The organism is Streptomyces sp. BRA346 (assembly GCF_052851135.1).
Map to the genome: position 1 here is coordinate 227,071 of NZ_JAIWIH010000025.1, position 44,131 is coordinate 271,201.

The window sequence follows — 44,131 nt, forward strand, 5'->3', positions numbered from 1 at the left end:
AGGTCTTCGTCCTCCAGCTGATCATCGTGCTGCTGCTCGGCGCCGCGGCGACCGTCGCCCTGGTGCTCCAGGTGCGGCACGACGCCACCGACGAGGCCCGCAGCCGCTCGATCGCCGTCGCCGAGTCCTTCGCCAACTCGCCGGGGATGCTCCAGGCCCTGCACAGCCGCGATCCGACCGCCGTGCTCCAGCCGAAGGCGGAGGCCATCCGGAAGAAGACCGGGCTGGACTTCGTCGTCGTCACGGACGACAAGGGCATCCGGCTCACCCACCCCAAGCCCGACCGGATCGGCAAGCGCTACGTCGGCGGCATCGACTCGGCGCTGCAAGGGCGCACCACCACCGGTACCGGCCCCGGCACCCTGGGCGAGGCGATGGACGCGCTGGTGCCCATCTTCGACCGCAACCACAAGGTCGTCGGCGCGGTTGGCGCGGGGATCACGATCAGCACGGTCAGCGGGCTCGCCGACCGCCAGCTGCCGCTCCTCATCGGCGCCATCACCGCCTCGCTCGCGCTGGCCACCGGCGGCACCGCCATGGTCAGCCGACGGCTGCGGCGCCAGACCCGGGGCCTGGAACCCGGCGAGATGACGCGGATGTACGAGCACCACGACGCGGTGCTGCACGCCGTGCGCGAGGGCGTGCTGATCGTCGACGGGGACGACCGGCTGGTGCTCGCCAACGACGAGGCGTCCCGGCTGCTCGACCTGCCGCCGCGCCCCGAGGGACGCCCGGTCCACCAGCTCGGCCTGGACCCCGGGATGGCCGGTCTGCTGGTCTCCCGGCAAGTCGTCACCGACGAGGTGCTGGTGGCCGGTGACCGGCTGCTGGCGGTGAACAACCGGCCCACCGACCGCGACGGCGGCCCGCCCGGCAGCGTCGCCACCCTGCGCGACTCCACCGAGCTGCGCGCCCTGTCGGGCCGCGCCGACGTGGCCCAGAAGCGGCTCAAGCTGCTGTACGACGCCAGCGTGGAGGTCGGCACCACCCTCGACGTGGAGCGCACCGCCGAGGAGCTGACGCGGGTGGCGGTGCCGCGGTTCGCCGACTTCGCCACGGTCGACCTGGCCGATCCCGTACCGCGCGGGGAGGAGCCGCCGAGGGGCGGCGGCGAGATGTGCCGGGCGGCCGTCCACGGCATCCGGCCCGAGCACCCCTTCTATCCCGTCGGCGAGCGGTTCTCGTTCGCCGCGTCCACGCCCCAGGCGTGGGGCCTGGGCAGCGGGCAGGCGGTCGTGGAGGACGATCTGACCCTGGCCCCCGGCTGGCAGGCCCAGGACCCCGACCGGACCCGCAAGGTCATCGACTACGGCGTACGGTCGCTGGTCACCGTGCCGCTCAAGGCCCGCGGCGTGCTGCTCGGCGTGGTCAACTTCTGGCGGATGGCGGAGCGCGACCCCTTCGAGGAGGAAGAGGTGACGCTCGCCGAGGAGCTGGCCTCCCACGCGGCGGTGTGCATCGACAACGCCCGCCGCTACACCCGCGAGCACACCATGGCGGTGACCCTCCAGCACAGCCTGCTGCCCCGCGCCGTGCCCGCGCAGAGCGCCCTCGACGTGGCCTTCCGCTATCTGCCCGCCGAATCGGGCGTCGGCGGCGACTGGTTCGACGTCATCCCGCTGCCGGGCGCGCGGGTGGCGCTGGTGGTGGGCGACGTCGTCGGCCACGGACTGCACGCGGCGGCGACCATGGGGCGGCTGCGGACCGCGGTGCACAACTTCTCCACCCTCGACCTGCCGCCCGACGAGATCCTGTCCGGACGAGAGCCCCCTCGGCCAGGACACCCCCGGCGGCGGGGGCGAGCCGCTGACCGGCGCGACCGGCGCCACCTGCCTGTACGCGATCTACGACCCGGTGACGCGGCGCTGCACCATGGCCCGGGCCGGGCACCCGCCGCCCGCGGTGGTGAGTCCGGACGGCTCGGTGGAGTTCCCGGACCTGCCCGCAGGGCCCCCGCTCGGCCTCGGCGGGCTCCCGTTCGACACGGCCGAACTGGAACTGGCCGAGAACAGCCATGTCGTCCTCTACACCGACGGGCTCATCGAGGACCGCCGCCGGGAGATCGACATCGGTCTCGAGATGCTGCGCGACGCGCTGTCGCACCAGGGCCGGTCGCCCGAGGAGATCTGCACCGAGGTGCTCGACGCGATGCTGCCCACCGAGCCGGGCGACGACATCGCGCTGATCGCCGCCCGGACCCGGGTGCTGGGCCCCGGCCGGGTGGTGTCCTCGGACGTGCCGTCCGACCCCGCCGCGGTGGCCAGGGTGCGCGCCGAGGCGCAGCGGCAGCTGGAGGAGTGGGGCATGGAGGAGGTGGCGTTCACCGCCGAACTCGTCCTCAGCGAGCTGATCACCAACGCCATCCGGCACGCCACCGGCCCGATCCGGCTCCAGCTGGTCCGCGACCGCGGCCTGATCTGCGAGGTATCCGACACCAGCAGCACCTCGCCGCATCTGCGGTACGCGACGCCCGTCGACGAGGGCGGCCGCGGGCTGTTCCTGGTCGCCCAGTTCGCCGAGCGCTGGGGCACGCGCTACACCGCGGGCGGCAAGGTCATCTGGGCCGAACTGGCGCTGCCCGAACCGCAGGAGGCGTCCGAGGCGTCGCCGTCGGCTCAGGCGTCCCCGCCCCCGGCGGTTCCGGAACCGTCCTGACCGGCGGTGCCGGAACCGTCCTGACCGGCGCCCGCCTTCCTGCCCGCACGCGGGGCGAACCGCTCGACCAGGACGTCCAGCCGTTCCCCCTGCCACCGCGGCGGGATCCGCCCCGCGCGGGCCAGTACGGCGAGCCCGTGCAGCGCGCTCCAGATGACCTCCGCGTCCAGCTCGTCCCGCCCGTCGCCCGGCCCGGCCACGGCCGCCAGCTCCGCGAAGGCGGCACGCGGAGCGGCGGGCCGGTCCTCCCGCTTCTCCGGTGCGACGCCGGTCTCCCGCACGAACATCGCCGCGTAGAGCGCGGGGCGGGCGACCGCGAAGTCCAGATAGGCGCGGCCGACCGCGCGCAGCGCCTCCCGGGGCGAGCCCGCGGTCCGCCGGGCCCGCCGCAGCGCGGCGGCGAGGTCGTCGAAGCCCTCGTCGGCCACCGCGTTCACGATGGCGTCCTTGCCCTTGAAGTGGTCGTACAGCACCGGCTGGCTGTAGGCGACGCGCTCGGCGAGCCGACGGGTCGTCACCGCGTCCCAGCCCTCGGCCTCCGCCAGTTCGCGAGCGGCGGTGATGATCAGCTGATGGCGCCGGGCGCGCTCGTGTTCACGGCGTTCGGTTGAGGACATGACATTCGATCCTAGCAGCGCTAGCCACGCTAGCCTCGGCCAAAGGGCCACCGCCGGGGCCCGTTGTGTGCAGGATGGGATACGTGACCCCAGCTCAGAACCGTTCATCTTTGGCGCGATCGGACAACGTGCGGATTCCGGCCGTCATACTGACGGGCCGTCATGGTCCGTGTGCCGAGCGGGGTCGTTCAAAATTCTCTGAGCAGTATTACCATGTGCCGCCCACGGCTTGATGTCCGCGTGGTCCACCCTCAACCCTCGAACGCGCCCATGAGGACCTGATAGATGTCAGCACATATATCCAGCCATCCCTACAAAGGGCCTGCCGTAACCCGGCAGGCCCTGGCCGTGCCGCTGCTGGCCGCGGTCGTCGCCGGCGGGGCGGGGGCGTGGGTGACGGCAGAGGTGCCCGAAGCCCAGCGCGTCCTCGTCGCCGTCTTCAGCGCGCTGGCGGCCGTAGCTCTGGGCGTGACCCTCGCGGTCGCCGCCCACCGGTCGCGGACCATCGGCCGCCTCCAGTCCCGGATCGCGAGTCTGGAGGCCGCGGCGGCACAGCACACCGCGGAGGCCGCCCGGCTCGCTGACGAAACGATTCCCGCTGCGGTGAAGGGCCTGCGGGACGGCGGTTCGGTGGACACCGTGCTGATGCAGGTGACCAAGCCCGGCGACCAGGCGCACGGCCGGGTGCTGCGCAGGGTGGTGCAGGAGATCGGCACCGGTGAGCGGATGCGCGCCTCCGCGATGGCGGCGTGCGCCAACGCCGCGGGCCGGGTCCAGGCTCTGGCCACCAGCATGCTCGCGGACCTGCGCGAGATGGAGAACCGGCACGACGAGTCGGTCCTCGGCGACCTGCTGAAGCTCGACCACACCACAGCCCAGACGGGCCGCATCGCGGACAGCATCGCGGTGCTCACCGGCGCCCGCTCCGGCCGCCGCTGGACCAAGCCCATCGTCATGGAGTCCATCCTGCGCGGCGCGGTCGGCCGGATCAGCGCCTATCAGCGGGTACGGGTCCACGCGGCCAGCAACGCCGCGGTGGCCGGTTACGCCGCCGAGGGCGTCATGCACGCCCTCGCCGAGCTGATGGACAACGCCACCAGCTTCTCGCCTCCCACCGAGGAGGTGCACGTGTACGTCGAGGAGACGCATACCGGCGTCGTCGTCACCATCGAGGACGGCGGCCTGGTCATGGGCCCCTCCGCGCTCGCCCGCGCCCAGAAGGCGGTCTCCTCGCAGACACTCGACCTGACGACCCTGTCGGGCACCCGGCTCGGCCTCGCGGTCGTCGGCTGTCTGGCGCGCAAGCACGGGCTGACGGTCTCCTTCCGGCCGTCCGCCCGGGGAGGTACCGGCGTCGTGGTTCTGATCCCGCAGCAGCTGATCACGCACATCAACCAGGAGGCGGTGCCCGAGGCGCCGGCCCGCAACCGCGTCGAGCCCGCCCGCTCGCGCGCCGCCGCCCCGGTGGCGCCTCCGGCCGGTACCCGGGTCGCCGCGAGCGCCGAGCGCACCGAGCCGGTGGCCGAGGCGCCCGCCCCGGCGGCTCCGGCCACCCCGGCAGCCCCGGCGGCTCCGGCAGCCCCGGCGGCTCCGGCAGCCCCGGCGGCTCCGGCCGCCCCGGCGGCTCCGGCCGCCCCGGCGGCGCCGACGCCCGCCGCGGAGCCCACCGGCACCCCCGGGCCCTCCGGCGCGTGCGACGGCCCCTCCGGCACCGACGCCCCGGCGGGGCCGCGCATCAACGGGCTGCCCAAGCGGCGCCGCGGCGAGACCCTCGCCGCCGCCACCCGGGCCACGCCGCGCCCCGCGCCCAATGCCAAGCCGAAGCCTCCGCGTACCGACGCCGGAGCGCGTTTCGGTGCCTTCCGTGACGCCACGCGCGGCTGCCCCACCGGCGGTACCGACGGGCGTAACACCACCTCGGCGGCGCCCGCAGAAGCCACCGGGCCCACGCCGTCCGCCGAGTCCGCCGAGTCCGCCGAGTCTGCTGGGTCCGCAGAGAACGACCAGCCGTAACGACCAGCCGTGATGATAGGAACGCCGATGAACACCACAGACCGCAGCTTGGACTGGCTGTTGGAGAACCTGCTGGAGAAGACGCCGGGCGCCCGGCACGCGCTGGTGCTCTCCCGGGACGGCCTCAAGCTCTGCCTCACGTCCGGACTCTCCGTGGACCAGGCCGACCAGCTGGCGGCCATCGCCTCGGGTATCCAGAGCCTCTCCCACGGCGCGTCGATCGAGTTCGGGGACGGCAGCGGCGGCGTACGGCAGTCCATGACGGAATTCCACGGGGGCATCCTGTTCATCGTCGAGGCCGGTGAGGGCGCCCACCTGGCCGTCGTGGCGCACGACGAGGCCGACGTCGGCATCATCGGGCACAACATGAACGAAATGGTCGAGCAGATCGGCGACCATCTGCGGGCGGCGCCCCGTACCTTCGCGAACGGTGGCCATGGCGGCGGGACGAACACATGATCCGAGGGCCGCTCGACAGCGAGGACCCTGACCGGCTGTACACCGTCACCGGTGGCCGCAGCCGCGCCGACGAGAGCGTGTTCGACATGGTCACGCTCATCGTCAGCGAATCCGAACCGTCACTCGGCATGCAGTCCGAGCACGTCAAGATCCTGCGGATGTGCCGGCGGCCCATGGCGGTCGTGGAAATCTCCTCGTACCTGGGAATGCCCGTCAGCGTGGTCAAGATCCTGCTGTGCGACCTGCTCGACACCGGCAAGATCACCGCGCGCCATCCGCATGCGGCCCGCCCCGACAACGGAGGGCTGCCCGAGCCCGAGACACTGAAGAAGGTGCTCGTTGCACTCCAGAACCTCTGACCGCGCCGACGTCCGGGCACCGCTGCGGGCGAGCGCGAGCGATGGCCTCAAGATCGTCGTCGTCGGCGGCTTCGGCGTGGGCAAGACGACGATGGTCCAGTCGGTGAGCGAGATCCGCCCGCTCAGCACCGAGGAGACGATGACCCAGGCGGGCGTCGGGATCGACGACGCCTCCTTCGTCCAGTCGAAGACGACCACCACGGTCGCCTTCGACTTCGGGCGCATCAGCCTGGACGAGGAGATGGTGCTCTATCTGTTCGGCGCGCCCGGACAGGAACGTTTCTGGTTCCTGTGGGACCGGCTCTTCGCCGGGACCCTGGGCGCGGTCGTCCTGGTGGACACCAACCGGCTCGCCGACTCCTGGTACGCCATCGACCGCCTCGAGTACCACGGGACGCCGTTCATCGTGGCCCGCAACAACTTCACCGAACCGCAGCACACCCTGGAGGAGGTCCGGGACGCGCTCGATCTGCCCTCGGACATCCCCGTGATCGACTGCGACGCCCGTGACCGCGAGTCCAGCAAGGCCGTGCTGGTCGCGCTGGCCCGCCACCTCTACTCCCTGTCCACCTCCTCCGCCGCCCGGGAGACCACCGCGTGACCACCCCGGACCCCATGCCTCCGCTCGAGGACCCCTTCGCGCCCGCCGCACCGCCCCTGCGGGGCTGGCCGGAGCAGCCGGACGCGGTGCGGCTCGACATGGATCTGCTCCGCGGCGATCCGGACGAGCTGTACCGCACGCTCCGCCGCGAGCACGGCCCCGTCGTGCCCGTGCTGCTCGAACCGGACATCCCCGTCTGGATGGTGCTCGGCTACCGGGAGCTGCTCCGCGTCACCACGGACCCCAACCTGTTCGCCCGCGACTCACGCCGCTGGCATTCCTGGGACCGGGTCCCGCCCGACTGGGAGCTGATGACGTTCGTCGCCTACCGGCCGACGATGCTGTTCTCCGAGGGCGCCGATCACGAGCGGCGGTCCGAGGCGATCATCGACAGCATGGAGTCCGTGGACCCGTCCGAACTGCGGGCGCAGTGCGAGCGCGTCGCGGACTCGCTGATCGACGTCTTCGCGGGCAGCGGCCGCGCCGATCTGATGGCCGAGTACGCCAGCCAGATCCCGCTGCGGGTGCTGAACCGCATGTACGGCCTGGACGACTCCCCCGAGATCGTGCAGGAGACGGTCGACCTGGTCAGCGGGAAGGGCGGCCCGGAGGCGCACCAGAACCTGCTGAACCGGATGGTGGCGCTGCTGGAGAACGCCCGCTCCAACCCCGGCGCCACCAACATCGCCTCGGTGCTGGCGTTCCACCCGGCGGGCCTCACCGACGAGGAGATCCTGAACGACCTCCTGGGCAACGTCTACGCGGCCCACCAGCCCACCACCGACCTGATCGGCAACGCGCTGCGGCTCATGCTCACCGACGAGCGGTTCGCGGTCACCATGGCCGGCGGGCGGCGCAGCGTGGGCCAGGCGCTCAACGAGGTGCTGTGGGAGGCCACCCCGGTCCCCAACTGGGTCGGCCGCTGGGCCTCCGAGGACACCATGTTCGCCGGTCGCCACATCCGTAAGGGCGACTGCATGATGCTGGGCCTCGCCGCGGCCAACGCAGACCCCGACGTACGCCCGGACTTCCGCGCCGGGGCGGCGGGCAACCAGGCGCACATGGCCTTCAGCCACGGCACCCACGGCTGCCCCCAGGTCGCCCGCGAGCTGGCCGAGAACATCGCCATGGCCGCGATCGAGGTCCTGATCGACCGCCTCCCGGACGTGAGCCTGGCGGTCACCCCGGAGGAGCTCCAGTGGCGCTCCTCGCTGATGATGCGCGGCGTGTCGTCCATCCCGGTCGAGTTCACCCCGGCGTTCGCCCGCTGACACCCCCTCCGGCCCCGGCGGTGCGCACGCAAGCGGCCCGCCGGGGCCGTCGGCTGCCCGCGCCGCCGCGCGCCCATCGGCTCAGTGCGGGGCGTTGAAGACCGCTTCGGCCCGGTCGCGCCCGGAGAACAGGGCCCACGCGGTGTCGGCGATGTCATCGGGGTCGAGCGACATGTCCTTCACGTCCCCGAACTGCTCCGGCCGGGACGTCACCATGCGGTGGATGTCGCCGCGCTCGACGGCCCCGCCGATGACGAGCGCCCCCGCGTAGATCCCCTGTCCGGCCAGGGCCGCGTTCAGCGTGAGGGCGTAATTGCGCAGCGCAGCCGAGAGGATCGCCAGGTTGCCGAGGGCGGGCATCGGCAGCACCGCGCTGAGACCGGTCGCGAACAGCAGCCCCCCACCGCCGCGTTCGACCATGCCGGGCAGAACCTGCTGGACCACGTCGACGGCCGGGTACATCCAGCTCATCCCCGTGCGGACGCTGTCGGAGTCGGCCTCGGTGATCGGGGTGGGCCAGGCGTCGGCATCGGCCGCGGCGGGGCCGTAGTAGACGAGGTCGATGCTTCCGTACCGCTCGGCGACGGCGTCCAGCGCGGACCGCAGACCGTCCGCCTCGCGCACGTCGGCCGGGAAGGACCCGGCCTCGATGCCCGCCGCGGCCAGCTCCTCCAGGTATCCGGCATGCCGCGCCCCGCTGCGGGACACCAGGGCCACGGTGTAGCCCTCGCGGCCGAAGCGATGGGCGATGGACATGCCGAGTCCGGGTCCGACTCCGATGACGACGGCGGTCCCGCGGGGTGATGCGGACATGAGGACGTCCTTTCCGAAGCACGTCGACGACAAGTTGAGGGCTGTCTCAACTTACTTTTCGGGACGGTAGCACGGAACATGAGGGGTGCCTCGACTTTTGTAGGATGGCCGCCATGACAGCCGGATCCAGGCCCCTGCGGGCCGACGCCGCGCGCAACCGCGACAAGCTGCTGCGCGCCGCCACCGTGGTGTTCGGGGAGCGCGGCCTCGAAGCTCCGCTGGAGGAGGTGGCCCGCCGGGCCGGTGTCAGCATCGGCACGCTCTACAACCACTTCCCCACCCGGGAGGCGCTCTTCGATGCGATCTTCCCGGAGCGGCTCGCCGCCCTGGAGCGCATCGCCACCGCCGCGCTCGAAGACCCCAGCCCGTGGGACGGGTTCACCGGCTACGTCGAGGGGCTGTTCGCCCTCCAGGCCGAGGATCGCGGTCTCAACGACGCGGTCGCCCGGCGCTTCCCCGCCGCGGCCGAGCTGAACGAGGCGTCCCGGGAGTGCCTCCGGCACACCGAGCGGATCATCGAACGCGCCAAGGAGGGCGGCGGGTTGCGCGCCGACTTCGAACCGCAGGATCTCGCCGTTCTGGTCTGGGCGATGTCCCAGGTGATCCGGGAGTCCATGGACACGGCGCCGCGGGCCTGGCGGCGCTGTCTGGCGTTCTTCCTCGACGGCCTGCGGGCCGGTGCCGCCCACCCCATCGCCGAACCCGCCCTGACCCAGGGCCAGATGATCCGCATCGTGGAGCGCTCGGCGCCGGGCACCCCCTAGAGCCGCAAGCGCGCTGGACCTTCCCTCCCCGCGTACGGAAGGTCCAGCACGCTTACTCGAAAAGCTCGCCCTTAATGCTCATGGGCGCGCGTTAAGCTGGGGCGTCACCGTATCCAGACGTGGGCACGTCACGCAATGCGGTACCGACCGGTAACGGCTGGAAACAGTGAAGATCTGGTGCACCCGATTCCGGCGGGCCATAGGGTCGGGCCCACCCACCTCTTCCGCGGCACAGGAGACATGGCGGCTCACCATCCATGAACGCGCGACCACCCCACGGCTCGGCGCGCCCCGGCGGACGCACGGCACGGACCCGCGCCGCCGTGCTGGCCGCCGCCTACGACGCACTCGGCGCCGCGTCGTTCAGCGCCCTCACCCTCGACCAGCTCGCCGAGCGCTCCGGGGTGCACGTGTCGACCATCCGGCGGCGCTGGCGGACGGTGGAGGGGGTCGTCGTCGATCTGCTGGCCGAGCGCAGCTCGACGCTCCCCACCCCCGACTCGGGCGACTTCCGGCAGGATCTCCACGAACTCGCCCAGACCATCGGCGACTTCACCGACGCGCTGCGCAACCGCAACGTCATCCAGGGGCTGCTGGCGGCCGCCGCCCACGATCCACGGGTCGAGGAGATCGTCCGCGCTGCCTTCGTCGGCCGGACCGAGGAGGTGACCCGGATCGTGCGGCACGCGGTCGAGCGGGGCGAACTGCCCGCGGACACCGACGCCAAGGACGTCATCGCCGCGCTGGGCGCGCCCTTCTACTACCGGGTGCTCATCCTGCGCGGGCCCATCGACGCGCGGCTGGTGCGGACCAGCGCCGAGGCGGTCTACCAGGCGGCGCGGGCGGGCGTGTTCGGCACGGAGCCGGACGGGGCGTGAGGCCCCCGGCCCGTGGGCCGGGCCGGGGGCCTCACCGGGGGCGTTCAGGAGCTCGCGCCGCGCTCCTTCAGCATGTCGGCCATCAGCTGGATCTCCGACTGCTGGGCCTGCACCATCGTCCGGGCCAGCCGCTTCTCGGGCGGGTCCGTGACCAGGTCGACCGCGCCCTGCGCCATCGCGACACCGCCCTTGTGGTGGGCGGTCATCAGTTTCAGGTAGAGCACCTCGGCCGCCTTGCCCTTGGCCTTGCGCAGCTGGTCCAGCTCGGTGTTGGTGGCCATGCCCGGCATGAGCGAGCCGTCGTGCGCCTTGTAGGCGTGGTCCATGCCTTCCATGCCCTCCATGCCGTCCGAGCCGTGTTTCATCCACGTCATCGGCGCGTCCTCGGACGCCCGGTCGAGACCCCACCGGTCCAGCCAGCCCTGGAGGATCCCGCGCTCGGTGGCCTGCGCGGTGAGGATGTCGAACGCCAGCCGCCGCACGTCCTCGTCGCCGGTGCGGTCGCGCACGATGAGCGACATCTCCACCGCCTGCTGATGGTGGGTGGACATGTCGCGGGCGAAACCGGCCTCGGCGGAGGTGTCCTTCGGTGTGCCGTTGCCGGTCGTGCCCTCCGAGCGGTCGCTCGTCAGCCACACCACCCCCACCGCCACCAGCGTCAGCACCGCGAGGGCGGCGGTGATCCCCGCCACCAGCGGCTGCCGTGACGCGCGGCCGAGGGTGGCGGCCCCCTTCGTCACGAGGACTTCCCGTTGGTGCAGTAGGCGTTCGGCTCCGGCGTCTGCTTGCCCTGGACGAACTTCTTGAAGAACGCGGCCACGCGCGGGTCCGAGGCCTTCTGTATCTTCAGCTGGTTGCCCCAGGCGTTGAGGACGATCGGCGCGCTCTGGTCCTCGTAGGGGCTCATCAGCGAGTACTTGGTCTTCTCCACCCGGGCCTTGAGGGTGGCGATGTCCTCCTTGGACGCCTTGTCGTTGTAGGTCACCCACACCGCGCCGTGCTCCAGCGAGTGCACCGCGTTCTCCTTGGTCAGCGGCTTGGTGTAGACGTCGCCGTCGCAGTTCTGCCAGACCTGGTTGTGGTTTCCGCCGACCGGCGGCGACATCGCGTACTTCACCGAGCCGCTCACATGGGTGCGGCCCAGGTTCTTCCAGGTCGTCATGCCCTTGAACTCACCGGACTTCACGACCGAGGAGGAGACCTTCGCGGCCTTCTCCTCCTTCTTGTTGCCCGCGTCGACCAGGAGGAAGCCGCCGACGGCCAGCCCGGCGACGATCACCGTGCAGGAGGTGATGGTGATGATCCGGTACCGGCGCTCGCGGGCCTTCTCCGCGCGGCGCAGCTCCTCTATCTTCGCGCGGCGCTCGGCCGCGCCCTTCGTCTTCGATGCCTTGGAAGCCATGGCTGTCCCAGTCCTCGCAGTTCTCGCACGGTCGCACTGAATGAGTGAAGTGATGACGGAGGTCGGCGATCGGCCTAGGTGCGGAGTACTTGGAGCTGATGGAGGCCGAGGGCGTGGACGTGTGTGTCGGGCGGGGCCCGTACGGAGTCCGTGGCCCGTGGGCCGTCCGGCGGCCGGAAGCCGACGAGGGCGGGCGGCGGAACGGGGGCGGGCACCAGGGCGGGGTTCCCGCCGCGGGGACCGGCCACGCAGTCGTCGCTGCCGCCGCCCGGGGTCTTCGCGTCGTCCCCGGGGGCCGGGGCGATGGGTGCGGTGTGGAACTCGGCGATGGGGGCGGCCGGGTCCCGCCCCAGGGGCGGCCGTTCGAGCTGCGCTTCGGCTACGAGACGGTGCCGGCAGCCCGTGGATATCGGCGGGTGGTCGCCGCCGGAGTGGACGCACGACGGTGCCACCCACAGCACCGCGGCGAGGAGCGGTACGGCACGGCTGAGCGCGGAGCGCGCGGTGGCTCGCACCGTGCGCCTCCGTATGCCGTCGTCTCCGTCCCGCCCTCTGCCCATCGCGCCAGATCGTAACCAGTGGGCCTGCCGGGGCTGAACGGGTAGTGCGGCAATCACGTCATTCGCGCGGCCGTCGTGTGGCCGGTCGTGTGGTCAGTCGTGCCGGGGGAGGCCCGACAGCTCGTGGTCGGCGTGGCTCAGCGCCTCGGTGACCAGCCGGGCCAGGTGCCCGTCCCGGAGCGCGTAGACGACCCGGCGGCCGTCCTTGCGCGAGGTGACGACCCCGGCCAGTCGCAGCTTGGCCAGGTGCTGACTGACGGCCGGGCGGGCCGCCCCGCAGACGGCGGTCAGCGCCGTCACATCGGCCTCGCCCGAGGCGAGGGTGTGCAGCAGCGTCAGCCGGGTGCGGTCGGCGAGCAGGCCCAACACCTCGGCGGCGCGCGCGAACTGCTCGGTGCTCGGGGTGCGCGGATGCGCATCGTGCGCATCTGATAGGTGCATGCGTGCGCTCATGCGCACATAATGGGTGGCGGGGACGGACCGTGTCCAGTCCTGAGGCTGAACCGACGAGTGACGAGAAGGCGGATGCTGCCATGGACGACCGGCACGGGCACACCCACGGGCATGAGCACGGGCACGACCACGAGCAGCACACCCACGGCCATGACCACGGACACCCCCACGGCCGCGCCGCCCGGTGGCGCCACCGGGCGGGCCATCTGCTGCGTCCCCACTCCCATGACACCGCCGACAAGGTGGACCGGGCCCTGGAGTCCTCCGCCCGCGGCCTGCGCGCCCTGTGGACCTCCCTCGCCGTCCTCGGCACGACGGCCGTCGCACAAGCCGTCGTCGTGGTGGCCTCCGGGTCGGTCGCGCTGCTCGGCGACACCGTCCACAACGCCGCCGACGCCCTGACCGCCCTCCCGCTGGCCCTCGCCTTCCTGCTCGGCCGCCGCGCCGCCACCCGCCGCTTCACCTACGGGTACGGGCGGGCCGAGGACCTGGCCGGGATCGCGATCGTGCTCACCATCGCGGCCTCCGCCGCGTTCGCCGCCTGGACCGCCACCGACCGGCTGCTGCACCCGCGCGACATCGAGCAGCTGTCCGCCGTCGCCGCCGCGGCCGTGGTCGGCTTCATCGGCAACGAATGGGTCGCCCGCTACCGCATCCGCGTCGGCCGCGAGATCGGCTCGGCCGCCCTCGTCGCCGACGGCCTCCACGCCCGTACCGACGGCTTCACCTCGCTCGCCGTCCTGCTGAGCGCGGCCGGTGCCGCCCTCGGCTGGCGGCTCGCCGACCCCCTCGTCGGCCTCGCCATCACCGCCGCGATCCTGCTGGTGCTGCGCGACGCCGCCCGCGAGGTGTTCCGCCGGGTGATGGACGCCGTCGACCCGGCCCTGACCGACGCCGCCGAGCGGGCCGTGCGCGCCGTGCCCGGCGTACGGGACATCGGCGAACTGCGGCTGCGCTGGATCGGCCACCGGCTGCGCGCGGAGGTCGCGGTCGTGGTCGGCGGCGAGCTGAGCGTACGGGAGGCCCACCGGGTGGCGGTGGACGCCGAACACGCGCTGCTGCACGCGGTTCCCCGGCTGACCGCCGCCCTCATCCACGCCGACCCGGCCCCGTCCGACCGATCCCCCGATCCGCACGCCGCGCTGGCGCACCACGCCGTGTGATCAGACCGCGTGATCAGACCGCGCTGACCGGGGCGATCAGCCCGGCGGTGGAGGCCGGGGGAACCGGGCCCACCCGGGCGCTGACCAGGTCGCCGCGCTCCAGGAAGCCCGTACCGCTCAGATCGACGTGGACGCGCAGCCCGTAGGCGTCGTCGGGGTCCAGCTCGCCGGGGACCGTGACGCTGAACGGGATGTGGCCGGACGGGCTCAGCGGCACATCGGTCTGCACCTGCGCCCCCACGACGGAGGCGGACACATCGGCGCGGGTCACGTTGCGCACCTCCACCACCACCCGGGCCGCCCGGACCGTGGGGGTGTCCGGGGGCAGGGACACGATGCCGCTGAGGACACTGCTCATGCGCGCCATTACATGCCACCCGCGTCCGTCGTGTAACACGGTCGGGGGTCCCGTACGGCCATCCGGGTGGGGAAGTGGCGGGGGCCCGGTCGGTCCCGATCCGGTCGGCTGACCGCCCCGGAACACCGGACGCGGCCCGGAAACCCGGGCCGCGTCGTGTCGTCGTTCAGGCACTCCTGTGCTCAGGCCGAGCAGCGCTCACCGTTCAGGGTGAAGGCGCGGGGCGCGGAGTTGCGGCTGCCCCAGGTGCCGAGGAAGCCCACGGAGAAGGGCTTGTCGGCGTCGACGCGCTTGTTGTAGTCGGCCGGGGTGGTGGTCACCGTGGCACCGCGCTGGGTGAATTGGCCGTTCCACATCTGGGTGACGCGCTGGGAGTCGGGGAAGTCCCAGGTGATCCGCCAGGTGTCGAGCGCACTGCGGGAGGTCAGCGTGACCTCGGCCTTGAAGCCGTCGGGCCATTCGGTGACCACGTTGTAGCGGGCCGTGCAGCTGGGCTCGTCCGAGGGTTTCGGGGGGTTCTGGGGCGAGTCGTCTCCGGGCCGGTGGCCCTGGCCCGAACCCTGCGAGCGGGAGGGCGAGGCGGGCGCGGAGGTGCGCTTCCCGTCCTCGTCCCCGTCCTTGCCGCGGTCCTCGTCCGCCGGGTCGTCCTTCCCGGTCTTGCCGCCCACGCCGTCGCCACCGCGGGAGGAGGACGGCTCGGCGGATCCGCCCGGGCCGCTGGGTGTCCCGGTGTCCACCGGTGTGGTGTCCGAGGGGGTGCCACCCGGGGCGGTGGTGTCGCGGGCCACCCGGCCGGTGGCCTGCTCTTCGGTTCCGTCGCCGGACACCGCGGCGGTTCGGGTTAACGCAACCATCATGGCCAGCGCCACCACGGCCACCACCGCCAGGGCGACCGTCGCCGTACGGGCCCTGCGCACACCGTGGGTGGCTCTTCTGCGTCCGGTCGGGCCGATGCCGAGTCTCTGGCGCAGGAGGCGCGGCGCCATCATCAGCGGCCCGCCGACCTTGTCCAGGACCCGGTCCCGTAACGGGATGCGGACGGCGTGCGACGCCGGTGCGGTCGACGCGGGGGTGGCGCCCGGGGTGCGCTCGGCGGTTCTTCGCCGCCGCGCCACGTACCCGGGCCCGCCCCATCCCAGCACCCCGCCGGCCAGCGCGTTGGGCAGCCCGCCACCGTGCAGGTACAGGCAGGCGGCGGCCTCGCGGCAGTTCCGGCAGCGGGCGAGGTGCTGCCACAGGTCCGCCGGGGAGTGGGCATCGGGCGAACGGGTGGCGGCGTCCAGCAGCTTGGCGTAGCTGCGGCACTCCTCATGCGTGAGGGTGTCCAGATGGTTGCGCTGGCAGCGCTGCCGGAAGGCGGCCCGCACCCGGGCGATCTCCTCGGCGGCGTACTCGATGTCGCCGCCCAGCTGCCAGGCCAGCGCCTCGACCGGCTGCGACTCCACCTCGATTTCCCACAGCAGCGCCCCGTCGCGTTCCCCCAGGTCGCGCAGCCCGCGCAGGGCGAGCGGCTGTTCGCGGGGCGGGACGGCGTAGCGGGCGACACCGGTGGAGGAGAGCCAGACCCGCAGCTCCGGGTCGAGCCGGTCGCCGTCCCGGTGGGTGTGCCAGTCGGCGGCGGTCTTGCGTACGGACGTCAGGAGCAGCGGAAGCCACGGCAGCCGCGGCCCCCAGGATCGGGCCCGGCGGTTGCGGGCGGCCCGTATGCCGCGCCGGAACGCCTCGGTGGCCAGCCGCATGCCGTCTTCAGGGGTGGTGGTGCACAGGTTCGCGTAGTCGGCTACCGCGTCCCAGTAGAGGTTGAGCAGGACCGTCGGGGAGACGGCGTCGGTGTCCGCTGCGGAGACGGACGGTTGGCCGGGTGGCGCGAACGCGCCGTCCCGGGATGCCGAGTGGTCGGGCATGGAGGCACATTCCTCACTCACGAACAGTGGCGCCCCCGCCGGGGGCAAGCCTCTCACATGGGGCCGCGGGGTGGGCAGCCAACAGCACAGATCTGACTCGGAGTTGGGGATTCCCCTTCACGGGTGGGCCGAGCCTTTCACGTCTGTGAGTCGGCTGACAAGAGACGATAGAGGAGTGCGGGAGGTGTTGTGTCCGAGGGGCCCGGACCGTGATGGTCCGGGCCCCTCGGGTGGTGGGTGACGTTTCGTCAGAAATAGCCATGACGCAGCATCAGGAAGTGGCCTGACGCCTCATCAGGTGCCACGTGTGCGGGCGCTCGGAGCGTCGGCTCCGCTTCAGCGACCAGGGTGGTTGAACACGTTCGGCGAGCGCCTCGCGGTGTTCAGCCGCTGTCGTACGCGATCCACCCGGCGATGCCGAAGGGGCCGACGGCAGCGAGGACCGCATCAGCCTCGATCTGACCGCTGCCCCGGCCGACGTCGAACGCATCGTCGTGGCGGCCAGCCGGTACGGCGGCGCCCGCTTCGGTGACCTCGCGGACCTCCGGATGACGCTCGCCGACCGGGCCGGGGAGACCGTGCTGGGCTTCACCATCGAGGACGCGAGCGTGGAGACCGCGTTCATCTTCGGTGAGCTGTACCGGCGCGGTGAGGAGTGGAAGTTCCGGGCGGTCGGTCAGGGCTACGAGTCCGGGCTGGCCGGGCTGGCGACGGACTTCGGCATCGACATCGTCGACGACGCCGACGAGGAGGGCTCCGCGCAGGATCCGGAGGCGGACCCGGAGGCGGAGGAAGAGGCCGTCGCGGTCGAGCAGGAGGCGTCCCCCGAGGCGCTGCCGACGGTTCCCGGCCAGGCGGCGGCCGGTCCGCCGGTGGCGGAGGCGGCGCCCGCGGCGCCCAGGCGCCCCCGTACGGCGAAGAAGAAGGTCACCCTCCCCAAGGTCGCCAAGAAGTCGCTGGCCGAAAACGACTCCTGGCGGCTGGCCCGGCTCTTCCCGGTCTCCTCGCTCATAAGCGACCGGGAGCGCGAGATGAGGGCGACGTCCGTGCTGCTGTCGGTGATCGCCCAGGTTCCGGAGTTCGGGCGGCGGCTCACTGCCGCGTTCGGCGCGCCGGCGGGCCGTATGGAGACCTTCACCGAGGTCTCGCTGCCGCACGGGGGCAACGCTCCCAAGCGCCCCGACGGTGTGATCCGCGTCGAGCGGGCGGGCAAGCTCTGGACCGCCCTGGTCGAGACCAAGACCAACGGCAATCCGCTCAAGCCCGAGCAGGTGCAGGACTACATGGACATAGCGGCCCGGCGCGGCTACGAGGCCGTGATCACCCTGTCCAGGTCGCGCTGTGCCAGGGCGACCGCCGCCACGCCGAGCTGCGCATCGAGGGCACCACCGGGATCCTGGCGATCGTCGCCGACCTGCGCACCGGCAAGCCGCGCACCTCCATCGAGAGCCCGGCGCCCGGCCAGGGCTACCCCCTGACCTGGGTCAAGCGCCTGGTGCGCCAGCTGGCCGAGGCCCCGGCCGACCTCCACATCGAGACCCTCGTCGAGGGGCAGGGCGGCGGTCCGCGCGGCACGCTGGAGCGGTTGCGCCCCGAGCCGGGCGATCTCCTCCCCAAGGACGGTGAGCGGATCACCGGCTTCCGGCTGTCCCTCTTCAAGAGCATGGGCAGCACCCGCGGCAATGCCGAGTCGGGATTCATCCGCAGCGTCGACGATGCCGTGGACCGCTTCCACGCCGGGGTCGTCGCCCAGCTGGAACGCCGTCCGGCCCGCCGCGGCGCCGCACAGCCCCCTCGTGGAGAGCAAAGCTCACATACGGCGGAAGGGGACTGTGCAGGGGACGTAATCGCCCGCGATCGGCGGCTGTGACGCGCTCGCAACCGGGGGTTTTTACGGTGGCGGCAGTGGGAGACGCCCACCGCGAGCGTGAAAGGGGCATTCGTGACGGCATCGGCTCGGTCGGCACAGTCGGCGCGCACCGGCCCTGCCGCGGGGGTGACGGGATCGGTGCGGACGGTGTGCTCCTACTGCGGGGTCGGGTGCGGGATCGTGCTGGACGTCGGGCGGGACGCCGAGGGGCGCCGTACGGTGCTGAAGGCGTCCGGGGACAAGGCGCATCCGGCGAACGCGGGGCGGCTGTGCACCAAGGGGGCGACCAGCGCGGAGATGCTGGGGGCGCCCGGGCGGCTGGAGACGGCGCTGTCGCGCGACGACCGGGGGGCGGAGCCCGCGGCGGCCGGGGTGGACGAGGCGATCACGGCGACCGCGCGGCGGCTGCGGGCGATCCTGGACGAGCACGGGCCGGACGCGCTCGCCTTCTATGTGTCGGGGCAGATGACGCTGGAGGCGCAGTACCTGGCCAACAAGCTGGCCAAGGGGTTCATCGGCACCAACCAGATCGAGTCCAACTCACGGCTGTGCATGGCGAGCGCGGGCAGCGGCTACAAGCTGTCGCTGGGGGCCGATGGGCCGCCCGGGTCGTACGAGGACTTCGAGCACGCCGAGGTGTTCCTCGTCATCGGCTCCAACATGGCCGACTGCCATCCGATCCTGTACCTGCGGCTCATGGACCGGGTGAAGGCGGGCGCCAAGCTGATCGTGGTCGATCCGCGGCGCACCGCGACCGCCGCCAAGGCGGATCTGTTCCTTCAGATACGGCCGGGCACGGATCTCGCGCTGCTCAACGGGCTGCTGCGGCTGCTGGTCGAGGGCGGATACACCGATCAGGGGTTCATCGACGAGCACACCGAGGGCTGGGACGCCATGCCCGCCTTCCTCGACGACTATCCGGCGGACCGGGTCGCGGAGATCACCGGCATCCCGGAGGCCGACATCCGCGAGGCGGCGCGGTGGATCGGCGAGTCCGGGGAGTGGATGAGCTGCTGGACGATGGGGCTCAACCAGTCCACGCACGGCACCTGGAACACCAACGCCCTGGTCAATCTGCATCTGGCCACCGGCGCGATCTGCCGCCCCGGCAGCGGGCCGTTCTCGCTCACCGGCCAGCCCAACGCGATGGGCGGCCGGGAGATGGGGTACATGGGGCCGGGGCTGCCCGGGCAGCGGTCGGTGCTGGACGCGGAGGACCGGGCGTTCACCGAGGAGCTGTGGGGGATCGAGCCCGGCACGCTGCGGGCGGACGGGGCGGGTCAGGGCACCGTCGAGATGTTCCGGCGCATGGCGGACGGCGAGATCAAGGCGTGCTGGATCATCTGCACCAACCCCGTCGCCTCGGTCGCCAACCGCCGGACGGTGATCGAGGGCCTGGAGGCGGCGGAGTTCGTCGTCACCCAGGACGCCTTCGCCGACACCGAGACCAACGCGTACGCGGACGTGGTGCTGCCCGCCGCCATGTGGGCCGAGGCCGACGGCGTGATGATCAACTCCGAGCGCAATCTCACCCTCGCCCGGCAGGCGGTCGACCCGCCGGGCGAGGCGCTGCCGGACTGGCGGATCATCGCCCGGATCGCCTGCGAGATGGGGTACGGGGACGCCTTCGGCTACGAGAGCGCGGAGGAGGTCTTCGAGGAGATCAAACGCACCTCGAACCCGAGGACCGGCTACGACCTGCGGGGCGTGACGTACGGGCGGCTGCGCGAGACCCCGGTGCAGTGGCCCGCCGCGCCCGGTGACGGCGAGGACCGCAACCCGGTCCGCTACGTCAACGACGGCGTCAGCCAGACCCTCTCCGTACGCGAGGACGGCACCCGGCCCCGGCTGGTGTTCCCCACGCCGAGCGGGCGCGCCGTCTTCCACGCCCGCCCGCACATGGACGCCGCCGAGCTGCCGGACGACGACTTCCCGTTCGTCCTCAACACGGGGCGGGTCCAGCACCAGTGGCACACGCTCACCAAGACCGGCAAGGTCGCCAAGCTGAACAAGCTCAACCCGGGACCGTTCGTCGAGCTGCATCCGCAGGACGCGGAGCGGCTCGGCGTCGGCGAGGGCGACGCCGTGGAGGTGGCCTCGCGGCGCGGGCGGGCAGTGCTGCCCGCCGTGGTGACGGACCGGGTGCGGCCGGGTAACTGCTTCGCGCCGTTCCACTGGAACGACCTGTTCGGCGAATACCTCAGCGTCAACGCGGTCACGAACGACGCGGTCGACCCGGTGTCCTTCCAGCCGGAATTCAAGGTGTGCGCGGTGTCGCTGGCGAAGGTCGCGTCGGCGCCGTCGGCGAACCCGGCCCCGGTCGGCGGGGCCTCGGTGGCCGAGGGGCTCGCCACCACGTTCGGGATAGCCGACCTTGCGCCGCCGGTCCTCACCGAGCCCGAGCGCCAGTACCTGCGCGGCTTCCTCGCCGGGCTCCCCGGCCCGTCCGGGAACGGCCCGTCCGGGAACGGCCCGGCCGTGAACCCGAGCGCCCAGGCCGCCACCGCCGTCCCCGTCCTGCCCCACGACGCGCCCTTCTCGCCCGACCACGCCCTGTGGGTCAACGGCGTCCTCGCCGGGGCCTTCTCGCGCGCCGCCGCCCCCGGCAGCCCCGCCGCCGTCCCCGCGGCGGCGCCGGACACCGCCGGGCCCGGGACGGCCGCCCGCGAAGTGGTCATCCTGTGGGCCTCCCAGACCGGCAACGCCGAGGACGTCGCCGGTGCCACCGCCCGCCGCCTCGCCGAGACCGGACGGCAGGCCCGGCTGCTGGAGATGGACGGCATCGCCGCCGCCACCCTCCCCCGCCCCGCCGACCTCCTCGTCATCACCAGCACCTTCGGCGACGGCGACGCCCCCGACAACGGCCACGGCTTCTGGGAGTCCCTGGCCGCCGCCGACGCGCCCCGCCTGGACGGCACCCGCTACGCCGTCCTCGCCCTCGGCGACTCCACGTACGACGACTTCTGCGGCCACGGCCGCCGCCTGGACGAACGCCTCGACGAGCTGGGCGCCGTACGCCTCGCCCCCCGCACCGACTGCGAACCGGACTACGACGAGCCCGCGCAGGCATGGCTGGACACCGTCCTCGACGCGCTGGGAGCGCCGGAAGCCACCGCGCACGAAGCCCCGCCACCGGCAGCACCCGCGCCGAAGGCCCCGGCCGTCCCCGGACGCCCCACCAAGGCCGCGCCCTTCACCACCCGCCTCACCGGCAACCGGCTGCTGAGCCTGCCCGGAGCGGCCAAGGAGGTGCGGCAGTTCGCGTTCGACACCGGCGACGGCGCGCTCGCCTACGAGGCCGGGGACGCGCTCGGCGTCTGGCCCGAGAACTGCCCCGACCTGGTCGCCGAATGGCTCGCCGTCACCGGCCTCGACCCGGCCGCCGAGGTGGCCGTCGCCGCCGCCCCCGGCGCGGACGTGACCGCGATGCCGCTCGCCGACGCCCTCGGACGCCATCTGGAGATCGCGAAGGTCACCCCGGACCTGCTGCGCTTCATCCTGGAGCGCACCCATGACCACGACCTCAAGCGGCTGCTGCGCCCGGACAACAAGGACGGTCTGGCGCAGTGGACCTGGGGCCGCCAGGCCGTGGACGTCCTCGCCGAACACCCGGTGCGCGCCTCCGCCCAGGAGTGGGCCGACGTCCTCAAACGGCTCCAGCCCCGGCTGTACTCCATCTCCTCCAGCCCCCTCGCCCACCCCCACGAGGTGCGGCTCACCGTCTCCGTGGTGCGCTACGAGAGCCGCGGCGGGACGCTGCGCAAGGGCGTCGCGTCCACCCATCTCGCGGACGCCGCCGCCGACCGCACCGTGCCCGTCTTCGTGCAGCGCGCGCCCGCCTTCCGGCCCCCGGCCGACCCCACCACACCGATGGTGATGGTCGGCCCCGGCACCGGCGTCGCCCCCTTCGTCGGCTTCCTGGAGGAGCGCAGGGCGCGCGGCGCGACCGCCCCCAACTGGCTGATCTTCGGCGAACAGCGCCGCGCCACCGACTTCTACTACGAGGACGAGCTGGAGCAGCTGCGCCGCCACGGCACGCTCACCCGGCTCGACACCGCCTTCTCCCGCGACCAGCGGGCCAAGGTGTACGTCCAGGACCGGATGCGCGAACACGGCGCCCGGCTGTGGTCCTGGCTCCAGGACGGCGCCCACTTCTACGTGTGCGGGGACGCCACCCGGATGGCCAAGGACGTCGACCGGGCGCTGCGCGACATCGCCGTCGCCCACGGCGGGCTCGACGAGGACGCGGCCGAGGTGTACGTCAAGCAGCTCGCCGCCGACAAGCGCTACGCCCGCGACGTGTACTGAGCACTGAGGCATCTGCGATGTGAATCCCCTCTGCCGGTGTGCTGATACAGCCTGATGGGCTGGTGTCACCTCGCAAACGCGCTCGTATCATGGGCGGATGCACACGTACCGGATCGGAGAGGCGGCGGCCCTGATGGGCGTCAGCGCCGATACCCTGCGCCGCTGGGTCGACAGTGGACGGCTCACCGCCGAGCGGGACGAACAGGGCCGACGCATCATCCCGGGCCCGGCCCTCGCCGCGTTCGCCCGGGAGCTGAGCCGCGGCACGGACCGGGAGGGCAACGGCGTCTCCTCGGCCCGCAACCGCTTCGCGGGCATCGTCACCGAGGTGATCCTCGGCGATGTGTCCGCGCAGGTGGAGATCCAGGCGGGGCCGTTCCGCGTGGTGTCCATGATCAGCCGGGAATCCGCGGAGGAGCTGGGTCTCGAGCCGGGTGTCCCCGCGGTGGCGGTGATCAAGTCGACCAACGTGGTCGTGGAGAAGCCATGAGCACCGACGAGGGAGAAGCCCTGTGACGACCCGTTCCGCACCCCGCCGGAGCCGCGCCCTGCGCATGGCGGGGGGCCTCACCGTGGCCGCGTTGGCGCTCGGCGCCTGTTCCTCGAACGGCTCCGACGACACCGAGAAGGACTCCGGTTCCTCCTCGGACGGCGCGAAGAAGGTGTCCGGCACGGTCACGGTCTTCGCCGCCGCCTCGCTCAAGGAGAGCTTCACCGAGCTGAAGAAGACCTTCGAGAAGCAACACCCCGGCGCCAAGGTGACGTTCAACTTCGGCGGCAGCGACGCCCTCGCCGCCAGCATCACCAACGGCGCTCCCGCCGACGTCTTCGCCGCCGCGAGCCCCAAGACCATGAAGACGGTCACCGACGCGGGCGACGCCAAGGGCACCCCGTCGACGTTCGTCCGCAATCAGCTGGAGATCGCCACCCTCCCCGGCAACCCGAAGAAGATCACCAACTTCGAGGACCTCACCAAGGGCGGGCTGAAGGTCGCGCTGTGCGCCAAGGAGGTGCCGTGCGGCTCCGCCGCGCAGCAGGTGCTGGACAATGAGCACCTGAAGCTCACCCCGGCCAGCTACGAGCAGGACGTCAAGGGCGCGCTGACCAAGGTGGAGCTGAAGGAGGTCGACGCCTCCGTGGTCTACACGACGGATGTGAAGGCCGCGGGAGGAAAGGTCGAGGGCGTGGAGTTCCCGGAGTCGAGGAAGGCCATCAACGACTACCCGATCGCCCCGCTGAAGAGCGCGCCCAACGCCGACGCCGCGTCCGCCTGGATCGACCTCGTGAAGTCCCCGCAGGGCCAGAAGGCGCTGACCGAGGCGGGTTTCCTCAAGCCGTGACCACTTCCGCCCCGCAGGACACGCAGGTCCTGGAGAGCAAGCGGCGGCGGACCCGGTCCGGTGTCCCGCTGCCGCTGCTGCTGCCCGCCCTCGCCGGGTTCGCCTTCCTCGTCCTGCCGCTGGTCGCGCTGCTGATCCGGGCGCCCTGGCGGACGCTGCCGGAGCAGCTGACCAGCGTCGAGGTGTGGCAGGCGCTGCGGCTGTCGCTGATCACCGCGACCGCCGCCACCGCCGTCGCGCTGGTGCTGGGCGTACCGCTGGCCTGGCTGCTGGCCCGGGCCCGCTTCCCCGGCCGCCGGGTGGTGCGCGCCCTGGTGACGCTGCCGCTGGTGCTGCCGCCGGTGGTGGGCGGTGTGGCGCTGCTGCTGGCGCTGGGCCGCAACGGGATCGCGGGCCGCTGGCTGGACTCCGCCTTCGGCATCACCCTGCCGTTCACCACCGCGGGGGTGGTGGTGGCGGAGGCGTTCGTGGCGATGCCCTTCCTCGTGATCAGCGTCGAGGGCACGCTACGGGCCGCCGATCCGCGGTACGAGGAGGCCGCCACCACCCTCGGCGCCTCCCGCTTCACCGCCTTCCGGCGCGTCACCCTGCCGATGATCGCGCCGGGGGTGGCGGCCGGTGCGGTGCTCGCGTGGGCGCGGGCGCTGGGGGAGTTCGGCGCCACCATCACCTTCGCGGGCAACTTCCCGGGCCGCACCCAGACCATGCCGCTGTCCGTGTACCTCGCGCTCCAGAGCGACCCGGACGCCGCCATCGCGCTGAGCCTGGTGCTGCTCGCCGTATCCGTCGCGGTGCTCGCCGGGCTGCGCGACCGCTGGATGGGGACCTCCGCATGACCACCCGCACCCGCGCGACCGCGCGGGACACCGAAGGGCTCGACGCCCATCTCGTCGTGGACCGCGGCGACTTCCGGCTGGATCTGCGGCTGACCGCCGCCCCCGGCGAGGTGGTCGCCCTGCTCGGCCCCAACGGCGCGGGCAAGACCACCGCGCTGCGCGCCCTGGCCGGGCTCACCCCGCTCACCTCGGGTGAACTGCGCCTGGATGGACGGGAGTTGGAGGACCCGGCGCGGCGGCTGCGGATTCCGTCCGAGGCCCGCCCGGTCGGCGTCGTCTTCCAGGACTATCTGCTCTTCCCGCACCTCACCGCCCTCGACAACGTGGCCTTCGGACCCCGCTGCCACGGCGTCCCCAAGGCCGAGGCCCGCGCCCAGGCCGCCGACATCCTGGTCCGGATGGGTCTTGAGGCCCACGCGGGCGCCAAGCCGCACCGGCTCTCCGGCGGCCAGGCCCAGCGCGTCGCCCTCGCCCGCGCCCTGGCCGTACGCCCGCGGCTGCTGCTGCTGGACGAGCCGCTGGCCGCGCTGGACGCCCGTACCCGGCTCGACGTCCGCGCCGGACTCCGCCGCCACCTCGCCGAGTTCGAGGCCGTGGCCGTCCTGGTCACCCATGACCCGCTGGACGCGATGGTGCTCGCCGACCGGCTCGTCGTGGTCGAGGACGGGCGCGTCGTCCAGGACGGCACCCCGTCCGAGGTGTCCCGCCGCCCCCGTACGGACTACATCGCGAGCCTCGTCGGCCTCAACCTGTACCAGGGGCGGGCCGAGGGCCACACGGTACGGCTCGGCAGCGGTACGGCCATCACCACCGCCGACGACCTCACCGGCCCGGCCTTCGTCACCTTCCCGCCCGCCGCCGTCACCCTCCACCGCGACCGCCCCGACTCCAGCGCCCGCAACGCCTGGCGCGCCGAGGTCACCGGCCTGGAGTCGCACGGCGACCAGATCCGCGTCGCCCTCACCGGCGAACTGCCCCTGCTCGCCGACCTCACCACCGCCGCCGTCGCCGACCTCGGTCTCCACCCGGGCCGCACCGTCTGGGCCACCCTCAAGGCCGCCCAGACACACGCCTATCCGGCCTGACAAGATGGCGCGATGAGCGTACGGGGCGGGCGGGGCGGGCGGAACGCATCATGGCGGCGGCACCTCATCGCAACAGCGGTGAGCCTCCTGGCACTCGGGGTGGCCATCGCCCATCTCGTCGCGCCGGACCTGAAGATCGACAACGTCACCGTCGCGCTGCTGGTCATCGCCGTCGTTCCCTGGCTGCGCGAACTCTTCACCAGCATCGAACTGCCCGGCGGGCTCAGGGTCGAGTTCCGGGACGTCGAGCAGCGCATCGAGGCGGCCGAGGCCATGGCCGACGCCGCGCTCGTCGGCGGCGGCGCGGGCTCGGGCGACGCCGACGATCCGGCCGCCCTGGAGGACGTCCGCAGGCTCGCCGCCGAATACCTGGCGGTCCGCGCGGACATGCGCGCCGGATCGGCCCGTACGCAGCGCATGAACGGCATCTTCGCCCGCCTGGTCCGCGCCACCCAGCGCCTCGCCGCCCCCGACCTGGCCGCCTGGCTCGCCTCCCCCGACGGCGGCCTGCGCCTCGCGGCCTACGCCCGCCTCTACGCCGTCCCGGACGCGGCCGCGCTGCGCCCCCTGGCGGACGCCGTCACCGACGAACCGCTCGCCTTCGGCCAGTACTGGGGCATCCGCGCCCTCGACAAGGTCGTGGACCTCGTCGGCCCCGACGAGGTGCCACCCCAGGTCGTCCGCCGCCTGGAGGACTGCCGCCCCAACGGCGCCGACCGGGCGCACCTGCTGGACCGCCTGATAGCGAAGATCCACGCCCTCACGTAAGCCCCGCCGGGCGTTGTCCGAACCCCCTTGTAGCGTCCGGACCATGACGACATCGCTTCTCACCCGTCTCAAGTCCGACCGTAGGGCGGCCCTGCTGGCCGACCATCCCTACGCGTTCGACACTGACGCCCGCTTCGGCCCCCACTCCCATGTCGAACGGGTGTGGCTCGTCTCCGGCGCCCCGCTGGAGCCGATCGCGAAGGACCACGGCGGCGGTACGTACTTCCTCTGCGGGGAGGGCGACGGCGAGGACCGCCCGGTGGTCCACGCCGACTCCGAGGGCCACTCCGGGGTCATGGGCGCGACCCTCCGCGATGCGCTGCTCCTGATGATCGGGCTGCCGTGCGCAGGGGGAGCCCTGTACTGGGAGCGGCAGGGCCGGACGATGGACGAGCAGGCGCTCGAAGCCCTGCGCGCCGAAGAGGAGGCGGAGCTGAGCGAGGACTACGAACTCGACGTCCCCGCGATGCGCGTCGAACTCCTCGAACGCCTCGGCCTGGCCCCGCTCCCGCCCCTGACCGAGCTGCTGGAGCGGGAGCGCGCGGCCCGGGCCCTCGAACCGCAGTACGCGCTCGTCAACGAGGACGGCAACACCTACCGGCGGGGCCTCGAGGACGACTGAGGTCACCCATCGGTGATGACCACCTTCCCGAAGTGGCCGCGGCTCGCGAAGTGGCGGTACGCGGCGGGGGTTTCCGCGAAGGGGAAGGCGCGGTCGATCACCGGGCGCAGCCGGTGGCGCTCGATCGCCCGGTTCATGTCCTCGAACATCTCCCGGCTGCCCACGAACATCCCCTGCAAGGTGACGCCCCTGCGCACCACCGTCATGGGGTCGACCCCGCTGCCCTCGGCCAGGACTCCGATGATGCTGATCCGTCCGCCGGTGCGGACGGCGGTGAGGGACTGGGGCAGGGTGCCCGCGCCGCCCACCTCCACGACGTGGTCCACGCCGCCGCCGGTCGCGTCGTACACCGTCTGACCCCACCCGGGCGTGCGGACGTAGTCGATGCCGTCGGCCGCGCCGAGGGCGCGCAGGCGGGTCAGCTTGGCGTCGCTGCTGGAGGTGGCGATGACGTGGGCGCCGCTCAGCGCCGCGAATTGCAGCGCGAAGAGCGAGACGCCGCCGCTGCCGAGCGTCAGCACGCTCTGGCCGGGAGCGGCCCCGCCCCCTGCCACCACCGCGTGCCAGGCGGTCACGGCGGCGCAGGGGAGGGTGGCGGCCTCGGCGAAGTCCAGGTGGGCGGGGGCGGCGACGAGGGCGTCCTGGTCGAAGACGACGTATTGGGCGAGGACGCCGTCGGACGGGCCGCCGAGCGCGCCCGCGGTCTTGTCCGCGGTGGCCGGTCCGGAGATCCAGTGCGGCATGAAGATGCCCACCACCCGGTCCCCGGCGGACCACCGGGTGACCTCGGCGCCCGCGTCGATCACCTCGCCCGCGCCGTCCGACAGCGGCACCAGGCCGGGGGTGAGCGCGCGTCCGTAGGTGTCCGAAGCGATCATCAGGTCGCGGTAGTTGAGCGACCAGGCGCGCATCCGGACCAGCACCTGGCGCGGCCCGGGGGCGGGCACCTCGCGTGTCGCGAGGCGGAGGGCGTCCACGCCGGTGAAGCGCGGCAGTTGGTAGTAACGCGTCGTCGTCATGCGGGGATCCGCACCGCGTGGCCGGTGACGCGGACCCGCGTGTCGTCGGGGGCGACGTCCACGAGCAGTTCGCTGGGCCGCCCCATGTCCTCGCCCTGCCGGATGCGGATCCTGGACGCCTTCGTGATCCGCCCGGTCGCGCGCAGATACCCGCCGAAGGCGGCGGCCGCGGCGCCGGTGGCCGCGTCCTCCACGACCCCGCCGACCGGGAACGGATCACGGGCGTGGAAGTCGAGCCGGTCCGGGTCCGGGCGGTGCACCAGGTGCACGGTGGTCCAGCCGTGCCGCCGCATCAGCTCCTCCAGCGCGTCGAAGTCGTACGCGAGGTCGGCGAGCCGGGCCCGGGTGGCGGCGGCGAGGACGAGGTGGTCGTTGCCCGCGAACGCGACGTGCGGCGGGAGGGCGGGATCGAGGTCGTCCGGGGACCAGCGCAGCGCCGCCAGCGCGGGGGCGAGTTCCGTTTCCGCGTCGGCGGGGCGCGTCCGGCTGGGCACGGAGGTGAGGGTGGCGCTCGGCACCCCGCCGTCCGTGCTCGTCGTCACCCGGACCTCGCCCGCCGCCGTGTCGAAGACCAGCTCGCCGGGGCCGTCGCGTTCGGTGAGGGCGACGGCGGTGGCGACGGTGGCGTGGCCGCAGAAGGCGACCTCGGCGCGCGGGCTGAAGAACCGCATCCGGTAGCGGCGGCGGGTCTCGTCGTGCGCGGTGAGGAACGCGGTCTCGGAGTACCCGACCCGGGCGGCGATGGCCGTCATGGCGGCGTCGTCGAGGGTCCCGGCGTCGAGCACCACACCGGCGGGGTTGCCGCCGGACGGGTCGGTGGTGAAGGCGGAGTAGCGCAGTACTTCGGTCATGGCGTCCACGCTTCCACCGGACGGCCATCGCGTCCAACGATTCCTTTCGCTGGCCGCCATCGAAGTCTTCGATACCCTGTCCCCGTGGACACCAGACTCCTGCGGACGTTCGCGGCCCTGGCGAGGACCGGGAGCTTCACCGCCACCGCCGCCGAGCTGCACCTCGCCCAGTCCACGGTCACCGTCCAGGTCCGCACGCTGGAACGGGAGCTGGGCACCCGGCTGTTCGACCGGATGCCCACCGGCGCCGTCCCCACCAGCGCCGGGCGGCGGCTGCTCACCGAGGCCGAGGACGTCCTCGACGCCGAGGCCCGGCTGCGCGCGGCGGCCGCGGGCGTCGCCGGGGCCCACGGGACCCCGGAGGGTCAGGTCGCCCTCGGCGCGGGCGAGTCCCTGTGCGCCTCCCGGCTGCCCCGCGTGATCGCCTCGCTGGCCCGCAGCCACCCCGGCATCGAACTCAGCCTCCACCCGGCGGGCAGCGCCGCCGCCGTCGAGGGGCTGCGCGCGGGCCGCCTCGACCTCGCGCTCCTCCTGGAGCAGCGGGTCGACCACGCCGACCTCAGCGCCCGCCTCATCGGCCGCGAGCCCCTCGTCTACCTCTCCGCCCCGGACCATCCGTTCGCGGGCCGCACCGTGGGCTGGGCCGAGCTGGCCCGGCAGAGCTTCTTCGTCCACGAGGAGGGCTGCACGTACAGCGACCACCTGGTGCGCACCCTCCGCACCATCCCCGGCCCACCGCCCCGGCTCACCCGCTTCGGCAGCATCGAGGCCGCCCGCTCCTGCGTCGCCGCCGGGCTCGGCCTCACCCTGCTGCCGCGGGCCACGGTCGTACGCCAGCTGGCCGAGGGCGCCCTGGCCGAGGTCCACGGCCCCGACATCCCCCCGGTCCCGGTCCAGCTGACCCGGGCCCGCCGCCGCTGGACCAGCCCCGCGGCCCAGGCGGTCGCCACCGAACTGGCCGGCCTCATCCCGGAAGGCGGCTAGGGGGTGTCTTGTCGATCAGGCCGGATCAGCGAGCGGCGTGGGGGCACCTCCCAGCGGTAGCTGGGGGCGCAGGGGGCACCTCCCAGCGGTAGCTGGGGGAGCATCGCAACCCGCGTGAGGAGAGCGCAGCGGCGCTGTGCGCGACGAGCGCGGGGCCGCGAGGTGCCGTGCCAGGCGTCGGGAGCCCGGCATGATCGGCGAGACACCCCCTAGAGGAGTCGCACGCCGTCGTGGGCGCGGACGGCGGGCGGGGCGGCGGTGTCGAGCGCGTCCAGGATGCGCGCCGCGTACGCCTCGGACGCCAGGTCGGGCACCTCCGCGCGGGTCGCCCAGCGCCAGGCCCGGGTGCGAGGGCCGGTGGCGGGCGTACCGTCGAGGGCCCGGCAGCGGAAGACGAGGGAGACGCCCAGGCCGTTCATGTCCTTGTAGACGCCGGTGAGGGCCGCCGGAAGCGCGATCTTGACGCCGGTCTCCTCCAGCAGTTCGCTCCGCAGGGCGTCGGGGATCGTCTCGTCCGGGTCCAGCGGCCCGCCCGGCGGCTCCCACGTGCTGCTGTCCCGGCGCTTGATCAGCAGCGCCCGGTCCCGCTCGTCGACAATGACACCGGCGACGTTCACTGTGTGCGGGCGGTCCACGGTCACGATCCTCGGCCCTCTCGACTGGCTGCGGCGGCCCTCACGGTAGCCCACGTGCCGTGGAGACAGCCTGGGTCCCCGAAGGACGGCCGGTGGCGTCTTCTACTCTGTCGGCAGCCCGCCACGGACGGTACGGCGGGCCATCACGCCACATTGCGAACAACGGGGGACACATGCGGACACGCATGAGAATGGCCGGTGCCATCGCCGGGGCGCTGCTCGTGACCGGGTGCGGCGGCGGCAGCGACACCGGGGGCGGCGGAGCGGCGGACGCTGCGGAAAAACCGGACCGGAAGCCGAACGCGTCCGCGCCGTCGGTGCCGATGGAGACGGGCGCGAAGAAGGCCGCCTGGACGGACCGGGATCGGACGCGGCAGCTGAAGGTGGCGCCCAAGCGGCTGGTCCAGGGCAAGCAGACGGACCTCGAGCGGGTCCGGCTCGACAGCGACGTCGACGGGATGGTGCCCTTCTACCTCACCGTCTCCTACACCAACACCGGCAAGGAGACGCTGACCCGGCCCGACCCGGAGAACAACTTCACGATCACCCTCGCCGACGGAACCCCCGGCCGCCCGATCACCCTCATGAACATGAACCCGCTGGCCACCGAGTCGGGCGTGCCCAAGGAGTGCGACAAGGCGGGCCCCGCGAGCCTGCCCCCGGGGAGTACGGGCGAGGCGTGCCAGATCGTCATGCTGCCCAAGGACCGGACGCCCGCGATCGTCTCGTACACCGACGAGGCGAGCGGCGCCCTGATGTGGAAGGTCGGCGACGGCGAGGGCTACGCGGGTACCAACGGCCTGATGACGGTCGGCCAGTCCGCCGACGCCATGTGGCAGGACGACAACCGCGACGTCCCCATGACCGTCACCCTGACCGGCATGCGCAAGGGCGACATCGGGGATCTCGGCCGCTTCCAACTGAGCGCGGAACAGAAGAAGATGACCCCGTACTACGTGACCCTCCGCTACCGGAACACCGGCACCCACGTGCTGCTGCCCACCATGCAGGACGGCGTCGGGGTCAGCACCGCGGGCGGACAGCAGATCCAGCCGATGACGTTCATGGACTTCTCCACCCCGGGCAACGGCGTCGGGACCTGCCGCAGCGCCGTGGCCCACACCCGCCTGAAGCCGAACTCCTCGCTCACCATGTGCTCCGTCCACATGGTGCCCGAGGGCGACCAGCCGGTCGCGGTCACCTTCAAGGGCGAGGGCAGGGGCGCCCACCAGTTCGGCTGGCGCGTGCCGTAAGCGGGGTGACGTGCCCCGCTACGTGCCCGCGGTGTCCTCGAAGTAGGCGTCCAGGACCTCGTCCAGCCGGGCCGTCCACTCCTTGAGGGCGCCGCGGGCCGGGGCGTCCACGTCGGCGGCGTACCAGCGGTGGGCGGTGGTGTAGACGGTGACGCTGAAGCGGCGGCCGAAGCGGGGGGTGTCGATCTCCACCGCGCCGATCTCGTCCCAGGAGAACTCGGCGTTCTCGCCGTCCAGCTGGAAGGCGACACCGGAGCGCCCGGCGGTGATCGAGCCGCGGCGGTCGGACACCTCGAAAACCGGACCGTCCTCGGGCGCGGCGTCGGCCTCGGCCGCGTCCTCGGCCTGCTCCTCCGGCTCCTCGGCCCCGGCTTCCGCCTCCTCCGCGTCCACGTCCGCGGCCTCGTCCACGGACTGGTCGGCGGCCTTCTCCGGGGCCTCTTCCGGGGCTTCCGTGGCCGTCTTCGCCTCCGCGGTCACCTCCTCGGTCACGTCCGGGCGCGGGGGCGTCAGGCCGGGGATGTGCCCCGGATCGGTCCCGGCGGCGGGTACGGGCGGGGTGATCGGACCTATGCGCTGCTCCACGCCCGGCAGTATGTCGGATGAAGCTGTGCCCGCGACACCCACTCCCCGAGTGTTCCGCCGCGCGTCACGATCAGGCGACGTCGATGCCGTACTCCCGCACCAGCGCCTCCAGCCCGCCCGGGTAGCCCTTGCCGCCGATCACGAAGTCCCAGTCGCCGCCTGCGCGGCGCCGGAAGGAGCCGAGGACCAGGGCGGTTTCGCCGCGGCGGCCGTCGGAGACCTCCAGTTGGCCGAGTTCGGTGCCCGTGGCGTCCAGGAGCCGTATCCGGGCGTCGGTGAAACCGGACAGGTCCGCCCCGGGGTCGACCTCGGGGTCGACGGCCGCGGCGAGGACGAGGCGGTCGGCCTCGGGCGGCAGGGCGTCGAAGGCGACGCGGACCGCCGCCCGGTCGGGCGCGGTGGCGGGCAGGGCGCGGACGGTGCCGTCGGGAGTGCGGGGGTTGTTGAAGAAGACGAAGTGGTCGTCGCTCAGCACCCGGTCGCCGTCGCAGACGAGGGCGCAGACGTCGAGGGCGACCTCGCCGGTCCAGGACATGCCCAGCACGTTGTGGTCGGGCACATCAGGAGAGGGTGAGGCGGGCGTGCCGTCCGCGCCGTCGCCCAGCCGCCCCCGCAGCCCGTGCCGGTGCAGCAGGTCGACCAGCTCCGCCCCCGACACCAGCTCCAGCGGCTTCCCGTGGGCGAACGTGTGCGAGCCGGGCCCGAACCGCGAGGTGGTGACCAGGACGCCCTTGTTCGCGCCGCTGTCCTGGACCGTGCCGTACAGATCGCGCACCGCCGTCGGCGGCACCGTGCCGCGGTAGCGCTTCACCTGCACCACGATCCGGCCGCCCCGGATCGGGGCGGGGTCCACCGCCTCCACGTCCACCCCGCCGTCGTTCGAGCGCCGGGTCGTCACGGCCCGCATCCCCATGGCCCGGAAGAGGTCCGCGACCAGCGACTCGAAGGCGATCGGATCCATCGCGTGCAGATCCGGCTCGTCGTCCCCGCCCTGGGTGAGGACACCGGAGCCGACGTCGTCCGGCGTCCGCCCGGGCGTCACGGCGGCGCGCTGGTCGGGGCGCGTGGACAGCCGGCCGCGGACGCCGTCGACCAGGCAGTCCACGGCGCTCACCTGCTCCAGCCGCAGCTCGGCGAAGGCCGTACGCGTCACCGTGACGGTCGCCAGGACGATCCGGGCCCGGTGGCCGGTCGCCGGATCGTGGTCGTCCACGAACCCGTTCAGCGCCACCGACTCGAGCGCCCCGGACCCGTCCGCCGCGAACAGGTCGCGCAGCGCCAGCAGCACGCACTGCGCGAGCACGTCCCGGTACAGCGCCCGGCGCTGGGTGGCGGGGCGCGCCGTCTCCCGGTCCTCGTCGGCACCGGCCATGTACCGCACCGACTTGACCTCCGGGACGATGTCGTAGCGCGGCAGCTCCCAGTCCAGGACGAGCTGGCGCGCGGCCGGGTCGTACGCGGCGGACACCTCGCGGGGGAGGCCGTCGGGCCACACCGGGGAGTTGTACGTGGAGTGGTAGAGCGCCGCCGTGAAGTACTCCACGACCGCGTCGGGATCACCGGCCCGCACCTCGGCGACCAGGTCCGCCACGCCCTCGTTGTGCCGTCGTATCTCCGCGAGCTGTTGCGCGGCCCACCGCTCGTACTGCCGGTGGTACGCGTCCAGCCGCCGCACCCGCTCGGCCTCCGCCGCCTGCGCGGCCCGCCAGTCCCGCTCGTACCGCTCCCGCGCCTCGTCCCGCTCCCGCCGCCCGGACCCGAAACCCCAGCCGCCCTGCGGCTGGTAGTGCCGCTGGTCCGGCATCGGTACGGGGTGGGCGAGCGCGCCCGGGTCGAACGGCTCGACCTGCTCGGGCCGGGCGAGCCCGGCCGGGCCGAACGCCGCCGCCCGGCACCCGTCCACCAGCAGCGACCCCAGCGCCTCGACCCGCGCCTCCAGCTCCTCCGTACGCCGCCGCGCGTCCGCCTCGCGCTGCCGCCGGTACGCCGCCTGCCGCTCCCGCTGATCGCGCGCCCGCGCCCGCTCGGCGGCCCGCGCCCGCCGCTCCTCGTCCCGCTCCCGCCGCGCCCGCGCCCGCTCCTGCGCCTCGCGCTGCCGCTGCGCCTCGGCCCACAGGTTGATCAGGCCGCTGGAACGACCGGAGCGACGGCTCATGTACGACTCCCCCCTGGCCCACCGGGCCCACCCTCACGCCCCGGCCCCCCACCAGCGGCAACGCCCCGATTCTAGTGGCCAACCATCCCACCCGGCCGGCGATCTCACCCCGGGCTTCCGGCACACGCTCACCCCGCGGCGGTCAGCAGGTCGGCGGCCTTCTCGCCGATCATGATCGACGGGGCGTTGGTGTTGCCCGACGAGATCGACGGCATGATCGAGGCGTCCGCGACCCGCAGCCCCGCCACGCCGTACACCCGCAGCTCCGGGTCGACGACGGCGAGGGAGTCCTGCCCCATCTTGCAGGTGCCCACCTGGTGGTGGTACGTCCCGACCGCGCGCCGCACGAACTCCCGCAGGTCCTCCCGGGTACGGGCCTCCGGGCCCGGGGCGGCCTCGGCCTTGCGCCAGTCGTCGAACGCGGCGTGGGCGCCGATCTCGCGGCAGATCTCGACCGCGTCGACCATGGCCTCCATGTCGTACCGCTCGGCCAGGATGTTCGGGTCCAGCAGCGGCGCCGCCTCGGGGTCGGCCGACGCCAGCCGCAGGGTGCCGCGCGACAGCGGGCGGACGATCCCGGCGGCCAGGGTGTAGCCGTGCTCCGGCATCTCGTACGACTCGGCCGGATAGACCAGGTGCAGGAAGAGCGGCTGGAGGTCGGGGCCCGGGCGGCGCGGGTCGGTGCTCGCGAACAGCTGGCTCTCCAGCAGGTTCGCCGTACCGGGCGGCAGCGGGCGCGTCGCCTCGTACACGTTGCTGACCAGCGGGTGGTCGTGCAGGTTCTCGCCGACCCCCGGCAGGTCCACGGCCACCTCGACGCCGACCTCGCGCAGATGTGCGGCCGGGCCGATCCCGGAGAGCAGCAGCAGCGCGGCCGACCCGATCACCCCGCCGCTCAGCACCACCTCGGAGGCGGCGCGGGCCCGGTGGAGGGCGCCGTCCGCCGCGTACTCCACCCCGGTCGCGCGGCCGTCCTCCAGCAGCACCCGGTGCACCCGGGCCCCGGTGGTGACGGTCAGCTTCGGATGGTCCAGGACGGGTGCCATGAAGCTCTGCCAGGCGCTCATGCGCCGCCCGTCGCGGGTGGTGGTGTGGTTGAAGCCGACCCCGATCATCCGCTCACCGTTGAAGTCCTCGGTCAGCGGATGCCCCAGCGCCACCGCGGCGTCGACGAACGCGGCCGCCGTGGGGTGCGGTTCGGTGATCCGGCTGACCGGCAGCGGCCCGTCGCCGCCGTGCCACTCGCTGGCCCCGTCCATGTGGTTCTCGGACCGCTTGAACAGCGGGAGCACACTGTCCCAGTCCCACCCGGTACAGCCCTGGTAGGCCCACGCGTCGTAATCGCTGCGGTGCCCGCGTACGTAGATCATCCCGTTCAGCGAACTGCTGCCGCCCAGCACCTTGCCCCGCGGCCAGTACAGCCGCCGGCCGCCCGCGTGCCGCTGCGGCTCCGTCATGGCCGCCCAGTCCAGCTCGGACCGGAGCAGCATCGGCCACCCCTGCGGGCTGTGCACCCGCTCGTCCTCATCGGCCGGCCCCGCCTCGATGACATGGACCGAATGCCCCCGATCCAGCAACCGGCGCGCGACCACGCTCCCGGAAGAACCCGCCCCGACGACGACGTAGTCGTGCTCGGCACCTGGCGCCAACGCCATGGTGGCATGCCCCCTCAGTTTGCTGCCGTTTCATCAAAACCCTAGGTGACCAGGGAGTTTGATGGGAAACTCTGTTCGTACGGGCATAGAGGCAATGCGCGCATATACGGGGGGATGGGGAAACGTGGCCGTCACGGTGCCGGACTGGGCCGACACTCTGCTGGATCTCATCGGGGTGTCCTGGCCGAACGTGGACGAGGACGCCTACCGGGACATGGCGGATTCCTTACGCGGGTTCGCCGATGACCTGGAGGACGACGGGCAGCTCGCCAACGGGCATGTGGAGCGGCTGCTGTCGTCGGGGTACGGCGAGGCGATGGATGCCCTCAACCTCCACTGGGGCAAGGTCAAGGGCACCCACATCAAGGACATCGCCTCCGCGGCGCGCACCATCGCCGGGGCGCTGGACACCGCCGCGACGGCGATCGAGGGGATGAAGGGCGCCGCCATCGTCCAGCTCGGCTATCTGGCGAGCGAGGCGGGCATCGCGCTGTCACTGATCCCGGTCACGGGTGGTCTGTCGGCGCTGCTGGGCGCGGGCGCGATACGGGCGACGCAGGAGGCGGTCCGGCGGCTGATCAAGGAGTGCATGGAGGAGGCGGTCGGCTACATCGTCGCCGCGCTGACCGAACCCGCCGTCGCCGCCCTGGAGAACCTGGCCGCCGACCTGGTGGTGCAACTGGGCGCCACCGCACTGGGGTTGCAGGACGGGGTGGATCTCGGCCAGGCCCAGCAGGCGGGCAAGGACGGCTTCAAGGACGGGGTGCAGGGCGCGAAGGACGCCATGCAACTGGCCTCGGCGGACGGCCCGGGCGGAGGCTCCGGCGGCGGGGGCGGCCGGGGCGCGGCGGGCAAGGGCTTCCACATCGAGCTCAGTGAGCACGACCACGCCTCGACCCAGCTCAGCGGCCTGAGCGTCAACTTCCACACCAAGACGGCGGGCAGACTCTCCACCGCGAAGTCGCACCACAGCCGCACCCGCGGCCGCGACAGCATCGCCCAGGCCATCGACCCGGTCGCCGACAAGGCCATCGACGCTCTGGAGAAGGCGTTGAAGACCATGGGCGACCACGTCAGCACCAAGCTGCCGAAGGCCGTCAAGCAGGTCTCCACCGACCACCGGAACACCGACCTGGACATCCGCTCCACCTTCGCCCGGGACCAGAGGAAGAAGGACGGCGGCGACCTGGGCGGCGACGCCGGGGGCGGCCGCAGGGGCGGCGCCAAGGACGGTGCCGGGTCGTCGTCCCGCGCCAAGCCGGACGCACTCCGCGACGCCAAGGACGCACCGCGCCGCAACGGCGTCTCCCTCGACAAGACGGTCTGCAAGAACGACCCGATCGACGTCGCCACCGGCGAGATGCTGCTCCCGGAAACGGACCTGGCCCTCCCCGGCGCCCTCCCCCTCGTGCTCCGTCGCACGCATCTGTCCGAGTACCGCCACGGCCACTGGTTCGGCCGCAGCTGGGCCTCCACCCTCGACGAGCGCATCGAACTCGACCGCGTCGGCGGCGGCGCCCTCTGGGCCCGCGAGGACGGCTCGGTCCTCGTCTACCCCCGGCTGCCGCGCCCCGAGGACCCCGAGCCCGTGTACCCCGAGGAGGGCCCGCGGCTGGCCCTCGCCTACGGCGGCGAGGACAACTCCGCCACCACGTACCTCGTCACCGACCCGCACACCGGGCTGACCCGCTCCTTCACCGGCAGCCCGTACCACGCGTCGTCCGCGCACTGGCTCACCGAGATCGAGGACCGCAACCAGCACCGCATCACCTTCGCGCGCCGCCCCGACGGCACCCCGACCTCCGTCGCCCACTCCGGCGGCTATCTGGTCACCCTCACCGCCGACGACGCCCGCATCCGCGAACTGGCCCTGCGCACCCCCGACGGCCCGGTCACCGTGCTGCGCTACGGCTACGACGCCCCCGGCAACCTCACCGAGGTCATCAACTCCTCCGGGCTGCCCCTGCGCTTCACCTACGACCCGGACGCCCGCATCACCTCATGGACCGACCGGAACGGCTCCACCTTCCGGTACGTGTACGACGCCGACGGCCGGGTCGTGCGGACCATCGGCCCGGACGGCTGCCTGTCGTCCGTCTTCGCGTACGACACCCACCCGGAGACCGGCGATCCGATCACCCGCTACACCGACTCCACGGGTGCGACGACCGTCCATTACCTCAACCACCACCTCCAGGTGGTCGCCGAGACCGACCCCCTCGGCCGCACCACCCACCAGACCTGGGACCGCTACGACCGGCTGCTCTCCCGCACCGATCCGCTCGGCCGCACCACCACCTACACCTACGACGACGGCGGCGACCTCACCGCCGTCGCGCACCCCGACGGCACCACGGCCACCGTCACCTACAACGACCTGCACCAGATCACCTCCGTCACCGGCCCGGACGGCGCCACCTGGCACCAGCAGTACGACGACCGCGGCAACCCCACCGCCTTCACCCGCCCCGACGGCACGACGACCCGGCTCACCCACGACGCGCGCGGCCACCTCACCGGTGTCGACGACGCCCTCGGCGCGCTGGACCGGCTGCGCTGCGACCCGGCGGGTCTCCCACTGGCCGTCCGCGGCCCCATGGGCACCGTCACCCGCTACACCCGCGACGCCTTCGGCCGCCCGATCCGCATCACCGGCCCGGACGGCGGCACCACCGAGCTGGAGTGGACCGTCGAGGGCAAGCTCGCCCGGCGCACCGACCCGGACGGCTCGACGCAGTCGTGGACGTACGACGGCGAGGGCAACTGCCTGCTCCACCGGGACGCCACGGGCGGCGAAACCCGCTTCGAGTACACCCACTTCGACCTGCTCGCCGCCCGCACCACCCCCGACGGAGCCCGCCACGCCTTCACCCACGACACGGAGCTGCGGATCTCCCGGGTCACCAATCCGCAGGGGCTGACGTGGAGTTACACCTACGACCCGGCCGGGCACCTCACCGCCGAGACCGACTTCGACGGCCGTACGCTCGCCTACACCCACGACGCCCTCGGCCGCCTCGCCACCCGCACCAACGGTCTCGGCCAGACCATCCGCTACGCACGCGACACCGCGGGCCGCGTGGTCACCAAGGACGCCGACGGCGCCCTCACCCACTTCACCTACGACGCCCTCGGCCGCCTCTCGCGCGCCACCGGCCCCGACGCCGACCTGTCGTACGTGCGCGACGACGCGGGCCGCATCCTGCGCGAGACCTGCAACGGCCGCACACTCACCCACACCTACGACGCCTCCGGCCGCCGCGTCCGCCGCACCACCCCCACCGGGGCCGTCGCCACCTGGACCTACCCGGCCGACCGGCGCGCCCTGCTCGACACCTCCGGACACCGGGTGGTCTTCGAGTTCGACGCGATGGGCCGCGAAACCGCCCGCCGCATCGACGACACCCTCACCATCGACCACGGCTACGACGCCCTCGGCCGCCTCACCGACCAGCTCGTCCGCGGCCCCGGCGACGCCACCGTGCAGCACCGCGCCTACACCTACCGCCCCGGCGGCCACCTCACCGCCGTCGACGACCACCTCCGCGGGCACCGTCGCCTGGAGCTGACCCGGGAGGGCCGGGTCACCGCCGTCACCGCCGACAACTGGAGCGAGGCTTACGCCTACGACGAGGCGGGCAACCAGACCGAAGCCGCCTGGCCCCGCGACGGCGGCGCCGCCGGCCCCCGCGAGTACACCGGCACCCGCATCACCCGCGCGGGCGGCATCCGCTACGAACACGACGCCCAGGGCCGGGTCACCCTCCGCCGGAAGCGCCGCCTCTCCCACAAGCCCGACACCTGGCGCTACGCCTGGGACGCCGAGGACCGCCTCACCTCCGTCACCACCCCCGACGGCACCCGCTGGCGCTACCTCTACGACCCGCTCTCCGCCTCGCCGACGACGGCACCACGGTCGCCGAACGGGTCGACTTCACCTGGGACGGCGACACCCTCTGCGAACAGTCCACCCAGGCCGCGGGCACCCCCGAGACCACCGTCCTGACCTGGGACCACGACGGCCTCACCCCGGTGGCCCAGACCGAGCGCAAGGTGGACCTCACCCAGCACGAGATCGACCGCCGCTTCTTCACCATCGTCACCGACCTGGTCGGCACCCCGCGCGAACTCATCGACGAGCGGGGCGAGGTCGCCTGGCACACCCGCGCCACCCTCTGGGGCACCACCTCCTGGAACCGCACCGCCACCGGCTACACCCCGCTCCGCTTCCCCGGCCAGTACTTCGACCCCGAATCGGGCCTCCACTACAACCGCCACCGCCACTACGACCCCGATGCCGCCCGCTACCTCACCCCCGACCCCCTGGGCCTCACCCCGGCCCCCAACCCGTACACCTATGTCGACAACCCGCTGCTGTGGGTCGACCCCCTGGGCCTGGCAGGCTGCCCGCACCGGTCCAATGGCGAGCAGCGCCACAGTGTGGTGCTGGGGGTGAACAGACCCGGCGGACACTCGGAAAGTCTCGCCGAGCACCTGCGGAGGAACGGCGACCCGGGAGCACACACTTACAACGGCGACGACTACGCGGGCGTCGAACCGGGCGGGCCGGTATGGATGACCAATGTGCTGGCGGCGATCGGCGACCGAAACACCACGCTGTCCGTAACGCTCGACGGAATGCCCAACCGGGCAGGCGACAAGGGCCTGTGGGACACGCCCGAGTCCATCGTCGAGGCATTTCAGGTAGCCGTCGCCCACGGCGACAACTTCAGTCTGGCCAGCCCGGACAAGTGGCCGGAACCCGGTAACGGAACCGCGTGGGAGATGAGCGCCGTGGCGAAGGCCGTACGTGACCATGAGATCGCCGTGAAGTACGGCGACCCTCCGGACGGCAGGCCCTGGGAGGACATTCATTGGTACTCGAACAATGAGCGGGTCCATATCCCCAAGCCGGATATCGTGGAGATCGACCCGCACTACCACCAGAAGAAGGGCAAAACTGGTTGATGGCGCAGAACGAATCCGGTGCCGGCGCCGCGGAAATAGTCGCGCTCGAGTGGCAGGACGTGCTGTCCCGGGACGCCGAAATCATTGACCCGCAGGTGCCGCTCAGTGCCTACGCTCGCTCTGAACTGCGGCAGCTCTACCCTGCGGTCAGCCACGGCACGCTGTATCTGAGCCGGTGCACGCGCTTCCCCTACTCGAGGGACGTCCCCACGGTGTTCCGGCTCGTCGCTGGGGGATACACGGTGATCCGGCTGTCGGACGGTGCCGAACTCGGTGAGGCAGCAACACCGGACGAGGCGTTCGCCCTGGTCGTCGACAACCTCCCCCCGGGAACGGGCCCCGCCATCGACGGGACGGCCGACGACCTGTGAGGCGACGGTGAGACGCTGAGGCCCGGCAAGATGGGGGCAGCCATCCTGCCGGGCCGGTCCGGCGGTGCGGGGGTGGGTCAGCCGCACTTACGGCCGCTGTTGATGCACTTCACGGCCTGCTTCATCAGCGAGTTGGACATCACGTTGATGAAGTCCCCGTGGTCCGTGACCGGCTTGTGCAGCTGCTCGGGGAAGCTGTCCACCGCGAAGACCTTGTTCGGCGCGATCTTGTAGGTGATGCGCTGGGTCAGGGCCGGGATGGCCTTGAAGCCCTTGCCGCAGGCGCCGTTGGCACCGGCGAAGGCCACGTGGGTGCGGTGGTTGGCGCTGTCGGCGTTGCGGCCGTCCCAGCAGCTCTGGAACTTGAACGTGCGCACCACGTTGCTGCCCTTGGGGCACAGCGGGTACTTGTCCTTGAGCTGGCGGTTCTCGAAGCCGGTGCAGCTCCAGGAGGCGTTGGCGTTGGCCGTGCCGTTGGTGAAGGCCTTGGCGTCACCGGTGATGATGCGCAGGAACTTCGGCATCGCCGTGACCTTGCCGACCGCGCTGCCGCGGAAGGTGAGCTGGACGGAGGTGGGCTGGAGGATGGTGCCGATGTTGCCCTCGGTGCCGCCGCCCGGGGCGCCCGCGTCCTTCTCGTTCTTGCCGTCGCGCAGGCGCAGCACGGGCCAGTAGTGGGTGGAGCGGTCGCCGTTGGTGCAGGAGGTGGTGGCGGTGGCGAGGACCTGGTCGGTGGCGAAGGCGTCGTTCTTCTGGTTGCCCACGTAGTCGTGCATGTGGTGGGCGCCGTTGCTCACACCGGGGGCGACGATGACGTTGTCGGAGTTGAACTTCTTGTTCTCGTTGCGTCCGCAGCGCGAGGAGAAGGTGCCCTTGGAGGCGTTCGCCTGCTTGCGGGGGTTCTTGACGTTGGGCCGCACCTTCCGGATGTCGACGAAGTCGGCCTTCTGGGGGCCCGCGGCCTGGGCCCCGCCGGCCGCCGCCGGAGCGGCCGCGGGCGCGGCGTTCACCTCGCCCTGCTTGACCGTGCAGGAGGCCATCGAGTTCAGTCCGGACGCCTGCTGCGAACCCTTGCCCATCGTGGTGGAGATGCGGCTCAGGGCACTGCGGCGCTGGGACGACAGCGGCTCCAGGACGCGCGTACGCACCCACTCCTGGTCGGCGGCCTTGGTGCCCTGCGTGGAGAGCTGCTTGTAGGCGTCGGCGACCTGGGTGTCCAGCTTCGCCAGTTCCTTGTCCACGGAGGGCCGTGCCTTCTGCGGCACGTTCGACAGCCGGGTGGCCACGTCGGGGCACTGGATGGTCATCGAGGATTGTCGGGCGGCCTCGGTCCGGTTGGGGGACTGCCCGGCCGAGGCGTTGTTGTCGGTCATCAGCAGCGCGCCGCCGCCGACCGCCAGGGCCGCGACGCCGACGACGGACACGACGAGCACGCGTGACCGCTTGTGTCTCTTCTTGTACCTCATCACTACGCCCCTCATTGGTAGTTGTCATACCGCGATACGAAAACCGGGGCGGTTCCGCTCATCGGCGGCCGTAGTGGATGAAGGTATGGCGGGAAGCGGCCCCTCGGGTATCGTTCGAACCCCATAGGTGAAAATGAGAACCAATTGTGTGTACGCGCCATGGCCCGGAACGAACTACGCCCGATCATCAAGCTATGGCCCTCATCCCCTACGGCTCCCGCTGAGGAGTGCTTTCAGAAAGCGGGGAGTCTGCGGGTGAGGGCCATGCACTGGGAGAGTTGGAGGAACGCGTCGTGCATGTCGTCACGGGTCTCCCAGCGCATACGTAGGCGGCGAGGGCCGTGGAGGTGGGCGATGGCGGATTCGGCGACCCNGCGGACCCCGCCCAGTCCCGAGCCGTGGGCCTGCCCGCGACGTGCGATCTTCGGGACGATGTTCCGCTCGCGGAGCCGTCGGCGGTAGATGTCGTGGTCTTTACGGCGGGGTCGGCCCCGCTTGCCCCGTACCGGCNGCAGCCCAGCGGCCAAGGGCAGAAGCTGGGTGACGTCGTTGCGGTGGGCACCGGTCAGCGATACCCGCAGCGGGACACCGTTGGCATCGGTCAGCACATGGTGCTTCGAGCCCGGCCGTGCGCGGTCAACCGGACTCGGGCCGACTTCTGGGCGACTTCGCCCCCGCTTGGCCTGCACGTGAGAGGCATCGATCGCGGCACGGGAGAAGTCCAGCCGGTCCGCCGCCCGCAACCGGTCCAGCAGCACCTGCTGAAGCTCGTCCCAGACACCGGCCGCCTGCCACTCGGCCAGCCGCCGCCAGCAGGTAGGCCCCGAGCCGAAGCCCAACTCCTGCGGCAGGAACTCCCACTGGATTCCGGTACAGAGCACGAACAAGATGCCCTGCAGCGTCTTGCGGTCATCGATTCGCTTGCGCCCCGGATACCGGTAGCGGCGTTCATGCCTGGGCAGGAGCGGTTCGATCACCGCCCGCANCTCGTCACTGATCTCCCACGGCTTCGGCCGGTGCATCCTCACTCCCGAGGAACGAGATCACTTGCCCTTCCACCGTGCCACACGAAGATCATTCTGCAAGGACT

Annotated in this window: 36 protein-coding genes and 2 pseudogenes (1 of these 38 cut by a window edge); 22 read left to right on the plus strand and 16 right to left on the minus strand. The window is 72.5% G+C overall.

Annotated features, from left to right (window positions below):
* Positions 1 to 2,655, plus strand: a pseudogene (locus LCH29_RS28170) (SpoIIE family protein phosphatase) (it extends 136 nt beyond the left edge of the window).
* On the opposite strand, the gene LCH29_RS28175 reads toward LCH29_RS28170, so the two are convergent.
* Positions 2,616 to 3,272 (minus strand): TetR/AcrR family transcriptional regulator, encoded by a 657-nt coding sequence (locus tag LCH29_RS28175; RefSeq protein ID WP_446464503.1) that lies wholly within the window; start codon positions 3,270 to 3,272, stop codon positions 2,616 to 2,618. The pseudogene LCH29_RS28170 and the gene LCH29_RS28175 sit on opposite strands and share 40 nt — an antisense overlap.
* Before the next feature lie 285 nt (positions 3,273 to 3,557).
* On the opposite strand from LCH29_RS28175, the gene LCH29_RS28180 reads away from it, so the two are divergent.
* Genes LCH29_RS28180 through LCH29_RS28200 form a run of 5 tightly spaced genes read left to right on the plus strand, consistent with a single transcriptional unit; the run spans position 3,558 to position 7,975 of the window.
* Complete coding sequence (locus LCH29_RS28180) at positions 3,558 to 5,285, plus strand: sensor histidine kinase (RefSeq protein ID WP_446464504.1); 1,728 nt, start codon at positions 3,558 to 3,560, stop codon at positions 5,283 to 5,285.
* A gap of 27 nt (positions 5,286 to 5,312) precedes the next feature.
* Positions 5,313 to 5,744, plus strand: coding sequence for a roadblock/LC7 domain-containing protein (locus LCH29_RS28185; protein ID WP_446464505.1), 432 nt, complete (start codon positions 5,313 to 5,315; stop codon positions 5,742 to 5,744).
* Positions 5,741 to 6,103: a DUF742 domain-containing protein gene (locus LCH29_RS28190; RefSeq protein WP_009716375.1), complete on the plus strand. Its 363-nt coding sequence runs from the start codon at positions 5,741 to 5,743 to the stop codon at positions 6,101 to 6,103. The genes LCH29_RS28185 and LCH29_RS28190 overlap by 4 nt, the downstream gene beginning before the upstream one ends.
* On the plus strand, positions 6,084 to 6,704 hold the full coding sequence (locus tag LCH29_RS28195; protein WP_446464506.1) for a GTP-binding protein: 621 nt from the start codon (positions 6,084 to 6,086) through the stop codon (positions 6,702 to 6,704). The genes LCH29_RS28190 and LCH29_RS28195 overlap by 20 nt, the downstream gene beginning before the upstream one ends.
* The gene (locus LCH29_RS28200) at positions 6,701 to 7,975 is read left to right on the plus strand and encodes a cytochrome P450 (RefSeq protein ID WP_446464507.1); all 1,275 of its coding nucleotides are present in this window, start codon (positions 6,701 to 6,703) and stop codon (positions 7,973 to 7,975) included. Before LCH29_RS28195 ends, LCH29_RS28200 begins: the two co-directional genes overlap by 4 nt.
* 81 nt (positions 7,976 to 8,056) lie before the next feature.
* On the opposite strand, the gene LCH29_RS28205 is transcribed toward LCH29_RS28200, so the two are convergent.
* Entirely contained in the window at positions 8,057 to 8,788 is a 732-nt protein-coding gene (locus LCH29_RS28205) for an SDR family NAD(P)-dependent oxidoreductase (protein WP_446464508.1), read from the minus strand.
* A gap of 113 nt (positions 8,789 to 8,901) precedes the next feature.
* Here LCH29_RS28205 and LCH29_RS28210 point away from each other — a divergent pair, with 113 nt between their 5' ends.
* Together LCH29_RS28210 and LCH29_RS28215 are read left to right on the plus strand one after the other, a co-directional pair.
* Positions 8,902 to 9,552 carry a TetR/AcrR family transcriptional regulator gene (locus tag LCH29_RS28210; protein WP_446464509.1) on the plus strand — a complete coding sequence of 217 codons (651 nt, stop codon included), beginning with the start codon at positions 8,902 to 8,904 and terminating at the stop codon, positions 9,550 to 9,552.
* Positions 9,553 to 9,809: 257 nt separating this feature from the next.
* Positions 9,810 to 10,430, plus strand: a complete 621-nt coding sequence (locus LCH29_RS28215) for a TetR-like C-terminal domain-containing protein (protein WP_446464510.1) — start codon at positions 9,810 to 9,812, stop codon at positions 10,428 to 10,430.
* A gap of 44 nt (positions 10,431 to 10,474) precedes the next feature.
* Here LCH29_RS28215 and LCH29_RS28220 read toward each other — a convergent pair whose 3' ends face one another.
* The 4 genes from LCH29_RS28220 to LCH29_RS28235 all read right to left on the minus strand — a co-directional run bounded on the left by LCH29_RS28220 (position 10,475) and on the right by LCH29_RS28235 (position 12,845).
* Positions 10,475 to 11,170 (minus strand): DUF305 domain-containing protein, encoded by a 696-nt coding sequence (locus tag LCH29_RS28220; RefSeq protein ID WP_446464511.1) that lies wholly within the window; start codon positions 11,168 to 11,170, stop codon positions 10,475 to 10,477.
* Entirely contained in the window at positions 11,167 to 11,832 is a 666-nt protein-coding gene (locus LCH29_RS28225) for a DUF3105 domain-containing protein (RefSeq protein WP_446464512.1), read from the minus strand. Before LCH29_RS28225 ends, LCH29_RS28220 begins: the two co-directional genes overlap by 4 nt.
* 74 nt (positions 11,833 to 11,906) lie before the next feature.
* Entirely contained in the window at positions 11,907 to 12,347 is a 441-nt protein-coding gene (locus tag LCH29_RS28230) for a hypothetical protein (protein WP_446464513.1), read from the minus strand.
* Positions 12,348 to 12,485: 138 nt separating this feature from the next.
* Entirely contained in the window at positions 12,486 to 12,845 is a 360-nt protein-coding gene (locus LCH29_RS28235; protein WP_446464514.1) for an ArsR/SmtB family transcription factor, read from the minus strand.
* An 80-nt stretch (positions 12,846 to 12,925) separates the two neighbouring features.
* Here LCH29_RS28235 and LCH29_RS28240 point away from each other — a divergent pair, with 80 nt between their 5' ends.
* Positions 12,926 to 14,008 carry a cation diffusion facilitator family transporter gene (locus tag LCH29_RS28240; RefSeq protein WP_446464515.1) on the plus strand — a complete coding sequence of 361 codons (1,083 nt, stop codon included), beginning with the start codon at positions 12,926 to 12,928 and terminating at the stop codon, positions 14,006 to 14,008.
* 13 nt (positions 14,009 to 14,021) lie between these two features.
* On the opposite strand, the gene LCH29_RS28245 is transcribed toward LCH29_RS28240, so the two are convergent.
* Positions 14,022 to 14,366 (minus strand): hypothetical protein, encoded by a 345-nt coding sequence (locus LCH29_RS28245; RefSeq protein WP_446464516.1) that lies wholly within the window; start codon positions 14,364 to 14,366, stop codon positions 14,022 to 14,024.
* 182 nt (positions 14,367 to 14,548) lie between these two features.
* Positions 14,549 to 16,270, minus strand: coding sequence for a cellulose binding domain-containing protein (locus tag LCH29_RS28250; RefSeq protein ID WP_446464517.1), 1,722 nt, complete (start codon positions 16,268 to 16,270; stop codon positions 14,549 to 14,551).
* Positions 16,271 to 16,680: 410 nt separating this feature from the next.
* On the opposite strand from LCH29_RS28250, the pseudogene LCH29_RS28255 reads away from it, so the two are divergent.
* The 8 genes and pseudogenes from LCH29_RS28255 to LCH29_RS28290 form a co-directional block, all read left to right on the plus strand.
* Positions 16,681 to 18,140 (plus strand): annotated as a pseudogene (locus tag LCH29_RS28255) (TerD family protein); the annotation flags it as partial.
* 138 nt (positions 18,141 to 18,278) lie between these two features.
* A complete protein-coding gene (locus tag LCH29_RS28260; RefSeq protein ID WP_446464543.1) occupies positions 18,279 to 22,448 on the plus strand; it encodes a molybdopterin-dependent oxidoreductase in 4,170 nt (1,389 codons plus the stop codon).
* 97 nt (positions 22,449 to 22,545) lie between these two features.
* The gene (locus tag LCH29_RS28265; RefSeq protein WP_446464518.1) at positions 22,546 to 22,938 is read left to right on the plus strand and encodes a TOBE domain-containing protein; all 393 of its coding nucleotides are present in this window, start codon (positions 22,546 to 22,548) and stop codon (positions 22,936 to 22,938) included.
* Positions 22,939 to 22,960: 22 nt separating this feature from the next.
* On the plus strand, positions 22,961 to 23,788 hold the full coding sequence (gene modA / locus LCH29_RS28270; RefSeq protein WP_446464519.1) for a molybdate ABC transporter substrate-binding protein: 828 nt from the start codon (positions 22,961 to 22,963) through the stop codon (positions 23,786 to 23,788).
* On the plus strand, positions 23,785 to 24,624 hold the full coding sequence (locus LCH29_RS28275) for an ABC transporter permease (RefSeq protein WP_446464520.1): 840 nt from the start codon (positions 23,785 to 23,787) through the stop codon (positions 24,622 to 24,624). The genes modA and LCH29_RS28275 overlap by 4 nt, the downstream gene beginning before the upstream one ends.
* Positions 24,621 to 25,709, plus strand: a complete 1,089-nt coding sequence (locus LCH29_RS28280) for an ABC transporter ATP-binding protein (protein WP_446464521.1) — start codon at positions 24,621 to 24,623, stop codon at positions 25,707 to 25,709. The genes LCH29_RS28275 and LCH29_RS28280 overlap by 4 nt, the downstream gene beginning before the upstream one ends.
* Before the next feature lie 78 nt (positions 25,710 to 25,787).
* Entirely contained in the window at positions 25,788 to 26,477 is a 690-nt protein-coding gene (locus tag LCH29_RS28285; protein WP_446464522.1) for a hypothetical protein, read from the plus strand.
* A gap of 43 nt (positions 26,478 to 26,520) precedes the next feature.
* Positions 26,521 to 27,099, plus strand: coding sequence for a hypothetical protein (locus tag LCH29_RS28290; RefSeq protein ID WP_446464523.1), 579 nt, complete (start codon positions 26,521 to 26,523; stop codon positions 27,097 to 27,099).
* Between the two features lie 2 nt (positions 27,100 to 27,101).
* Here the strand turns inward: LCH29_RS28290 and LCH29_RS28295 are convergent, their stop codons facing one another.
* Positions 27,102 to 28,118 carry a zinc-dependent alcohol dehydrogenase family protein gene (locus tag LCH29_RS28295; RefSeq protein ID WP_446464524.1) on the minus strand — a complete coding sequence of 339 codons (1,017 nt, stop codon included), beginning with the start codon at positions 28,116 to 28,118 and terminating at the stop codon, positions 27,102 to 27,104.
* Positions 28,115 to 28,969: a PhzF family phenazine biosynthesis protein gene (locus LCH29_RS28300; RefSeq protein ID WP_446464525.1), complete on the minus strand. Its 855-nt coding sequence runs from the start codon at positions 28,967 to 28,969 to the stop codon at positions 28,115 to 28,117. The genes LCH29_RS28295 and LCH29_RS28300 overlap by 4 nt, the downstream gene beginning before the upstream one ends.
* Positions 28,970 to 29,053: 84 nt before the next feature.
* On the opposite strand from LCH29_RS28300, the gene LCH29_RS28305 reads away from it, so the two are divergent.
* Positions 29,054 to 29,953, plus strand: a complete 900-nt coding sequence (locus tag LCH29_RS28305; protein ID WP_446464526.1) for a LysR family transcriptional regulator — start codon at positions 29,054 to 29,056, stop codon at positions 29,951 to 29,953.
* A 209-nt stretch (positions 29,954 to 30,162) separates the two neighbouring features.
* Here the strand turns inward: LCH29_RS28305 and LCH29_RS28310 are convergent, their stop codons facing one another.
* Positions 30,163 to 30,594 carry an NUDIX hydrolase gene (locus LCH29_RS28310; RefSeq protein ID WP_446464527.1) on the minus strand — a complete coding sequence of 144 codons (432 nt, stop codon included), beginning with the start codon at positions 30,592 to 30,594 and terminating at the stop codon, positions 30,163 to 30,165.
* 179 nt (positions 30,595 to 30,773) lie between these two features.
* On the opposite strand from LCH29_RS28310, the gene LCH29_RS28315 reads away from it, so the two are divergent.
* Positions 30,774 to 31,841, plus strand: coding sequence for a hypothetical protein (locus LCH29_RS28315; protein WP_446464528.1), 1,068 nt, complete (start codon positions 30,774 to 30,776; stop codon positions 31,839 to 31,841).
* 18 nt (positions 31,842 to 31,859) lie between these two features.
* On the opposite strand, the gene LCH29_RS28320 is transcribed toward LCH29_RS28315, so the two are convergent.
* The 3 genes from LCH29_RS28320 to LCH29_RS28330 form a co-directional block, all read right to left on the minus strand.
* Complete coding sequence (locus LCH29_RS28320) at positions 31,860 to 32,426, minus strand: hypothetical protein (RefSeq protein WP_446464529.1); 567 nt, start codon at positions 32,424 to 32,426, stop codon at positions 31,860 to 31,862.
* Positions 32,427 to 32,496: 70 nt separating this feature from the next.
* Positions 32,497 to 34,581, minus strand: coding sequence for a restriction endonuclease (locus LCH29_RS28325; protein ID WP_446464530.1), 2,085 nt, complete (start codon positions 34,579 to 34,581; stop codon positions 32,497 to 32,499).
* A 128-nt stretch (positions 34,582 to 34,709) separates the two neighbouring features.
* On the minus strand, positions 34,710 to 36,236 hold the full coding sequence (locus tag LCH29_RS28330; RefSeq protein WP_446464531.1) for a GMC family oxidoreductase: 1,527 nt from the start codon (positions 36,234 to 36,236) through the stop codon (positions 34,710 to 34,712).
* Between the two features lie 124 nt (positions 36,237 to 36,360).
* On the opposite strand from LCH29_RS28330, the gene LCH29_RS28335 reads away from it, so the two are divergent.
* From LCH29_RS28335 to LCH29_RS28345, 3 genes are read left to right on the plus strand one after another with little or no spacing between them, the layout of a single operon-like run.
* Complete coding sequence (locus LCH29_RS28335; protein ID WP_446464532.1) at positions 36,361 to 40,242, plus strand: DUF6531 domain-containing protein; 3,882 nt, start codon at positions 36,361 to 36,363, stop codon at positions 40,240 to 40,242.
* Positions 40,243 to 40,268: 26 nt separating this feature from the next.
* Positions 40,269 to 41,204, plus strand: a complete 936-nt coding sequence (locus LCH29_RS28340) for an RHS repeat-associated core domain-containing protein (protein ID WP_446464533.1) — start codon at positions 40,269 to 40,271, stop codon at positions 41,202 to 41,204.
* Positions 41,204 to 41,575 carry a DUF6193 family natural product biosynthesis protein gene (locus LCH29_RS28345; RefSeq protein WP_446464534.1) on the plus strand — a complete coding sequence of 124 codons (372 nt, stop codon included), beginning with the start codon at positions 41,204 to 41,206 and terminating at the stop codon, positions 41,573 to 41,575. The genes LCH29_RS28340 and LCH29_RS28345 overlap by 1 nt, the downstream gene beginning before the upstream one ends.
* Positions 41,576 to 41,652: 77 nt before the next feature.
* Here LCH29_RS28345 and LCH29_RS28350 read toward each other — a convergent pair whose 3' ends face one another.
* Both LCH29_RS28350 and LCH29_RS28355 read right to left on the minus strand, forming a co-directional pair.
* On the minus strand, positions 41,653 to 43,041 hold the full coding sequence (locus LCH29_RS28350; protein WP_446464535.1) for a DUF1996 domain-containing protein: 1,389 nt from the start codon (positions 43,039 to 43,041) through the stop codon (positions 41,653 to 41,655).
* A gap of 233 nt (positions 43,042 to 43,274) precedes the next feature.
* On the minus strand, positions 43,275 to 44,063 hold the full coding sequence (locus LCH29_RS28355; protein WP_446464536.1) for an IS5 family transposase: 789 nt from the start codon (positions 44,061 to 44,063) through the stop codon (positions 43,275 to 43,277).
* Positions 44,064 to 44,131: the final 68 nt, after the last annotated feature.

Excerpts from the sequence above, each read along its gene's own strand:
- LCH29_RS28350 (WP_446464535.1), bottom strand. The coding sequence starts at position 43,041 with ATGAGGTACAAGAAGAGACACAAGCGGTCACGCGTGCTCGTCGTGTCC.
- LCH29_RS28315 (WP_446464528.1), top strand. The coding sequence starts at position 30,774 with ATGAGAATGGCCGGTGCCATCGCCGGGGCGCTGCTCGTGACCGGGTGC.
- LCH29_RS28300 (WP_446464525.1), bottom strand. The coding sequence starts at position 28,969 with ATGACCGAAGTACTGCGCTACTCCGCCTTCACCACCGACCCGTCCGGC.
- LCH29_RS28250 (WP_446464517.1), bottom strand. The coding sequence starts at position 16,270 with ATGCCCGACCACTCGGCATCCCGGGACGGCGCGTTCGCGCCACCCGGC.
- LCH29_RS28210 (WP_446464509.1), top strand. The coding sequence starts at position 8,902 with ATGACAGCCGGATCCAGGCCCCTGCGGGCCGACGCCGCGCGCAACCGC.
- LCH29_RS28180 (WP_446464504.1), top strand. The coding sequence starts at position 3,558 with ATGTCAGCACATATATCCAGCCATCCCTACAAAGGGCCTGCCGTAACC.
- LCH29_RS28290 (WP_446464523.1), top strand. The coding sequence starts at position 26,521 with ATGACGACATCGCTTCTCACCCGTCTCAAGTCCGACCGTAGGGCGGCC.
- LCH29_RS28235 (WP_446464514.1), bottom strand. The coding sequence starts at position 12,845 with ATGAGCGCACGCATGCACCTATCAGATGCGCACGATGCGCATCCGCGC.
- LCH29_RS28205 (WP_446464508.1), bottom strand. The coding sequence starts at position 8,788 with ATGTCCGCATCACCCCGCGGGACCGCCGTCGTCATCGGAGTCGGACCC.
- LCH29_RS28215 (WP_446464510.1), top strand. The coding sequence starts at position 9,810 with ATGAACGCGCGACCACCCCACGGCTCGGCGCGCCCCGGCGGACGCACG.
- LCH29_RS28295 (WP_446464524.1), bottom strand. The coding sequence starts at position 28,118 with ATGACGACGACGCGTTACTACCAACTGCCGCGCTTCACCGGCGTGGAC.
- LCH29_RS28245 (WP_446464516.1), bottom strand. The coding sequence starts at position 14,366 with ATGAGCAGTGTCCTCAGCGGCATCGTGTCCCTGCCCCCGGACACCCCC.
- LCH29_RS28185 (WP_446464505.1), top strand. The coding sequence starts at position 5,313 with ATGAACACCACAGACCGCAGCTTGGACTGGCTGTTGGAGAACCTGCTG.
- LCH29_RS28265 (WP_446464518.1), top strand. The coding sequence starts at position 22,546 with ATGCACACGTACCGGATCGGAGAGGCGGCGGCCCTGATGGGCGTCAGC.
- LCH29_RS28240 (WP_446464515.1), top strand. The coding sequence starts at position 12,926 with ATGGACGACCGGCACGGGCACACCCACGGGCATGAGCACGGGCACGAC.
- LCH29_RS28175 (WP_446464503.1), bottom strand. The coding sequence starts at position 3,272 with ATGTCCTCAACCGAACGCCGTGAACACGAGCGCGCCCGGCGCCATCAG.
- LCH29_RS28190 (WP_009716375.1), top strand. The coding sequence starts at position 5,741 with ATGATCCGAGGGCCGCTCGACAGCGAGGACCCTGACCGGCTGTACACC.
- LCH29_RS28325 (WP_446464530.1), bottom strand. The coding sequence starts at position 34,581 with ATGAGCCGTCGCTCCGGTCGTTCCAGCGGCCTGATCAACCTGTGGGCC.
- LCH29_RS28280 (WP_446464521.1), top strand. The coding sequence starts at position 24,621 with ATGACCACCCGCACCCGCGCGACCGCGCGGGACACCGAAGGGCTCGAC.
- LCH29_RS28330 (WP_446464531.1), bottom strand. The coding sequence starts at position 36,236 with ATGGCGTTGGCGCCAGGTGCCGAGCACGACTACGTCGTCGTCGGGGCG.
- LCH29_RS28225 (WP_446464512.1), bottom strand. The coding sequence starts at position 11,832 with ATGGCTTCCAAGGCATCGAAGACGAAGGGCGCGGCCGAGCGCCGCGCG.
- LCH29_RS28345 (WP_446464534.1), top strand. The coding sequence starts at position 41,204 with ATGGCGCAGAACGAATCCGGTGCCGGCGCCGCGGAAATAGTCGCGCTC.